30 protein-coding genes and 3 CRISPR repeat arrays are annotated in these 47,480 nt (G+C 39.1%); of the genes, 13 read left to right on the top strand and 17 right to left on the bottom strand.

The annotated features are described in order from the left end of the window. Nucleotides 1–65 precede the first annotated feature (65 nt). Together AC2JBO_RS12755 and tnpA are read right to left on the bottom strand one after the other, a co-directional pair. A complete protein-coding gene (locus tag AC2JBO_RS12755; protein WP_496954029.1) occupies nucleotides 66–4,043 on the bottom strand; it encodes a substrate-binding domain-containing protein in 3,978 nt (1,325 codons plus the stop codon). Nucleotides 4,044–4,398: 355 nt separating this feature from the next. After that, on the bottom strand, nucleotides 4,399–4,797 hold the full coding sequence (gene tnpA, locus AC2JBO_RS12750; RefSeq protein ID WP_496954028.1) for an IS200/IS605 family transposase: 399 nt from the start codon (nucleotides 4,795–4,797) through the stop codon (nucleotides 4,399–4,401). A 90-nt stretch (nucleotides 4,798–4,887) separates the two neighbouring features. On the opposite strand from tnpA, the gene AC2JBO_RS12745 reads away from it, so the two are divergent. Further along, entirely contained in the window at nucleotides 4,888–6,507 is a 1,620-nt protein-coding gene (locus AC2JBO_RS12745) for a nuclease/transposase family protein (protein ID WP_496954027.1), read from the top strand. Between the two features lie 140 nt (nucleotides 6,508–6,647). On the opposite strand, the gene AC2JBO_RS12740 is transcribed toward AC2JBO_RS12745, so the two are convergent. Both AC2JBO_RS12740 and AC2JBO_RS12735 read right to left on the bottom strand, forming a co-directional pair. Next, nucleotides 6,648–7,472 carry an MBL fold metallo-hydrolase gene (locus AC2JBO_RS12740; protein ID WP_496954026.1) on the bottom strand — a complete coding sequence of 275 codons (825 nt, stop codon included), beginning with the start codon at nucleotides 7,470–7,472 and terminating at the stop codon, nucleotides 6,648–6,650. Between the two features lie 498 nt (nucleotides 7,473–7,970). Then, the gene (locus AC2JBO_RS12735; protein WP_496954030.1) at nucleotides 7,971–8,189 is read right to left on the bottom strand and encodes an element excision factor XisI family protein; all 219 of its coding nucleotides are present in this window, start codon (nucleotides 8,187–8,189) and stop codon (nucleotides 7,971–7,973) included. Nucleotides 8,190–8,509: 320 nt separating this feature from the next. Between AC2JBO_RS12735 and AC2JBO_RS12730 the strand changes: the two genes are divergently transcribed. Together AC2JBO_RS12730 and AC2JBO_RS12725 are read left to right on the top strand one after the other, a co-directional pair. Beyond that, on the top strand, nucleotides 8,510–10,228 hold the full coding sequence (locus AC2JBO_RS12730) for a diflavin flavoprotein (protein ID WP_496954025.1): 1,719 nt from the start codon (nucleotides 8,510–8,512) through the stop codon (nucleotides 10,226–10,228). Between the two features lie 144 nt (nucleotides 10,229–10,372). After that, entirely contained in the window at nucleotides 10,373–12,082 is a 1,710-nt protein-coding gene (locus AC2JBO_RS12725) for a flavin reductase (RefSeq protein WP_496954024.1), read from the top strand. Between the two features lie 118 nt (nucleotides 12,083–12,200). Here AC2JBO_RS12725 and AC2JBO_RS12720 read toward each other — a convergent pair whose 3' ends face one another. From AC2JBO_RS12720 to AC2JBO_RS12710, 3 genes are all read right to left on the bottom strand, one after another. Beyond that, nucleotides 12,201–12,995 carry a DUF4058 family protein gene (locus AC2JBO_RS12720; RefSeq protein ID WP_496954023.1) on the bottom strand — a complete coding sequence of 265 codons (795 nt, stop codon included), beginning with the start codon at nucleotides 12,993–12,995 and terminating at the stop codon, nucleotides 12,201–12,203. A gap of 442 nt (nucleotides 12,996–13,437) precedes the next feature. Then, nucleotides 13,438–14,554: a CRISPR direct-repeat array (repeat unit 35 nt; unit sequence CTTTAAACTTCTTAGGAAGTTGAATTAATGGAAAC). A gap of 113 nt (nucleotides 14,555–14,667) precedes the next feature. After that, nucleotides 14,668–18,378, bottom strand: a complete 3,711-nt coding sequence (locus AC2JBO_RS12715; RefSeq protein WP_496954022.1) for a tetratricopeptide repeat protein — start codon at nucleotides 18,376–18,378, stop codon at nucleotides 14,668–14,670. Between the two features lie 324 nt (nucleotides 18,379–18,702). After that, the gene (locus AC2JBO_RS12710; RefSeq protein WP_496954021.1) at nucleotides 18,703–19,452 is read right to left on the bottom strand and encodes a DUF4384 domain-containing protein; all 750 of its coding nucleotides are present in this window, start codon (nucleotides 19,450–19,452) and stop codon (nucleotides 18,703–18,705) included. A gap of 140 nt (nucleotides 19,453–19,592) precedes the next feature. Here AC2JBO_RS12710 and cas1 (AC2JBO_RS12705) point away from each other — a divergent pair, with 140 nt between their 5' ends. The 6 genes from cas1 (AC2JBO_RS12705) (at nucleotide 19,593) to AC2JBO_RS12680 (ending at nucleotide 26,772) form a co-directional block, all read left to right on the top strand. After that, nucleotides 19,593–21,599, top strand: coding sequence for a CRISPR-associated endonuclease Cas1 (gene cas1 / locus AC2JBO_RS12705; RefSeq protein ID WP_496954020.1), 2,007 nt, complete (start codon nucleotides 19,593–19,595; stop codon nucleotides 21,597–21,599). Nucleotides 21,600–21,802: 203 nt separating this feature from the next. Then, nucleotides 21,803–22,788: a CRISPR direct-repeat array (repeat unit 35 nt; unit sequence CTTTAAACTTCTTTTGAAGTTGAATTAATGGAAAC). A gap of 382 nt (nucleotides 22,789–23,170) precedes the next feature. Then, nucleotides 23,171–24,196 carry a hypothetical protein gene (locus AC2JBO_RS12700; protein WP_496954019.1) on the top strand — a complete coding sequence of 342 codons (1,026 nt, stop codon included), beginning with the start codon at nucleotides 23,171–23,173 and terminating at the stop codon, nucleotides 24,194–24,196. 470 nt (nucleotides 24,197–24,666) lie between these two features. Then, entirely contained in the window at nucleotides 24,667–25,710 is a 1,044-nt protein-coding gene (gene cas1 / locus AC2JBO_RS12695; RefSeq protein ID WP_496954018.1) for a CRISPR-associated endonuclease Cas1, read from the top strand. Next, nucleotides 25,707–25,988, top strand: a complete 282-nt coding sequence (gene cas2 / locus AC2JBO_RS12690) for a CRISPR-associated endonuclease Cas2 (RefSeq protein WP_496954017.1) — start codon at nucleotides 25,707–25,709, stop codon at nucleotides 25,986–25,988. The genes cas1 (AC2JBO_RS12695) and cas2 overlap by 4 nt, the downstream gene beginning before the upstream one ends. Nucleotides 25,989–26,113: 125 nt before the next feature. Then, nucleotides 26,114–26,383, top strand: a complete 270-nt coding sequence (locus AC2JBO_RS12685; RefSeq protein ID WP_496954016.1) for a hypothetical protein — start codon at nucleotides 26,114–26,116, stop codon at nucleotides 26,381–26,383. Nucleotides 26,384–26,472: 89 nt separating this feature from the next. Continuing rightward, nucleotides 26,473–26,772, top strand: coding sequence for a hypothetical protein (locus AC2JBO_RS12680; protein ID WP_496954015.1), 300 nt, complete (start codon nucleotides 26,473–26,475; stop codon nucleotides 26,770–26,772). A gap of 898 nt (nucleotides 26,773–27,670) precedes the next feature. Continuing rightward, a CRISPR array of direct repeats spans nucleotides 27,671–28,355; the repeat unit is 35 nt; unit sequence GTTTCCATTAAGTCAACTTCCGAAGAAGTTAAAAG. A gap of 222 nt (nucleotides 28,356–28,577) precedes the next feature. Here the strand turns inward: AC2JBO_RS12680 and AC2JBO_RS12675 are convergent. Both AC2JBO_RS12675 and AC2JBO_RS12670 read right to left on the bottom strand, forming a co-directional pair. Further along, entirely contained in the window at nucleotides 28,578–28,808 is a 231-nt protein-coding gene (locus AC2JBO_RS12675; protein WP_496954014.1) for a hypothetical protein, read from the bottom strand. A 290-nt stretch (nucleotides 28,809–29,098) separates the two neighbouring features. Continuing rightward, nucleotides 29,099–29,344: a hypothetical protein gene (locus AC2JBO_RS12670; RefSeq protein WP_496954013.1), complete on the bottom strand. Its 246-nt coding sequence runs from the start codon at nucleotides 29,342–29,344 to the stop codon at nucleotides 29,099–29,101. A 341-nt stretch (nucleotides 29,345–29,685) separates the two neighbouring features. Between AC2JBO_RS12670 and AC2JBO_RS12665 the strand changes: the two genes are divergently transcribed. Then, nucleotides 29,686–30,312, top strand: a complete 627-nt coding sequence (locus AC2JBO_RS12665; RefSeq protein ID WP_496954012.1) for an RNA polymerase sigma factor — start codon at nucleotides 29,686–29,688, stop codon at nucleotides 30,310–30,312. Nucleotides 30,313–30,612: 300 nt separating this feature from the next. On the opposite strand, the gene AC2JBO_RS12660 is transcribed toward AC2JBO_RS12665, so the two are convergent. The 5 genes from AC2JBO_RS12660 to cas10 all read right to left on the bottom strand — a co-directional run bounded on the left by AC2JBO_RS12660 (nucleotide 30,613) and on the right by cas10 (nucleotide 38,264). Next, nucleotides 30,613–32,481: an RAMP superfamily CRISPR-associated protein gene (locus AC2JBO_RS12660; protein ID WP_496954011.1), complete on the bottom strand. Its 1,869-nt coding sequence runs from the start codon at nucleotides 32,479–32,481 to the stop codon at nucleotides 30,613–30,615. 134 nt (nucleotides 32,482–32,615) lie between these two features. Next, on the bottom strand, nucleotides 32,616–33,041 hold the full coding sequence (locus AC2JBO_RS12655; protein ID WP_496954010.1) for a hypothetical protein: 426 nt from the start codon (nucleotides 33,039–33,041) through the stop codon (nucleotides 32,616–32,618). Between the two features lie 45 nt (nucleotides 33,042–33,086). Then, entirely contained in the window at nucleotides 33,087–33,893 is an 807-nt protein-coding gene (gene cmr4 / locus AC2JBO_RS12650; protein ID WP_496954009.1) for a type III-B CRISPR module RAMP protein Cmr4, read from the bottom strand. 12 nt (nucleotides 33,894–33,905) lie between these two features. Beyond that, on the bottom strand, nucleotides 33,906–35,126 hold the full coding sequence (locus tag AC2JBO_RS12645; protein WP_496954008.1) for a type III-B CRISPR module-associated Cmr3 family protein: 1,221 nt from the start codon (nucleotides 35,124–35,126) through the stop codon (nucleotides 33,906–33,908). Nucleotides 35,127–35,150: 24 nt separating this feature from the next. Then, on the bottom strand, nucleotides 35,151–38,264 hold the full coding sequence (cas10, locus tag AC2JBO_RS12640; protein WP_496954007.1) for a type III-B CRISPR-associated protein Cas10/Cmr2: 3,114 nt from the start codon (nucleotides 38,262–38,264) through the stop codon (nucleotides 35,151–35,153). 318 nt (nucleotides 38,265–38,582) lie between these two features. Between cas10 and AC2JBO_RS12635 the strand changes: the two genes are divergently transcribed. Further along, entirely contained in the window at nucleotides 38,583–38,753 is a 171-nt protein-coding gene (locus AC2JBO_RS12635) for a hypothetical protein (RefSeq protein ID WP_496954006.1), read from the top strand. Nucleotides 38,754–39,018: 265 nt separating this feature from the next. On the opposite strand, the gene AC2JBO_RS12630 is transcribed toward AC2JBO_RS12635, so the two are convergent. Both AC2JBO_RS12630 and AC2JBO_RS12625 read right to left on the bottom strand, forming a co-directional pair. Beyond that, entirely contained in the window at nucleotides 39,019–40,323 is a 1,305-nt protein-coding gene (locus tag AC2JBO_RS12630) for a hypothetical protein (RefSeq protein ID WP_496954005.1), read from the bottom strand. 96 nt (nucleotides 40,324–40,419) lie between these two features. Next, nucleotides 40,420–41,970: an ATP-binding protein gene (locus tag AC2JBO_RS12625; RefSeq protein ID WP_496954004.1), complete on the bottom strand. Its 1,551-nt coding sequence runs from the start codon at nucleotides 41,968–41,970 to the stop codon at nucleotides 40,420–40,422. Between the two features lie 326 nt (nucleotides 41,971–42,296). On the opposite strand from AC2JBO_RS12625, the gene AC2JBO_RS12620 reads away from it, so the two are divergent. Beyond that, nucleotides 42,297–44,933 (top strand): DNA polymerase III subunit alpha, encoded by a 2,637-nt coding sequence (locus AC2JBO_RS12620; protein WP_496954003.1) that lies wholly within the window; start codon nucleotides 42,297–42,299, stop codon nucleotides 44,931–44,933. Nucleotides 44,934–45,098: 165 nt separating this feature from the next. Here AC2JBO_RS12620 and AC2JBO_RS12615 read toward each other — a convergent pair whose 3' ends face one another. Beyond that, nucleotides 45,099–46,241: a DUF3466 family protein gene (locus tag AC2JBO_RS12615; protein WP_496954002.1), complete on the bottom strand. Its 1,143-nt coding sequence runs from the start codon at nucleotides 46,239–46,241 to the stop codon at nucleotides 45,099–45,101. Nucleotides 46,242–47,149: 908 nt separating this feature from the next. On the opposite strand from AC2JBO_RS12615, the gene AC2JBO_RS12610 reads away from it, so the two are divergent. Further along, nucleotides 47,150–47,437 carry a hypothetical protein gene (locus AC2JBO_RS12610; RefSeq protein ID WP_496954001.1) on the top strand — a complete coding sequence of 96 codons (288 nt, stop codon included), beginning with the start codon at nucleotides 47,150–47,152 and terminating at the stop codon, nucleotides 47,435–47,437. Nucleotides 47,438–47,480: the final 43 nt, after the last annotated feature.

Genomic DNA, 47,480 nt, shown 5'->3' with positions numbered 1-47,480 from the left:
CAGCACTCAGCACTCAGCACTCAGCACTCAGCACTCAGCACTCAGCACTCAGCACTCAGCACTTTTTACTTATTTTGCTCAAAATGCATGTGGATGGTTTTTGCCTTTTCACCGTTTTTAGCGACTGCGGTCATTACGTAGTCGATTAATTCGTCGGTGAAAGGTATTCGTAGGTGGAAGGTGCCATCTGGCTTGAGCTTAAGTGACTGACCACCAATTGTTACTGTTGAACCAGGTTCGGTTGCACCGTGAATAATTAATTCAGCATCTGCTTCAAACCAAAATTCTTGGAAAGGACGACTGAAAACCCGAACTATATGCGACCTTGCAATTGACAACCAGTGGTTGTCATTTTTAAGGTAGCCAATTTCTGCCATATAGTCGCGGTCGCTGCCAGGTATTGCAACAAAACGGTCATTGATTGTTTCTTCACATTCATACTGTTGTACCAACTGGGGAGTTTGATAACTTAAATCAGTATCAGTTGTGTCGTATAACCGTAATGCTAATTGTTCGGCGCCTTCTTTGCGCTTGGCTTGTTTGTCTTGTTCGGTTATGTTCCAAGCAACATATGCCCATTTGGGTGTACGCGTGGTAAAGGTGATGTGGCTTGTTGTAGCGCTACTTACTGGAGCAGTAACTTCATCTGTAGTTGGTGTTGTAGGGGTTGCATCCGCAACTGGTGTTTGAGATATGACATTTTCATCAATTTTCTGACCGTGATTATAATTGCCTGCAACAAACGCTGCACCTGCAACAGCGGCGCCGCCAGCCAAAACCACTGGGTTTATATTTAAATCAGGTGTTGATGTTGACTCAGTATTTGTCGTGATAGTATCAGTTTGTGGTTGTTCAACGGGTTGAGGGTCGATAATTTGAGCTTGGGTTGACTCAGTATCGTTGTCGCTATTTAAATCGGTATCTACAACCTCCGCTTCCAATATTTCGTCTTCAGAAGCTTCAACGGAACTAAGAATGTTGTCAGTAACATTACTTGATTCTATGATGTTTTCTTGGTTAGAATCATTGCTTTCTTGTGCAGTAGAACCTGAAGATAAGAACCCAGAGCCAACTACGGCGCCTCCTGTAATTGCTGCACCAGTAGCTCCTATGTTACCAAGCCAGTTTGAGTCACTTTGAGGTGTTACTTCGGAAGTATCTTCAACATCTATTACTTGTTCGGTTGAAGTAGGTTGTACCAAGTCAGGTTGAACTACCTCCGCAGTACCAATATCAACAGTAGGTTGTACCAAGTCAGGTTGAATGACTGACTGTGTAGCAAGTTCAATATTTGGCTGTACTAAGTTTGGCTGAACTATTTCACCAGTATTTATATCAACAGTGGGTTGTACCAGGTTTGGTTGAATTACTTCGGCAGTACCAATATCAACAGTGGGTTGTACCAAGTCAGGTAGGACGACTGAGTGTGTACCAACTTCAATATTTGGTTGTACCAAGTCAGGTTGAACTACTTCGGGAATATTTACAGATGCTGCTAAATCTTGTTCACCACTATCAACTACTATTTCGTTGGTTTGGTTTGTTTCGTTTGTAGGTTCGTCGTTGTTGTCTCTATTTGCAAATTGCGACCACAACCCGGCGCCAACTGCTGCTGTACCTCCCGCAAGTGCTGCACCTCCTGCAAGCGTACTTTGAGACGTTGAGCGAATATTATCTAACCAACTTGAGCCAGTAGGTGTTTCTTGAGAATCATCTGGCGATACATTTGGTGACTGCTGGGTTGCAGTTGTTTCTTCTACAAACGGGGTTGGGTTGGCTTGAGGATAATTTAACGATACAGGGTCTGCCTCTATATATATAGTCTCGATAACTTCGGAACTATCTACAGCACCAATTTCTACATCTGGCTGTTGTGAAGCTATTTCTACTTCGGGAACCGAGGTTACTTCTGCTGTTTCTCCCTGTAAAGAGTTATTTTCCGGTACATCTTGATTATCATTATCGTGTTGATCACGATTAGCAAATTGCGACCATAATGCGGCGCCTCCAGCTACTGCTGCCCCACCCTTAAGTGCATCGTTGCCAGCAGAGGAAATCTTGTCAAGCCAATTCGAGCTAATTTGAGTTTCTTCTTGCTCTGCATCTTCCCATACATCGGGCAATGGGTTGAGATTTTGTTGTTGATTTGGTTGTTGTAAAACTGTTGCTTCGGCAGGTTCTTCTGATTGTATATTGACTATTTCGGTATTATCTGATGCAGTTAATTCAGGTTGTACTGTTGCATCTGTTGGTTGACTCGGTTCATTGTTGCTAGCAAATCGTGACCATAAACCGGCGCCTGCAACTGCACCCCCTGCTATTGCAGCTCCACTTGCTGGGTTCAGATTATCCAGCCAGTTTGAGTTGCTTTGTGGCACTGCGTTTTCTGGGTTAGGCAGTTCAACATCAATAACAGGTTCTGTTGTTGATAGTGGTGTTGATTGTATATCTAATGGTGGTTGTGGAATTTCGGAATGTACAGGCATTACAACTGCTGCTGGTTCCGTATCTACCTCACTGTTGGCATAAGTTTGTGGTTCAGGAGTATTAATTGAAGGTTCTTCGATGTTGCCACCTGCCAAACGAGGCCATAAGCCAATTCCAGTTGCTGCTCCTGCTAATGCGGCGCCACCTGCAAGATTAGCTGCGTTCGATGGGTTTGTATTGGTATTTTCTGGTGTATTATTTGTACTATCAGATAATATTGCACTAGCTTGCGGTGTAGGTGATAGGTTGACGTTACTATCAGAGGCGCCAGCTATTGGTAATGTTGAAGCTCCTTCGAGTGCTTCGGAACGTTTGTTACCTTTTCCTAGTAACCACCATAAAATACCACCACCTAGTGCAGCTAGTGGTAATAATATCCACCAGGGAAAGCCTCCAGTTTGTGTTGGTTCGGATGCTACTTGTGTATTGTTTTGAACTGTCGCAACAGAAGTCGCGGCGCCTGGGGTAGAAGTAGTGTCGTCTGTCTGTAATGGGGCAGCTGTTTGATTTGTAGTCGTTTCAGGTGTGGAAGTTACGGAGGGAGTGGGAGTTGCCGCAGCAGTTGTGGCGCCAGATACTGTAGATGCAACACTTTGTGCAACAGCAGCAGCTTCTGCACTTCTTGCTGTTTCCACTGCTTTGGTGCCAGGTTCAGCAGTTGCAAAACCCAAAAAACCAGCGACAGAAGGACTTGGATTTTTCTTGTATACGTAAACTAAAGGCTGAGAAAATGGATATTTAGGGTCATTAGGTAAAGTTTGATGTAGAGGAAGCACACGTAAACCAGGCACTTTTGAAACTTGATTCGCGATTACATAGCCAATACCATCATTTCCTAATTGCTTAACCAGTTCTGCGGAGTCATCTGCACTTAATTGAGTCGCATTTGAACCTGTGGCAAATTTTCCGTCTTTGAATGCGGGATAGTTGCGGAAAGCTTCGCGAGTATCGCTGTTATTTGGACGGTCGATAAACCGAATTTTACCTGGTTTTCCGTCAAGTTGTGACCAATTAGTTATTTCACCTCGGAATATTTTTGCAAACTGTTGGTTTGTTATATTACCTTTGAAAGGATTTTTTTCACCTACAACAATCGCTATTTTTTCACGTCGTAAGCGTTTTTGCTCTAAACCTTTTGCTTCTTCTGCGGGTGTCAATCCACGACCGATAGCAGCCAAATCTATTTTGCCATCAGCTAGAGATGTTAGTGCTGCATCGGTTCCTGATGTTGCAAGTTCGACTTTGGCGCCATTAAATTGTTGCTCAAAGCTTTGCTTCAGGCTTTCATTAATTCGAGCCATACTACTCGAACCATCTATCCTGACTATAGTATTAGCACTCACACTATTCGGTAAAGGGAATGTTGGTTCTTTGGTTGCTTGTTGTGCTACTGCAAACTGAGACATCAGCAAAGTTGCTGCTATCGGGGTAGATGCAAGTGCCAGCAACAAAGCCAAACAGACTATAGGACTATACTTTTGTTGTTTTTGCCACATATGCCGCTGATCATGGTAAAGGTTATGGAAAGCAAGGCAGTTATAATCACGCTCTGACATGTGCTGCTCTGAAGACGCGCTAATTATACATCGTTATTATGTTGCTCTTAAGTTTCAGTAGATACTTATGCCAGCCTATACTTCGTCTTAACTTTACCTCTTTTTAAAGAGATATAAATATAGTGTTTATCTTTTTTTACTATTTACAAAACCCTTATTAGAAGAAGCTCTCAAGGTATTTTTACTAAAACTGGTTTCTATTTCAACAATAAATTTTTCATACCACTGTTACGTGAAAGGCAGATAGCCCCGAAGTCAAAGCATTAATTCCAAAAAGAATTAATGCTTTGACGGTATTTATATCGGGGTGGAATGCCGAGAATCCAGTTTTAACTGGATTCGCTATTTTAGCAATTTAACTTGAGTGATGCGGGTCATTAATATAGTTCATTATTACTGTACTTGATACCTTCCCGGTTGTGTCATAAAAATAGGCATGTGTCCAGAGGCTTGGGAGTCGTAACAAGTGTGGATATTCGCGTCTTAAGTAGCAACTTGACCTACCTTTAAAAGCCTTAACCATTTGATTTATTGCTACATCTGGAGGATGTTCAACAAGCAAATGAACGTGGTCGGGTGCTATCTCCATCGCTTTAATTATCCACCCATTCTCGTTCGCAACTTCTGTCAATATTTCCGCAAGCCTTATCTTAACACCTTCTATTAGTACTTTCTTTCTACGTTTCGGTATCCAAACTAAATGTACGGTTGCGCTACCAACTGAGTGATTATTGTGTCTATAATTTCTGTCCATATATTTTATCAAACTTGTTGACAAACTGATTCTATCTACTCTATTATAGTTGATAGATAAAACAAGTCAACACTAAGGAGGTGATTAGATATGGCTAAGAAGACGAGAACACCGTCATTTGTCACTGAGTTTGAGTTATTGGTTAACAGTCAAGCAGAGAAGGAGCTAGATGCAAGATTTCAAGCTGGCAGGCAGTTATATAACGCAGTGCTTGGTGAAGCAATGGCGAGAGTGCAAAATGTACGCAATTCTGAGCCATATCAAGAAGCCAAAAAAATCAAGGTCAAAACTGAGGATGATAAAAAGCGGAAGAATGAGTTATTTTCTCAAGCTAGAAAACAATCACGCTTTTCTGACTTTGAACTGCAAGACTTTGCTACTTTAGCTGCCAAGAGTTCTAAGTGGATGTGGGAGAAACTAGATAGCCACACAATCCAAAAGATAGGAACACGCGCATTCAAAGCTGTTGAGAAAGTATTGTACGGTAAGGCTAGAAAAGTTAGGTTTAAGTTGTTTAGCTCTTTTCATTCGATAGAGGGTAAAACCAACACACAAAGCATTAAATTTTTTGGTGGTACTGATTGCTGTATCAAATGGGGTAAAGATTTAACTTTGCCTATCCGCTTTCCTGATAAATGGAATGAAGTACTTGAATATGGGTATCGTTCACCAGTTAAGTATTGCCGCATTTTGTGGCGAGAAATAAATGGTAAGCGTCGTTGGTATGTACAGCTTATTAACGAAGGTATACCCTACAAAGAAACTCCAGCATATAAACTGCACAACAAAGTTAATTCTAATACTGGATTAGTCGGTATTGATTTAAATGTTAGTAATGTAGCTGTAGTTGGTGACAACAAAGCTGGTTTATTCCCATTTGCAGAGAACGTCCCAACGTTTGAGCAAGAAATCAAAACCTTACAGCGTCAGATGGAGCGGTCGCGTCGTGCAACTAATCCAGAAAACTACGAACCAGATTTTGAGAAAAAAGTTGGACGTAGCAATAGACGTAAAAAAGGTAAAGTTAAAAAGGGTTCTCGCCGTTGGAAACAAAGTAATGCATATAGAAAATATGCAAGTAAAAAGCGAGAACTAGAGCGCCGTAAAGCCGCTTATTCTAAGTCTCAAAATAGAGGGTTAGCTAATAAAGTAGTACGCGAATTTGGCGTAAATATTAAAGCTGAGAATGTCTCAGTACGTGGTTGGCAGAAAAGATATGGTAAAGCAATATCTGCCAAATCACCCAGTTTTTTTCAATCTGAATTAGCACGCAAGGCTGAAAGTGCTGGCGGGCAATTCACAACATTTTCTACTCGAAAAACAGCGTTATCTCAAACACATCTTGATGGTACTCGTATCAAAAAATCTCTATCAGAAAGAGTACATAAAGATGTCTCAGGTTTTGAGATGCACCGCGATTTATTCTCCGCATATTTGAGTAGACATGTCAATGATAACTCGGAACTCAACGTGTCTCAAGCTCATAGAGATTGGGAAAGGACGGAGCCGTTCTTAACACAGGCGTGGAGTGAGTTTAAAATGGCGAGTGCGAGGACTAGTTCTAATCCCGGTGGTGTCATTTCCCCCGTAGAGCCAAACTGTGTAAAGACTGAACAGCCTAACCAGATAGCTTGTAAAAAGGGCGAAAAGTTAGGAAAAAGTGGGGTTAGCAACAGCCCTGCGGTTCAGCCAGAATCCCCGTCTCTTTAGAGCAGGGAGTCGGCTCAAGCTTCTCAAATTTATAAACTCTATTCGTACATATATATAAAATCACGTAGGGTGTGTGACGCCATTAACAATTTTGAACGAAGCGCGATAACTGGTAGCGTCACGCACCATTCTTAATATCATCATGTATCAGCAAACGCCTTCAATTCAATAGCATCGTGGCTGCAAAACATACGCACCTTACTAGTAGTATCAAGTGATAACGCGCGTAACCGTTCTTGATTATGGCGCCTAGCTTTGCGGTCTACCTCCATAACCCATTGGTAAGCGCGCAAACCAGGTGTACAGTTTGGTTTGGAAGTCCCCATTTCATCGCGATAAAAGTAAGCATCACCCGCATGTAGAAGCCAACCTTCAGGTGTTTCAATAGCAATGCCAGCATGACCGCGCGTGTGACCAACAAGGGGGATAAGCAAAATTTCAGATGGAAGTCCGTCAAGGTCGCGTACAGCTTCAAAGCCAAACCAGGGCGTACCCTTTGCCGAATAAAATTTCCAATGTTTAACTTCGTCCCACTGACCAGGGCGATAGCGTTGTGACGAGATGAAACCACTACGTTCTTGTGCTGCCTCAATTTCAGCCTGCATAACATGCACCGTCGCTTTTGGAAAATCTTCTAACCCTCCTGCATGGTCGAAGTCTAAGTGAGTAAGCACAATATGACGTACATCCGAAGCGCTAAAACCGAGTTTTTCAATAGCCACGCGCGCTGTGTATTTTTCTTCAAATTGGATACGATTTAAATTCATGAAAAACGGGCTGAGTCGTGATAAGGGTGCCTTAACATCGCGCTCACCAAAACCAGTATCAATGAGAACAAGTCCTTGATTAGTTTCGACAAGCAGGCAGTGACAAACAAGGCAAGCTGTTAACCCACGACTAAAACCATCGAACAAGGCGCCGCCAATTGGGCACATACAACCACAATTAAGATGATGAACACGCATAAAAAATACCCCCCGTTGTACACAATCTCTCTTAAAGATGAAACGATAAGGAAAATCACCATACCTAGGGGTGAAAAAATTTGGCGCCTTTATTCCACCACCTGACCCAAAACAGGAAAATTACGCAATATTCTCTGATGCTCGCAACGCTGCGTACTGTACACTTACTTCTTACTAGAGCTTCTGTACTAATTAATTTATTAGATACATCTGGTTACTTCATATCTTGCACCTACACCCGCGCGTGGGTGGGACTATACGAACAAAGCCTGCCGGGAGCAGGCTAAAAAGCTTTATTATTCGTGTTATTGATCAAATTTAATGTTTATTAAATACAAAAATAAATATTAATACGTAGACACAAGATGTGAGTTACATCGAACGTAACTAAGAAGCATAAGTACTTGGCGATTGTCTGTATTTTCTCGACCTAAATTAATAAGGCATTGTTTGCAATGTTAATTTACAACGTGTCTATGAATGCAGTTATCTTAGTGGTCATCTTAATATGTCGTTCGCGATGGCGAATTCAGTTAACGCGCGTTTACTAGGGTGATGGAAGCCTAAAATAATATCGGTTTTGTGAATCTGGAGATATAAGATAATATGCTGCACTCGTTTTTTGCCATCCCAGCCGCAGCGCTGCCACAGGTATTGGTCGCGTTGTTCGTCTAAAATTAGGCGCTCACTAATTCTAGTATCTGTGGTGTTAATTATTATTCGGTGCGTGACGCTACAAGTCTTGTAATTATGTTGATGTTTTTGGTAGCGTCACGCACCCTACGATTTTATTATATAAGTTTACATGATTTTACATATTTTTTGTTTGAAAAATGCTAAAATGTGTCTCGGAATTTTGGTTTTAATAATTATCTATAATAACAGTTTTTAAGTAAAATTTAGTTCATGGGAATTGCATCATTGATTACAACTTGACTTTTTGGAAATATCAGTTTTGAGACAACTTTACAAAAATATTTATGAGCAAAATATAGACAGTAAAAACATAACTATATTAGGTGCTTCGGAGAGAACGCATGGTAGCCCTCACAGAGAACGTTCAACGTCGGCTAACTGTACAAACAGTTGAAATTGCTCCAAATATTACGGCAATTCGTTCGCTTGATTGGGACCGCGACCGCTTTGACATTGAGTTCGGTCTGCAAAACGGTACGACTTATAACTCGTATCTAATCAAGGGCGATAGAATTACCTTGGTGGACACTTCACACGTTAAGTTCCGTGATTTATATCTAGAAACGCTAAAGAAGCTTGTTAACCCTAAAGCAATTGACTATATTATCGTCAGCCACACTGAACCTGACCATAGCGGTTTGGTGGAAGACGTTCTCCAGTTGGCGCCGCGCGCTACGGTGCTAGCATCGAAAGTTGCGCTACAGTTTTTGGATAATTTAGTCCATGACCCTTTCAGTAAGAGAATTGTTAAATCTGGAGACCGTGTAGATTTGGGTTCGGGGCACGAAATTGAGTTCATATCAGCTCCTAATTTACACTGGCCTGATACTATCTTCAGTTTTGACCACAAAACCAAAACGCTATTTACATGTGATGCATTTGGGATGCACTACTGTAGCGATGATACATTTGATGTAGATTTGGAAGCGATTGAACCCGACTTCCGTTTCTACTACGATTGTTTGATGGGTCCAAACGCGCGCTCATTGTTGAACGCAATGAAGAAAATGAGCGAGCTTGGAGAAATCAAAATTATCGCTAATGGACACGGGCCGCTACTTTACCACCACCTCGACTTTTTGAAGGAAAGATACCACAATTGGAGCCAAGTCCAAGCTAAAGCTGATACCACCGTTGGTTTATTTTTTGTCGGTGGCTATGGCTATAGTGATAAACTTGGTCACGCAATTTCCCACGGTCTTCTCAAAACGGGTGTTGGTGTAGAAGCTCTTGACTTAAGCACTGCTGATGTTCAAGAAATTCAAGGACTTGCTGGACGGGCAGCAGGTATAGTAATTGGTATGCCTCCTAGTACAAGTGTGTCAGCCCAAGCTGGTATTAGTTCACTCTTGGCAGTAGCTAAAGAGAAGCAATTTGTTGGTTTCTTTGAATCCTTTGGTGGTGATGATGAACCAATTGATTCGTTGCGGAGACAGTTTACTGAACAAGGTATTAAAGAAGCTTTTCCTGCAATTAAAATCAAAGAAACACCAAGTCCTGCAACTTACCAGCTTTGTGAAGAAGCGGGTATTGATATTGGACAGATGTTAGTTCGTGACCGTAACATCAAGCAAGTCAAATCGCTTGATGTGAATATGGAAAAAGCCCTTGGTCGCATCAGCAACGGCTTGTATATTATTACTAGTCAAAAACACGGAGTGAAGAGCGCAATGCTCGCGTCGTGGGTTGCACAGGCGAGCTTACAACCATTAGGTTTCACCGTTGCAGTTGCAAAAGACCGCGCGATTGAGTCTTTCATGCAAGTTGGTGACAAAATTGTCCTCAACGTTTTGGAAGAAGGTAACTACAAAGAATTAAAAAGACACTTCCTCAAACGTTTACATCCAGGCGCCGACAGATTCGCTGATGTCAAAACTCAGACAGCGAAAAATGGTTGTCCAATTTTAACTGATGCATTGGCGTATATCGAGTGTGAAATTGCTGACAGTATGGAATGCAGCGACCACTGGATTATGTATTGCTCCGTTAAAGAAGGTCGCGTCGCGAAACAAGAAGCTGTTACCGCAGTTCGCCACCGCAAAGTTGGAAATTATTACTAAGAGTAATGAGTGCTGAGTGCTGAGTGCTGAGTAGTAACTCACAACTCTTAACTTAACTCAGCACTCAGCACTTTCCACTCAGCACTTTTTCGTTACTCAGCACTTTCCACTCAGCACTTTTTTATCTCACCCTTCACATAAACTATGAGCGAAAATCCTCGTGACGTGCAAGTGTTGCCAATTGCAACAGACACTACAGTATTACGCGCGCGCAGTTGGACACGGCAACGTTTTGAAATTGAATATGCGCTTTCTAGGGGCACAACGGTAAATTCATTTGTGATTCAAGGTGATAAAGTTGCCATTATTGACCCACCTCCTGAAACTTTTACTGAAGTATATAAGGAAGCTATTAAGCGGTGTTTGGAGTTAAATCACTTTGATTATGTAATCATTGGTCACTTTAGCCCTAACCGTATTGCTACCCTACGGGCATTACTCGAAATTTGCCCTGATTTAACTTTTGTGACATCAGTTCCAGGCGCCGCATATCTAAAAGCAGCATTTACTAACCCTAATTTAAAAGTTTTGGCGATGCGAGGCAAGGAAAACCTCGATTTGGGTAAGGGTCACGTATTAAAATTTATACCAATTCCTAGTCCAAGATGGCCTGAAGGACTTTGCACTTACGACCAGCAAACTCAAATTCTTTATACCGACAAACTATTTAGCGCACACGTTTGTGGTGATGAAATCTTTGATGAAGATTGGGGCAAGTTTAAGGAAGACCAACGCTATTATTACGATAGTGTGATGGCGCCGAATGCAAGTCACATTAAACCAGCACTCGAAAAGATTTCTGATTACCAAGTCAGGATGTTAGCTTGTGGACATGGGCCTTTGGTGCGTTACGGCTTGATGGAACTGGTAAAATCTTATGAAGAGTGGAGCCGTTCGCAAGCTGACCGCGAAATCAAAGTAGCATTGTTGTATGCTTCTGCTTATGGAAATACAGCGACTTTAGCACAAGCAATTGCATTGGGGTTAACAAAGGGTGGTGTTGCTGTTGAACTGATAAACTGCGAATTTAGCGAACCTGAAGCTATAAAAGACGCAGTGCAAAAATCGGAAGGATTTATTATTGGTTCTCCCACTATTGGTGGTCATGCTCCCACACCTATTCATACAGCCCTTGGTACAGTGTTATCTGTTGGTGATACCAATAAACTTGCAGGTGTTTTCGGTTCCTATGGTTGGAGTGGTGAAGCTTTCGACTTAATTGAAGGTAAACTTAAAGAAGCAGGATTTAAATTTGGGTTTGAAACGATACGCGCAAGATTCAAGCCATCCGATAAAGTACTGAAAGAATGTGAAGAAGCAGCTACCGACTTTGCTCAAACTTTGAGACGCGCGCGTAAAATGCGCCTACCCCAACCTGCCGCTAGTCCAGTGGAACAAGCAGTTGGTCGCATCGTGGGTTCAGTATGCGTTCTTACAGCAAAACAAGGTGAAGTTTCAACCGCGATGATGGGCGCCTGGGTATCCCAAGCAACATTTAACCCACCCGGTTTGACTGTAGCCATAGCCAAAGACCGCGCGATAGAGTCTCTATTACATTCTGGAAATAAATTTGTTTTAAACATCTTGGCAGAAAACAACTACCAAGAATATATGAAACACTTCCGTAAAAACTTTGCACCTGGAGAAGAACGCTTTGCAGGTTTTGAAACAACAACAGCTGAAAACGGGTGTACAGTTTTAGGAGATGCCATTGCGTACTTAGAGTGCAGCGTCAATAAACGGATGGAATGTGGAGACCACTGGGTAATATACGCAACCGTAGATAATGGCGCCGTTATGCAGCCAAACGCCGTCACTGCAGTCCACCACCGCAAATCAGGAAATCATTATTAAACACGTAGGTTAGGCGTCTCGCCTGACTTAAATATACCACCGAAACCTTGGACACAGACCAAAATGTGGTTCATATCCAACGTTTTAGTGGTATATTTATAGCCTATCGAAGGTGTTTTTATTGCCGTATATTTTGTTCGCGTAGTAGCGCATCCATCCAAGCTGCATCACTTTTACTCAACGGCGGCACAGGTTCTTGATTATAATCAATCACTAAATCATAACCATATACGTCATAAACATTATTTAATAAAGATTGTAAATCTAAAACAGGTTCAGTATCTCCCGCGCGTAAAGGAAGAGAAAAGGAAGGAATTACATCAGGTAAATTAAAAGCATACAAATCAGCATTCGGGCGGTTATTGCCACGACAAACTAAAATACGATAACAAGAATAAGTATTATTATCAACTATAGGCATTGGGTTGCCTTTACGTAGTAAGTCAATTTCAACCAAGTTAGTGCGACTAGCTAAAACTTGCGCGCGTTTCTCTTCATACATATTTCGTCCTTTACCCATGCGTTTATTACTGGGTGAAAGAACTTCTATAGTAGTAATTAATACTTCTGTTCCAACTTCTCGAACTTGCAAATATCCTTCTTTTACAGCTACAGCCATAGGAATCTTGACTTTTACAGGTTGAGAAGTAGGTGTAGCAACAGCTACATTTGTGGTGTTAGATGAGTTTGAATCTTGAGTTTGACGACTTTTAACTGTAACATCAGGGATACCGACAACTAAAGAACTATCATCTGTAGTTTCATACATTCTTACTTCAACAGCAACACGGTATTTAGGACGCAGTTTAGGCGATAAAAAGCGAGCAATTTCGCTGATTAAATAGTGATGTACACCTGGAAACAACTCCGAATGCTCTAAGTAAGGATTCATTCCTGAAAAAGGTGAAGGCATATAAGGTACTCAAACTACCTGCTTTTTATCTTAATCGTTTTGGCGAGCATGTGGTGTTAACGAGCGGCACCTATCAATTAATGTCTTGCATAGACTCACCGAGATTAAAATTTGTAAGTAGATTTGGATTTATTAAAAGGTTATTTTTTGTGGAACCGAGTATATTTGTTCTTTATCGCTTATATAGCTATAGCGTTTCTTAGCCAAGTGAATTTAGATTTAACTTAATAATAATGTAACATAGTATACCATTTGTGGGATAGACACAACTCCTGAAACCCTTATTCTCTCGTTCTATCCCACAAATCACTCTCTGTATATGGGTTTGGCGCCTGTGTTTCACGGAGTTATTGCTAAGAATTATCAATTATTTAAGACAAATTTGCTATCCCACAAAAAACTGCTGTAGAATTACTACAGGGTAAGACTTTCAAAGCCTAGCCTTTAAACTTCTTAGGAAGTTGAATTAATGGAAACCGTCATGCCACCACTGCCTCCTTGATCGTAATCCGCTTCTTTAAACTTCTTAGGAAGTTGAATTAATGGAAACTTTTTGACTCTGTTAGGGCGAGCAATGGAATTAGCTTTAAACTTCTTAGGAAGTTGAATTAATGGAAACAAAAGGATGTGGCCATCCACAATCCTGTAAAAACGACTTTAAACTTCTTAGGAAGTTGAATTAATGGAAACAAGTTAGTTGCTGCTCCCTCATCACTTCTTATGATCTTTAAACTTCTTAGGAAGTTGAATTAATGGAAACCCTCAGTAGAGGAAGGATTGTTTTTTTGGTTTTGTTTGTCTTTAAACTTCTTAGGAAGTTGAATTAATGGAAACCAATTATGGAACTCCAAAACAACAACTGCAAACACTCTTTAAACTTCTTAGGAAGTTGAATTAATGGAAACTGATGGTAAGCGTACCTGAAATAATAGCTGCTTTCAGGTCTTTAAACTTCTTAGGAAGTTGAATTAATGGAAACAGTGCTGGAAGGCTCTTTGACCTTCTATCATAAAGCTTTAAACTTCTTAGGAAGTTGAATTAATGGAAACAAGTTGCTTTTTGGTTTTGCGCCTATAAAAGATGTAAAAACTTTAAACTTCTTAGGAAGTTGAATTAATGGAAACTCTTGCGCGTATTTAGCGTTATCTTCAGCAGCTTTTTGCTTTAAACTTCTTAGGAAGTTGAATTAATGGAAACTGACCAAAACAGCAACACATGCAGCTGCGGATTGGACGTTACTTTAAACTTCTTAGGAAGTTGAATTAATGGAAACTGGTTAGGTGTTTGCAAGCAAAAAACAAAAATGCCATCCTTTAAACTTCTTAGGAAGTTGAATTAATGGAAACATAATACCGCACTTAAAAACCATTCCTTAAGAGAAATCTTTAAACTTCTTAGGAAGTTGAATTAATGGAAACTATTACAATCACCTGTTCCGTTTCCATTATTAGGTCTTTAAACTTCTTAGGAAGTTGAATTAATGGAAACTGTAACGACCTAAGGAGGTCATTATCAGAAGAAAAACTTTAAACTTCTTAGGAAGTTGAATTAATGGAAACTTCCTTAAAATTTAATTTGTAGTTGTATGCGAAAAAAAGGGTCGCGGATAGTATCTACGACCTTTTTTGATATATTTTTAATCATTCGTGCTGTCCGAGGCGCCGTTTTTGATTTAAACTACTCCTTGACAAATCCAAGCACCCCAATAAAAAGGGTGTTGAAGTGGTTTATATTCATCTGAACTATCGATTATAGTTTCTGGTGATAATTCCTCAACACTTAATAATTCTTTTAATGTTTCTACACCAGGCGCCGATTTACGTAATTCTTCAACTGTTATGTTACGAATATAGTCTTGAGCATTGCGTAACGCTTGTGTATACTCCATGCATAATTCCAAATTATCAAAAAATCGCTCCATCAATAAAGCAGTAGCTCTATCTGGTACTTTCCATAAACTCATTATTAGTACTTTTGTGCCTGCAATTGCAAACGCGCGTCGCAAACCAAACACACCCTCACCAATTTTAATGTCTCCTCTTGCTGTGTCACACGCTGACAAGACGGTAATTTCGTTTCCCCATAAATTTAAACCTGCTATATCCTGGGCAAAAAGGATTCCTTTACCAGCTTTGGGTGGTAAATCACCACCGGAAAACCAAATGTTGGCGCCTGCAAACGCGAGAGCAGAGCGTAACATTGGGTTAGTTAGTTTTATATGTGTAGATGGTTGATATTCTGAGTCAGGAATAAATAATCCGTGGGTAGCGATAAGCATAACACGCGGACAATCGTTTGTTGTCAAACGGGTTTCTACTGCTTCTGCATCAGTATATACTCTTGCCTCTGGTAACTTTTTGGCTATGCTTTCTCCTAGTAATTTAGTGCCAATTTCCCGTTCTAGATGTATTTTCCCTAATCTGGCGCCAAATTCATTCAGTTGATTATTATTCTTAGATGTATTATTAGTCACGCTTGATAAATCAAAATCAGGGTCAGCAAGTATTAATGGTGGACTTGCATCTACTTTTACTGTTTTGAGTTTCTGCGCGCGTGTTATATCTCGTCCCACACTTAAATAGCTGATGTTGTATTTGTCTATTAAAAACTGTGTACCCGTGTCATCGCTGGGTAATGTCTGGAATGGCAGCAAATTTAAATCACTGTCTGGAGCAATAATTAAGTGCTGGTAGTTTTGAACTAAAGTTTGGATAGGTTGCCAAAGCGCTTGATAAAGTTTAATTGCAATCGCGCGGTTATAGGGTTTTATTGGTAGCTCTATTTCTACATCTGTATCCCATCCTAGGGTAGCTGTACCTTTACTAGGGTCGGAAGCAATAGTGCGGAATTGGGTAATTAATTCGTCAATTATTGAAGCTTCTCCTAAATCTACTATTTGTACGGCATCGGGTTGATTTGCTGATAATATAAATGCTATATAGCGCGCGCTTTGCCATTGAGGTTCTCTCGAAGCTCGAATTGCTTGGAAATCAAAGTTATCAAATCGGACAAATTCGATGAGAACTGAGTTACTAGGTAATGCAGATGCAACTGTATGGGAGTTAATAGGAGACTGAGATAGTTGAACTTCTGGGACTTGCGCTGATAACTGTTTTTGCAAGATGTTATATTTTGCTTGCAGTTGTGTGAGGTTTTGTTGGTGTGCGACTGAGTTACCTAGTTGAGGTGCTGTAAAAGTTAGATGGATAATTTGGTTACTTAAGTCGCTGAGTTGATGGAATTTTTCTGTAAGGTGTGGATAGCGCGCGTTTACAAGTGCTTGGTTTTGAGCAGCAAGTGCTGATAGGGTTAATGCTTTGCGTTTGAGTACAAAATTGAATGCTGCTTGCTTTGCACTTGGGGAATTAGTAAGATAGCTATTTACTAGGGAAAGGAATAAGTCAAATTTAACTCTGATTTTTTCAATTAAGGCAAGACGGTCATTTTCTGAACTAAAGGCAAATATATTGTTAATTAATTTATCATGGATTTCGCTGGCTTGGATGCGACATGATAAAGCTTCCACAGGACGTTGAGTAGCTGTGAGTAAAGTGGCAAGGTTATTTAAGCTAAATGCTACATCTGGATGATTCTCTCCTAATAATCTTACTCTTATGGATAAAGCTGCTCTATAACATTCCTCAGTTTCTGGATATCTCCCTTGTGAAAAGTATATGTCAGCAAGGTTATTTAGAGTGTTGGCTATATCTGGATGTTCTCCCAATAATTCTTTTCGGATGTCTAATGCTTGTAGATGTATTGTTTCTGCTTCTGAGTAGCGATGCATGTCACAATATAAAGCAGCTAAATTATTCATTGCACTAGCTACTAGTGGATGTTTGTTACCAAATTGGCTTCTGGCAATTAGTAAAGCTTCCAATAATAATGGTTCTGATTCAGTGTATTTATATTGGTGATTGTATAATACTGCTATATTATTCAGAATGGCGCCAACAGTTGGGTGTATATCTCCCAGTAGCTTTTTACTCAAGTTATAAGCTTCAAAATATAATCCTTCAGCTTCTTGGTAACGTCCTTGTAACCGATAAACATCTGCTATTTTATAATAACTATCTGCAATGTCGGGATGTTCGGATATTTCATTATATATATGTCTCTGAATTGCCAATGCTTCTAAGTACTTTTGTTCGGCATCCGCAAATAGTCCTTGCTCTTGATAAATGCGTCCCAGATGGTTTATGCTATCTGCGACATCGGGATGGTTTTTGCCTAGCAATTTTTCATATATGGATAATGCTTGTATTAACTTATTTTCAGCGTCTTTATATTTTCCTTGATATGTATCAAGCACAGCAAAGTTATGTAAGCATAAAGCAATATCGATATGTTCGGCGCCTAATAAGCTTTTCCTGATAGTATAACTTTGGCTGTATATTTGCTCTGCTTCTCTGTAACGTCCTTGTTGCACATAAATATTTCCTAAACTGCTGAGACTTTGTGCGACTTCTAGATGTGAGTCTCCAAATATAGCTTTTCGTAACTTTAAAGCAGTAACTTGTGTTCTCTCAGCATCAGCGTAACGTCCCAGATTTTTATAGGTATTTGCCAGGTTATTTAATGTTATCGCAACATGAGGGTGTTCGGCGCCGAGTTTGTTTCTACATATTTCCAACGCTTTTGAATAATTTGCTTCCGCATCATAAAAGCGTCCTTGCGAATTATACAGCGCAGCTAAATTATTAAAACTCGTAGCAATATCCTGATGCTGATCATTAAACCCACTTTCCCGTATTGCTAATGCTTGTAAGTGCATTTGTTCTGCTTGGGAATACTTAGCTTGGTTTTCATAAACTGTACCCAGATTATCTAGACTTTGAGCAATACTTGGATGTAAGTTATTAAAAAGGCGCCTACGCATTGCCAAAGCTTGTAGATGTATTTGTTCTGCATCAATATATTTGGCTTGTTCGCGGTAAGCTTCAGCGATATTATTTAAGCTAGTGGCAATTTCTTCGTCTTCATCACCGAAATTAAGTTTCCAAATATCCAAAGCTGTAAAAAACAGCTTTAATGCTTCTGAATATAGTCCTTGGTTGACGTAAATTACAGCAAGATTATTCAAAGACTGTGCAACATCAGGATGGTCGTCTTCCAACAACCTTTTTCTCATATCCAAAACTTCTCTACACAAAGGTTTTGCCTTTACATAGCTTCCTTGCATTTGATATAAGACTGCAAGGTTATTTAAACTATCTGCTAAAACCTTGTGTTCGCTAAGATGTTCCCGTGCCAATTTTACAGACTCTTGGGCAACGAGTACAGCATCTTCTAAGGCGCCTTGTTCAAACAGAGTAAAAACAGTTCGATTCAGGTGATTTACTTCATCTATTATATACGAGGTATCTTCCATAATATGTAGCATAGGCGTCTCGCCTGTGCAGTGAAGTTTATTATTTTTACCACAGAGGACACAGAGAAAGAAGTATTTTATTTGAAAATCCCCCCAACCACCCTTATTAAGGGGGGCTAAAACCTTTTCTTTTCCCCCCTTATTAAGGGGGGTAAGGGGGGATTAAACCAAGAATCACGTATTAAATATAACTTAGAAAACATCCTCTTAAATATCTTTTGCTCCTAACTCTGTGTACTCTGCGTCTCTGTGGTAAATAGATATATAAATGATGGCACCCTCTTCCTTCGTGTCCTTTGTGCCTTTGTGGTTTATTCCTTCTACCCACCACTATATTTACTCTATAATATTGTATTCAGTATATAAAACTTTACAATCTGGGCGTTGATTAATGTAGTTTAGCAACTGTGAAAGATGATTTTCATCCAATGTTAAAGGATTGTTATCAACTGAAGGTAGCCACTCTAATGATGGGACATCTGGAGTTATAACTGCGAGTATATACTCCTTTCCCGGTTTACCCGTTATCTTTAACGAGGTCATAGGTGAACCTTTTTGTGGAAGAGTAGTTATCCCCGTTTCTAGTTTCGGTTGTTGTGCAAAACGCGAAGGACAAAAACAACAAGCTTCTCCTGATGAACCTTTTTGTACTAATAACAAGTAACCCGGAGTTTCAAAATTAACTTTAACTTGAATACGACTACCAATAGGTACTCTTGTTTCATATTCATTATCCTCCCAACTCCAAGTGAGGGTATTTTGTTTCGCTAAGACTACCCCCATTTTTGTTGTGAAGGAACCCAATGCTGTGATTTCCAGCCAAAGTTGCTCAAAAGGTGATATTTTTGGAATATCATCTTCATCTGAATATGGTTCTGCTACATCTTTCCAATCTAAATTAAGAAATGTACAAATTTCAATAAATGTCTTGCGGTCAACAGGTTTTCTGGTAAAAAAACGACTTACTGTTGAAGCAGCAAGACCAACCTGTTCGCTAAAAACTTGCCTACTTTCGTTTCGCTGATTTAACGCGCGCTGTGCTAAATTTATACCTGCTTCTGATGCAACTAGTGAACGAGGTGACATAAGCAAGGTGGAAATTAAGGGTGATTATTTAAATTAATATCTAAAGTCGTATGCATCTGTCAACAACTCGTATCTGAACTCATATGCTGACCTGCAAAAATTAGATTAAACAAATATTTCACCAACGTTCACCAACTTCTATGCTCACCATAGAGAACCTTCTTGCTGCATGGTTTCAAGTCCGTGCAGGTAGTCGTAATGCTGGAGTGGATGGAGTTACGCTCGATTTATTTGCCGAGTCTGCAAATTCGGAGTTGGAGTCCATTCTATACCAATTATTACACGAATCATATCGCGCGAGTCCTGCGAAGGGGTTTTATCTAGCCAAGAAAAACGGTGGTAAGCGATTAATTGGTATTCCGACTGTACGGGATAGAATTGTGCAGCGTTTATTACTTGAAGAACTGTATTTTCCACTAGAGGATACTTTTCTTGATTGTAGTTACGCTTATCGTCCGGGAAGGAATATTCAGCAAGCGGTACAGCATTTGTATGGGTACTACCAGGTACAACCGAAGTGGGTTATTAAAGCTGACATCGCGGATTTTTTTGACAATCTTTGTTTTGCTTTATTGTTTAATATGTTGGAGGAATTACAGCTTGAACCAATTATACTTCGACTCCTTGAAGCACAACTAAAGTCAGGTATTGTTATTGCTGGAGAACGTGTTTATCCCGGTAAAGGCGTACTACAAGGTGGTGTACTTTCCGGCGCCTTAGCTAATTTATACCTCACAGATTTTGATCGAAAATGTCTTCAGCAGGGGATTAATTTAGTACGGTACGGGGATGATTTTGCGATTGCTTGTAGCAGTTTTGATGAAGCAAATCGGGTTTTGGACAAAGTTAATACTTGGTTGGGGAAGGTTTATTTACACCTGCAACTAGAGAAGACACAAATTTATGCTCCTGATGATGAGTTTGTTTTTCTAGGATATCGGTTTGCCAAAGGTCATGTATATGCACCACCCCCACCTCCACCTGTACGCGCGGGGGAATGGGTGACAAACCAGTCGGGTCATCAATATTTTCGACCCAAACAACGCAAGCTCAACTTTGAATCTCGGCCTCCCAAGCATTGCTCCCCTGGCAAACCCAGTAATTTACCACAAGCACCAATTTCACATCTTTGGCAGGATTCTATGTCTACATTATACGTAACTGACCAAGGCGCCTATTTGAGCGTCAAAAGCCAACAGTTCCAAGTGTACTATCAGGGACAACTGCGAATTAAAGTACCAGCGAGTCGGGTGAGTAATATAGTTTTATTTGGTTGTTGTAATGTATCACATGGCGCCGTTTCTTTTGCATTACGCGCGCGGGTTCCGATACTGTATCTATCACAAAAAGGTAGATACTTTGGATACACAGGAACACAAGGAGATGCAAAAGTAGAGTATTTAATGCAGCAAGTAAAATGCTGTGAAAACCCTGTATTTACCCGTCAACAAGCAGAAGCAATAGTTACAGCTAAACTACATAATTCCCGCATATTGCTAATGCGGTTAAACCGTCGTCGGGAAACAGAAATTGCCACCCAAGCAATAGATTTTATAGAAGTGCTAATCGACAGTTTACCCCAAGCTGAAAGTATGGACGCACTACGAGGATATGAAGGAAAAGCAGCGACTATCTACTTTCAAGCACTGGGTTCTTTATTTACAGGATTCTTCGCTTTTGATAAAAGAACCAAACGTCCACCCACCGACCCAATCAATAGTTTAATGAGTTTGGGTTATACCTTATTAAGTCAGCAAGTATTTTCCTTTGTTCAAGCAGCAGGACTACATACTCATTTTGGTAACTTACACGTACCGCGCGATAATCATCCAGCATTAGTATCGGACTTAATGGAAGAATTCCGCGCGCAAATCGTAGATTCGTTTGTTGCCTATTTGGTAAACAAGAAAATTCTTGACCCAGAAGATTTTACTTCCCCTGATGAACGTGGAGGTGTATATCTACAAGCAACTGCGCTGAAAAAATATCTCAAACATTGGGAGGAAAAATTACAAACCGAGACAACACATCCACACACAGGTCATAAAGTAGCATATCGTCGTTGTATAGAATTACAAGTGCGCGAATATATTGCTTGTTTGACAGGTGAAGTTCAAGTGTATCGTCCAATGACATGGAAACTGTAGCGTAGTATACTATTTGTGGGATAGACACAAAGCCTGAAACCCTGATTCTCTCGTTCTATCCCACAAATCACTGTCTGTGTATAGCTTTGTCGCCTGTGCTTCACAAATTTATTGCTAAGAATTATCAACTATTTGGAGAAATTTTCGTATCCCACAAAAAAGTGCTGTAGAATCATTACAGGGCAAGACTTTCAAAGCCTAGCCTTTAAACTTCTTTTGAAGTTGAATTAATGGAAACCTTCAGTGGTATGCCGTTTTGAGATTGCAATTTGATCTTTAAACTTCTTTTGAAGTTGAATTAATGGAAACTCTTACACTAACCCTGTTAAGATCACTGCTACTTGTTACACTTTAAACTTCTTTTGAAGTTGAATTAATGGAAACATTATCACAATCCCGAATATCACTGATGAAACCACCTTCTTTAAACTTCTTTTGAAGTTGAATTAATGGAAACAATCTCAGAACGTCAACACCAAACCCTATTTGAATGTCTTTAAACTTCTTTTGAAGTTGAATTAATGGAAACCAAACTCAATTGCAGCTGCGTTTGCACTTGGACTTCTTTAAACTTCTTTTGAAGTTGAATTAATGGAAACAATATGCTTAAGGGTCTTGCTGGTTTCCACTAATATAGCCTTTAAACTTCTTTTGAAGTTGAATTAATGGAAACCTTGCTAGCCTGCAAGCCCAAACAACCAATTCCAGTAACGCTTTAAACTTCTTTTGAAGTTGAATTAATGGAAACTTATCTTGTGCGCCTCCAATAACCTTATTAGTGTTATTGCTTTAAACTTCTTTTGAAGTTGAATTAATGGAAACCTCAGGTTTTCCATTTCCAGTGTTGATAACAACTCCCTGGACTTTAAACTTCTTTTGAAGTTGAATTAATGGAAACCTTGACCAAATTAATGCAGCAAGATATGCAATAATATCTTTAAACTTCTTTTGAAGTTGAATTAATGGAAACCCGGATTGTTTCTCCGTTACTAAATGGCAAATTTGTCTTTAAACTTCTTTTGAAGTTGAATTAATGGAAACCGATATGCACGAAGATTATCATATCCTGAAAAAACTGCTCTTTAAACTTCTTTTGAAGTTGAATTAATGGAAACAAGATGTACGCCTTTGCCCATCGTTTAGCATCCTGCTGACTTTAAACTTCTTTTGAAGTTAAACTAATGGAAACTATAATCTTCTTATAAAACAATCCTAAGAGTAGAGCAGGCATCCCAATACTGCTCGGTTAAGGATTTTGTGCGACAATTCCGGATATGTAGAGACGCGCAAGCGAAGCTTCTCCGCAGGAAAATTTACCTTCGGTACACTCCGTGAACGCGTCTCTACAAGGTTTTGGGTTTATTAGATTTTCTTAACCGAGCAGTATTGGCTTGGCTCCTACCTTAAGAAGTAAAAAAATAAATAAAAAATTAATATAACTACAAAAATTATTACTCCAAAAATTGTAAGTCTCGGACACTAACTTTGGTTATAATGAGAAGAGTGAAATTTTTATCTAAAAAAATAAAATTCATAAAATAAAACCATTGTCAAGGACTAGATAAATTTAAATGGCTCAGTACAAACACGATAGATTCTTCAAATTCTATATTCAATCTCTATATAAAACAAAGGGAGATACTCTACAAAATATCCAAGTCCACAATGACGAAGACCTCGAAATTGATTTGATGTTTATGGGACGAGAAAATCTTGAATGGCAGCAGGAGAATTTAGGTTTATTAGACAAACTAATGCAAGAACATCCAACGATTATCATTGAACATTATAGTTCATATTTAGAAGAAACGGATATACTTAAATCGATTACTCGAAAAAACCTATATTGGACGCAAAAGGAAAAAGAGTTGGTAGAAAATGCCAAAGCAGAACTAGAGTCAACAGTTTCTAAGCGACTGCCGAAACAAGCAAAGCAACAAATAGAAAATCAAAATCCATTTACCTGGATACTTACAGTAAATTGTAGTGAAAAAATTTTGGAATCATGTAACGTTCAGCCAGCTTTAGAATTGAGTCCGGGTGTATATCGACTTCCTAAAATCTTACGGATGGGAATTGTGATTATCGAGCAATTGCCTGATAGTCCTGACACTGTTTGGTTGAAAATGTTGGGAAATAAAGAAAGTGCGAAGCTCGCTTTTGAATCAATCAAGCAACTATCGCCGAATCGCCGGGAGAAAAATGATATAATGAAGGCATGTATTAAATATTGTGTTTATCTACAAGGCATACCTACCGATAACTTAACTCTGGAGGACGAAGATTTTATGAAAACGATGGCAGAAATCGATGCTTGGTATGAAGCTGAAATTAACAAGGCTGAGTCAAAAGGCAAACTAGAAGGTAAACTAGAAGGTAAAGTAGAAGGCAAGCTAGAAGGTAAAGTAGAAGGCAAGATTGAGTTGGCAAGTACTATAATTAGAGTCAAGTTTGGTTCGGAAACTCTCACGCCACAAATAGTTAGTCAACTCCAAAAGTTAAACGCCAAGCAACTTGATGATTTTACGGTAGCAATGCTTAATTGGCAACAGCCTCTTGAGATGTCCGAATGGCTCAAAGAGAACGACAAAGTTTAAATGCTTACGTTGTTGTGCTTGCGTCCAATTGCCTTTAAACTTCTTTTGAAGTTAACTCGGCACCCCAGATGAGGAATTATTGGCAAACTATCCTGGGTTGGCTGTAGCTGATTTGACGAACAAATCGCCCAAGATGAGTTAATTTAATGGCATTACAGTTTTACTAAGAGCTTTACTAAAAGCGAGAATTTTATTTTTAACCAAGTAATATTGATATTAGTCCTCTTTTAGAGGACTTTAGTTATGAGACAATGGTTTACAACCGTTGGCTCAGAATTATAATGTGAACATGATTTGCCTCATTCATATAATTTTTCAAAATTCTCTACAAAGTCATATCAAACTGCTATCAACTCAGTTCTGTTCTAATATATTGCAGTGCAAGAATGTAATTAAGGTAAAAGGAAAGGGCATTACCCAAGCAATTTCACTGTTGCCTTAACTCATTTACTGTTGACCTAATTTAACTTATGACTACATTTTACTTGACTCAAGAGAATGTGGAAATCGAGGTAACGCGCGATTACTTCAAAGCGTCTCTTCAAAATCAACAAGTGTTTCGTACTCGGATTAGCAATGTTAGCCAATTCATTGTCTTTGGTAATATACGTTTACCAAAGGAAGTGATTAAAGCTATATATTCCCACCAAATTCCTACCTTGTATTTAACTGAGCGTTATGAATATGTAGGACGTTTAGAAAACCCATCCAACTTGCGACCCAAATATTTAACTCAGCAACGCAAGCGCGCGCGCGATGTTAAATTTAATTTTGCGATTGTTGAGAGTATGGTTTGGGCAAAGCTCCATAATAAACATACCTTCCTTCAAGGTTGGACTCAATACCATGTCAATTATGCAATCGAACGCGCGTTAGATTATCTGACATTGCTGATGGATAATTTATCGTTAGCAAGTTCTGTTGAGGAGCTACGGGAATATAGCGAGGAAGCAGATAATGTTTACCGTTACGCTTTTGCTTCCCTACTTGAATTCCACAAACCATGTTCCCGCACAGTAAAAGAAGTTAGCGGACTTTTAAACCTGGGTACTCAACTGCTACATCAATATATATATACCATCCTCAATACCGTAGAACTTCACCCTGACTACGGAGTTTTGCACCTTAACACTCATCACGAACTTCCCTTAGCTTGGGATTTTACCGCAGAATTTCAGGCGCCTATCGTTTATGACTTGGTGTTAAACTTTGTTCGTAACCTTGCCAATTCAAATGGTAATGGGAATGGTAATGGTAAAAAGCGTCCATTAACCCTTTTACAAAACTTCCTTTACCATTGGGAAGCGAAGCTGCGAACTTTTGTACTGCATCCTTATGCTGGGGAAGTTAGTTATCGTCAGTGTATTGATTTGCAGGTACGCGAATATCTTGCGTGTTTGTTGGGAGATCTCACATTTTACCGTCCCTTAGCTTTGAAGTTGCATCCTAATCATTCTCAATTTACCAATATCGTCGAACCTCAGAAAGCAGCTTTAACTTTGGTGAAGCAATGATGTTTTATCTAGTTTGCTATGACATCGTTAGCGATACCCGTCGCAATAAAGTTGCCAAACTTCTAGAAGCTTACGGGTTTCGTGTGCAAAAGTCAGTTTTTGAGTGCGTATTGGATGAGAAGCAATACGAAAGCTTATCCAAATACTTAATGCGACTCGTTAACCGACGCGAAGACCAAGTTCGATTTTATCCTATGTCAGCACATAATCGCTGTAAAGTCGCTGTGGTAGGTACGCAACCTGAGTTTGACATTGATGCTGCTGCATTTATTGTGTAGTGCTGAGTGCTGAGTTTTGAGTGCTGAGTAGGAGGAATGAGATGTTTTGTAATAGAGCGCGCGCTCCACCTATTGAGCGAATATTTGAATTAGCTTTCGGTCGAGGTAACTTATTTGGTAATTGAATGCAGGTTCAATTTGTCAAATTACGCTTGATTTTTGCTGCCAAAGTTCAAAAACAACTTGATGACTTATCTCTAAAAGACCGCAAGCAATACGACAAAGCATTTGATATTTTTGCGAATAATGGTCCCGCTTACCCTAGCTTAAGAACTCATCGATATCGCTGTAAAAGTGAAGATATTTGGAGTTCTTCGGCATCGATGGCTAAACGGTTTTACTGGTGTTATGTAGAAGATGAAAGTATTCTCATAACACATATCGATTCGCATTAAACAAGTAAAAAGGTAAAAGTAAAAAGTAAAAAAATAATTCTCTCTTTTACCTTTCTACTTTTAAATTTTGCCTTCATTGAGGTGTAATAATGCCGAAACCAAAGCCTTTAGGTACACGTGAATTAGATTTGATTACGATGTACAGTAATTGGGATTTTAGCATGACTCCAATTGAGTTTTATCAGAAATGGGGAGTTAGCTATGACCAAATAGCTTTAATATGTTATCGCTCAGATTCTACTGTGCGTGGTTGGTTTAAGCAAGGAGAAAATCGGCGCCAGCCAAACCGTAATGACATGTTAAACTTGGCTTTGATGGATTTTGTGTTAGAGCATTTTGAAAAAATTCCCGAACATCTACGGCGCCTGCTATGTATTGGTAATTTATAGATATTTACACAACATACCGTAAAACATTTGTCAATACCACGGCGACCTTTTTGATATAGACCTCCTGAATTAACGTAAGTGTAAGCAATTCAAAAGCTACTTATTCACAGAAATTGCATTACTTGTAGGAGGTTAATATGGCCTATTTTGAGCAATTGCATCCTTGGTGTATTATTCGCACCCTACCCGGCAAGGAGTGTATATTGGTGGCAAGATTCCGGAGGAGGAATGAAGCATTTGCTTACCTACAAGTGTTGCAAAGTAGAGTGAATAACATCAAGTTTGTAGTGAAATTTAATCCTCAAACTTGAAGCTTTAATTTTTCCCATGTTTTGCTTGACTTCATCCGAAGTCGAATTAATGGAAACGCTTACGTTAATTTAATTAATTCAGCACAAAATACTCAATTAACTTCTTTGTCATTGCTAGCATTATTTGTGTAGATATACTCCTCCCAAAGTATATCTACCTTATCGGGCGCCTGATAATGCTATTTTTGCCAACTTAGTTAGCTGGGTATTTTTCTAATATATAGGCACCTACTTTTTGAATGTAGGCGCCTTCCAATACTACTCGGTTAAGACATTTTCCTAAAATACGATCCCCCCTAACCCCCCTTAATAAGGGGGGAATAACTGATATCTTGCACCTACACCCTAGAAGGGTAGAACTATACGAACAAAGCCTGCCTACGCAGGCTAAAAAGCTTTATTTTTCGTGTTATTGATAAAATTTAATGTTTATTAAATACACAAACAATAAATATTAATACGTTGGTGCAAGATCTGAGCTAGTTTTTAGCCCCCCTTATCAAGGGGGGTTGGGGGGATCAATTTCTTATCCGAGCAGTATTGAGGCGCCTTCCAATACTGCTCGAAGGATAAATTGTAGGTTGGCTGTTTCCATTAAGTCAACTTCCGAAGAAGTTAAAAGCCGTTCGAGTTACGCTGCCGGAGCAACCACCTCTGTTTCCATTAAGTCAACTTCCGAAGAAGTTAAAAGTTCAAATTTTTCCTTTCCATATTGGGAATGGGAAAATTGTTTCCATTAAGTCAACTTCCGAAGAAGTTAAAAGTTTAGCAGTAACTGGGGGGAGTTTTGTTGTTGCAAGTTTCCATTAAGTCAACTTCCGAAGAAGTTAAAAGAATTGTTATTTGGTTATTCTGCTGTAATAAGCGGAACAGTTTCCATTAAGTCAACTTCCGAAGAAGTTAAAAGTTCGTGTAGGGAATGACTGGTGGTTTGTGATTGAAAGTTTCCATTAAGTCAACTTCCGAAGAAGTTAAAAGCAACTTGGCAATAAAGACGGCGACTGCGCCTAAAGTTTCCATTAAGTCAACTTCCGAAGAAGTTAAAAGGATTGTAAGCGGGAAAAACGCAACATTTATTGATTACCGAAAGTTTCCATTAAGTCAACTTCCGAAGAAGTTAAAAGCAAAAGATCAACCTGGTTTCATGCTAGGTTCATAAGGTTTCCATTAAGTCAACTTCCGAAGAAGTTAAAAGTTTTCTACGCTGTGCTAATATGGACATACCCATTTACCAACCGTTTCCATTAAGTCAACTTCCGAAGAAGTTAAAAGGCTAGTCTTTGAAAGCCTTGCCTTGTAATAACTCTACAGCACTTTTTTGTGGGATGCAAAATTTCGCTTGGATAATTGATAATTCTTAGCAATAAACTGATGTTCAAGGCGCCTCAAAGCTATATGCAGAGAGTGATTTGTGGGATAGAACGAGAGAATAAGGGTTTCAGAGATTGTGTCTATCCCACAAATAGTATACCAAGTTACAATTTTTTAGTAGGTTTAGGAGTGAACACATAAACCAAGTTCGTAAGCGATTAAATCATCTGCCTCATTAATAAGATTATTTAGTTCTGAGTCGTATTGTGCTAGTTCCAAAATTGCTGCAATCCTATCTATATCTTCGTTACAGGGTTTTATTAACTTAGATAGTTTGGAATATTCTTGAACTAGAACAAACAATTGTTTATTTTTACACGTAGAATTTTCTTGTCTGAGTATACTTGTATTCATTGCGTTAACTCCATTCCTTTAATCAATAGAGATATAAACTCCTTCTTTAAGAAATTGACTGGCGCCAATCAAAATGTGACATGGACTAAGCAACATTTAACTAAATAAACAATATAAGCCTTACTGCGTCAGTATTTCAGAATTTATATAAAAATGCAAGTCACAAAATTACTGTGGAAAATCATTTGATTGTAGAAGGTACGGAAGGGTTCATATAAGAGTTACATAGAGTGTCCGTATAATTCCGTAAGCAATCTTCGTTCCAATTTCGTTGGCGCCTATTGTTAGCACTATAAGGATTGATAAGCAATGAAGAAGATGGTTTGGAATAAGTTGAATAATGTTGCTAAACAGCCCCTAACTGTTGGCTCCATTGCTTGGCTGTTTCTAGTTCTCTCTGTGACAATAGTGGCGCCTAGTTTGGTAACAATAAGCACTAATAGTTGTGCTTCTGGGTCATTGAGTATCAAGCTCTGGGAGTTTGAGTACACTTTGGTGAAGTCTGGGAGCTGCGGCGCCTTGCCTGAGAAGCCCATACCATAAATTTTTAATCAACTGGGATAAATTTGCTACATTTATCCTGATTGCTTAAAAAAAGCCAGAATAGATAACTGTACATCGCTACGATATTTAGTCAGAGATTTGATAGATAAACAGATACAAAAGTTATAACGTCACAAATTTTGTTCCTATAAACATTATCTTCTTAGAGACACGAAACAGCTACTTGGTAAAGCATAAAGCCGTCAAGAAGATTCTTTAGTACTTTCAATATATAAATTACTAAAAACTAAATATATTTAATTTATTAATTCCAGTAGTGTGCTAATTTTACCAAGTATTTTCAAATATGGCTAGCTTTATAGGAGAAAAATTTATGACTCAGCAACCCGTAGCAAAATCTCAGACTTTTACAGCTAAATATGGAGCGCGCCTCCAAAAAGACTATCCTCAGCTTGCAACAAGTACTATTAACTGGGAGGGACTGCACAAAGGTGCCCTTATTCGTCTACGTCAGTTTCAAATGACCAATAACTATAGTGCAGATAGCATTGTTATCTGGGCTGTATGGCGGTTGGATGTTAGCATCAAAAAAGGGAAACTAGTCCCTTGCCCAGAAGCTTGGTTGAAAATCACAATGCTTCGTATAGTTCAAGAACTTAGCCGTCAACATCAAGACGAAAGAGTTAGTCTGCAAGACCCAGACAACTTTGAAACTAGCCCTACTTTAATCAAAGCAATGATGGAGAAGAGTGCAGGTCACTCACAAGATGAAGACGACAGAAGTCAACTGCTGCGTACAGCTTTAAGCAAGTTGTCTGCTGATAAGCAAGAACTTCTGCAACTTCGCCACTTTGAGGGTATGTCGTGGCAAGAAGTTTCAGAACATTACAAGAAGCAGGGACAGGAGGCTAAAACTGCAACACTCCGTAAGAGAGGAGAACGCGCGCAAGAAGAACTGCGGCAGTTAGTGCTGCAAATGATTCAATCGCACTACATTTAAGGAACTTTCTACGTCATTCGCATCAAGGCTAGTTACTTATTATATTTATAGTTTTTTAATTAAGGTATAGGCATGTCCTAACCGAAAAAATTTTTGGACTCATTAATCTAAGCTTATGCAATGTTTGCAATTAGAATTGGCATAGTGCTTCCTGGCGCCTGTTTATGTGGTAATAAAATCTAAGTTGTACCATCTACTCTGTAACAGCACCCGTTTAGATGCGAACGACAAAAATATTATTCAGCTTGTAGAGACGCGAAATTTCGCGTCTCTACACCCCAGAATTAATGACATGGAGTATTAGAGGCGCCAAATTTCTCGGTATTCTCTGATAGGGTGTTGTCGTTGGGCTAAGGCATCTAAATATTCTTGACGATAACGGTTATTAACTCCAAAAATAGTGACAACATCAAAGCCTCTATTATCAAAACCTACATCTTTATCGAATGGGCTACCTATACGGGCTATCCAGATGGGTGAACGTTCGTTTATTGAACCGCATAATTGGCGTTCGTAGCCATTTCCTCGTTGTGTTGCTTGTTGGTGTAATAATGCTAAAGCTGGAGTTTTGTTATTAACTATATCACCTTGAACACAAACAATATGGCAGTTGCTGTCAACCGCTTCAGCCCAGTTACCGTTATTTTCGGCTGTTCTAGGATTACTTGAATCACAAGCCAGTCCTGTTAATGTTGATAAATTTGTGTAAAAAGTATTGAGAGCATTACGGAAACGCCTTTGAAGTAACTCTAATGTTGGTGGGCAATTCCAATATTTATTTTCTTTATCCTCGCTGATTAATTTAACACTTGAGCCACGCCACCAAGGAAGACGAGGTCTATTTTGTCGAGAATAACATGGTCTTCTGGCGCCAGTACCAACTCCGCCAAGATGAAATGCTAACCATGTCAAACTTCGTAAGAGATTTATTAACGCTGTTCGTTGTTCTGGAGATAATCTTCGAGTTGGTTGTGATTGACGTAAAATTAATGTTCCCGTACCGTATCCGCAGCTATCTTGTCTATCTTTAGCATTGTCGCGTACAATTTTACCATCAGGAATTTCTAACTGAAACATTCCCATGTTCGCTTCGGGGTCAATACCTCCAAAAATTTCTAGTTCCCAACTTTTAACATCACCTGCGTCTAAAACTCCTAATGCTAATGTGCGGAACCAGTAACGTAATATGGAACGAAATGCAATTGGACGAATTTCAGATTGGGCAATACCAGGGGGTTTCCATTCAGGTCTGTCTTGTTTTTCTTCCCAACCATTGAAATTCTGTCTGCCATGAATTAATTGTCCACGCAGTTGAAATTTTACTGATAAGATTTCCTTTGCTTTCTTTGGTTGCTCAGTTTCATTAAGAATTGTAAAAGTTCCGTAACCGCTATTTACTCTGGAACCTATACCTTGAGCTAGTCCTTCATATAACCATTGTTTTACATGTTCAAGCATAGCAGGGTTGGCGCCTGTAGCTGAACGTAAGCCAATGACAAATGTAGGTTTACGTAATGATATAAAAATGTTGGGATTTGTTTTATACTGGGGTGTATTATTATTCCAAGTCCAGATAGAATTTGCCATGTCAGGGACTAACCCTTTTAATTCATCTTCATCGTCTGTATCTTCAAATGGTAATGGGTAAGCATCTAAAAAAAATACTTTCCCCATACAAGCAGTAGGTTCAATTTCACCAAAGATTTCTCTTATTTGTTCTGCTGTTACGCGCGGTTCTCTTTTTGTTAATTCTCGTTCCGCCATTTCCCGCGCGACACCTTTTAATGTTGTGCTGGGAATATAAGGTGTTCCTAGTGCATCGAATGCTGGTAACAACATTGACTCTGGTCCTCGCATTCCACCTACACGCAGGCGCCAATCTGCTTTTGCTTTAAAATGAAATTCTGCTATTCGTTGTGTTCGTTTCGTTAGCTGTGATAAACGCGCGCTGATGTCGCTGTTGTTTAGTAGTTCATCTAATAATTGTAAAACTTCGCCGTTATTGACTAAGCCAATTTGTGGATTTTGATTGGGGTTTGCGCGTAAAATTCGCATCCATCGTAGATATTCTACAAAGCTTGCGTTTGATGCAGGGTTGGGATTACTGTTTAAAGGATGATTTAACCAAGGATTTGTGGGAATTGGATTGCTAGGAACTTGACCTACCATTTATAAAACTCCTATTTAGTTGGTATCATTTGCAACGGATAAGAGCGGATGTAACGGATGGGCTATCGTATCAAACAAAGTCTAATTAAACAAAATCTAATTATTTAAAATAAACTATCCGTTACATCCGTTTATCATCCGTTGCCAGTTTGATTATTTGAAGAATTCGATCTAGCGTACAAAGATTCTGCCCAAAATGAGAACTCGCGTGCGACTTGCAACGCTACTCCTGTTAAACCTAGATATTCGGAAGCTTGGAGTTTTGTTAATGTCTCTAGTCCGTAGGCGCCTTCAAGTGGGTTAGGAGTTACGGTTGGATGTACTAAACTACCTAATGCCTTGAAAAAACGTTGAATAACTTTTTGTTTTTGCGGTTTATTGACTAATGCTGGTTCTTCTCCTTTTAAACGCATTAGTCCCCACGTTGCTATATAAGTGTATAGTTCAATAGCTTGATTCCTTTGTTCGTCATGAAGTTTTGGGTCAGTTGTTCCTTCTTTGACTTGTTTAAGCTGTGTGTAAACTTCTAAAGATATTTTCCGAGGGTCGTAGTTTGGCATGATATTTTGTCCTGTTTTTTAGTTGATATTTAGTTGATAATTGGATTAATTCCACAATTCCACAAGTCCTCTTCCCAAGCTTTCTTGTCCACCAAACTGCCAAATATCTTGACTGCTAAAAATTTGTATTAACTCATTGCTTGCTGATTGAGCGCTACCATTAGCTGTAGTGGTGGTTCCCCAAGGAAAATACATTAGAGTTTCTGGTGGAATTGCTTCTTCATAGCGAAAACCTGCATTTTCCGCTAATGTTTTATTTTCTCCTAAATTTACTCGCACTTGTTGCCACAAACTAGTTTGAATTAATACTTTACAATCTGTATCTGACAGCACTAATACTTTGTCGATTATTTGTGTAACAGCGTTGTTTTGAGGTATATATTGTTTCCAACTAGTCCATGCGTTAAGTTGATTTTTTTGGAAAATAGCGTCTTTTAAGTAAAGTTGCCCTGTGTTGCCACCACTAAAGCTATTTATTGGAGGTAGTGTTGCTAGCATTGAGCTATTATATAATCGTAACCAGCGACGTAGTAAAAAGTGCGATGTAATCCAGACAACTCCATGACTTAGGGAAGGAACGGGAAACCAGAGAATTGCTGCATCTCCTATCCAAAGCGCTCCTTGAGTAAGGTTGGCATCACCGTTTTTTTGTACGTCTTCTAATGTGTTACCCCATAATATTTTTTGTTTATCTGCTGGGGTACTAGCTCTGACTCTACCTCTAATTCCACCTCCCGACATATAAGGTAAATCTGTATGAGCTTCCCGCGCGATACCAACAATATTTCCTTCTTGACTCGCTCCTCCGGTATGTAACGGCGCCAGTAAATACATGTAAGCTAAGTTAGTCATAATAATTTACTCCTATTTACTCCAAAGTAAAATTCCGTAATTTAAAGTGAACAATGCATCAAGCCATCTGACTTTTGGATCAATTTCATCAGATTTCTTGCTCTCTCTAGCTTCTTGGTTGTGTTTTATTTGTGACTGCAAATAATTATTCGGCAAAACCCGACCAATATCATTAGCAGACTCTTGAAATAAATACACTGTACCTGGTGGCACAAACGCGCGCTGCGGCAGCATTGGTGTTTTAGATAAAGACGATTTTCCACCCCATAGAATAGCTTTATCACTGGCACAACTGTGTAAATATTGGCGCCAAGTATCGGGATAAACGCCGTAAATAGACTGTTCTGGTTGCGCTTCTGCAAGTCCTGGTGTTAAAAGATAGGCTTTTTTCTTACCGTTCGATGCTTGTATAAAGCCTTCAATTTGCTCCCAAACAGGTAAATCAATAGGAGATACAAACGCGCGATGCCCTTCACCACCTAAACGCACTACATTCGATTCCACAATTCCACTAATTGCTGCAACTAATTTCCAATTTGTATGCAAACGTATTGCAACTTCGGTAAAGTAACCATCCTCGTCTTTAACTTGACGTGTACCTGGCTTCATGTGGATATGTGGCAAAACTTGTACACTCCAAGGGTCATCATGAAAATCATCGTGATTAGTTAGTTTTTCTCCTTGAAGATAACTAATTAAAGCAGAAGCTTTAATCCAAGGTTTGGGACGACCACAAATAAACTCCCGTTTTCCCCTAATATCTAGCTCAGTTCCTATATCAGCGTTATCAGAAATAGGAGGGGGAATCATTGGTGTAATTTCTTGCGACAAAGAACCCGAACCATAACTAATATATTTCCATTCTGGAGCTTTGGTATCTAACGGCTGCAAACAAACTAAGCGACTCCAATTTTCAGAATCTTCTTCATTATCTTGTTGGTTTTCAGAATATTTTTTTACACACAGTAAATCTTTTGGAGTTGGTAGCCATAATTCCTCACCGTCGGGAGTATATTTGAGAAGAAATGGTCCAATAAATTTGAGTTGACGCTCGCGGTTACTTGTTTGAGCAACTTCATCGGTCAACGCCAAACATAAACGCAATGCTTGAAAAACTACAGTAGGCATAGGAGGAAACATCCCTTTTGCCCAGGCGCCTTCTCCTGGTGAAAATGGTTTAGCTTCCCGAAAGAGTAATGTATCCAGTGGTTCAATTTTATACCATTGCATCATTTTACTTTTAGATTTTGATTGTTTTTACTGTAAAGGTGCCGATAACACAGAGGTAAGAGATTTAAGAGAAACTTCTTTACGTGATAGCCAAAATGCAGTAAATCTGAGCAGCATCGCCATATCTTCTGGTTTCGCTCCTAAAGCTTTGGCACCACGTTTAATAGCTTCTTGTTGAGCAAGCCAAGCCCATTGTTCCCACATATTTAACCAATGTAAAAGAGCATTTTCGATACTTACAGGAATTTTCTCACTACGGCTGTGAATGATAACTCTCGCAACTGCTTTAAATAGCTGATAATTTTCAGTAACAGTAGCATGACGAGGTAACTCCTCAGCTAACCGATAAAGAACAGGGCTAAAATCAAGTGTATGATTTTCCTCCAAATCGTGAATAATATTCCACCAATTCTCTAAAAGATGACCTTTCATAAAAGCTTCTAAGGTGTTGCCAGAACCGTAAATAATCCGAAAGCACAAACCATCTTTATCGGGGATGTACTCATTACCAATACCCCCACCAATTAGCTTTTTAGCTTTCTCTTTTTCTGCTACCCACAAATTTTCTAAAACCGTAGGTAAAGGAACGCTTTTATGAGCAATAACAACACCCAAACTCATAGTTGCTTGTTTCCCCATTGTAAACAGCGGACGTGCTGGAATATCAAGGGGTCTTGGTTCTGTGCATTCAGGAGATGGTTGCCATTTCCAATATCCACCTACTGCTTGAAATTTATTTTCAGGGTCTGAGGCGCCGCACCACGCCGCACGGAGAGAGCGTAAAAATCCTGGTAAATCTGCAAGTGGTAATGCAGCCATTACATCATCACCACCACTATATATTACTCGTCCGCAAAACCGCTGCTCGGTAATATATGGCACTAAGCGATTAGAAAAATCCAGTAACGCGCGGTTGAGTCCAACGTGAGTTGCAGGTCCCATTCGCTTACGAGTTTTTTCACGTAATTGCCTCAGTGCTTCATCTGTAATATTACTATTATCTAGAAATTCGGTATTGAGATAATCTTGATAATAATGCAGCTTGCGACCATTAACATAGCCACCCATCCCATCACCATCACCAAGTACCAGCACCCACCAATCTGCAGGACTATTATCACCAAAGTGTTTTGTCTGGACTTGATCAATGACACCGCGCAGTGTACTAGTTTCAGCTACACTCAAACTCATGTCATCTGCTAGCCACTTGCTAGAGAACATTACACCGTTGTAGCCTTTACCATAATTAGTTCCTTCTTTTAAAGCAGCGTCCGCACGCTTAACTTGAAAAGGACGACGAGTGCGAGAGTAAAAATCATCGTATTTCAGTCTCAGTTGTTTATATACTTCCTTGCTTAAATCCTGCCAATATTCCTCAATTTTTTGAGGATGGTGAGTTGCAAAATGGGCAGCAGCAATTGAAGAAAGATTTGGAAAACGAATTAATCCTTCATAATCTTCATTATCATCTATATTTAATGGAATTCCTAGTGACTCAGCCACACCCCCATGTTTCCAAGCCATTCTTTTAGTTAATTCAATTGCATTCAATTTTTCCGAACCATTGAACAACCCTTTATACGCAACTGCTATAACTTGCCAGAATAATCGTAATGATTCTGAAGGTACGCCAAAACCGTTTTTAAACCGATGATATGCAAAACGAGGATGTAGCGCACTATATTGTCCTGATAAAGTCGAACGTTCTCCTGGCGCCACTGGAATTTGCCAAGCACGAGTATTTTTGATCGCTTGGATAGCATTACCGAGGCGCCCTTGCAAGCTTCCCCACCAAGTACCAACATTTAATAGCAGGTATGCACTCAACTCCGCTTCGGTAGGTAATTGAATATTTGGGTTAGGTTGAGCTATGCTGTTTTGTTCTTTTACCCATGCGTCACGTTCATCTGTACTCAAAGAAGCTATTTGTTTCGGTATATCCGGGTTGCCGAGTGGAACAGCAACAAAGTAACTTTCCCAGGTATTCTGAATTTGAGCATCCCAAAGTTGATTCCACTCCCAACAACCTCCTTGAGATAATTTTTGTAGTTCAGTTTTGAATTGTTCTTCTTGCGTTGCAGAGAAGTTCTCGCTAATTTGGCGCCAGAGTTCATTTATATCATTGTCGCTTTTTAATAGACTTTTAACTTTGTCTTTAATACGCTGCCGTACTTGATGACTTATCTTCAACCATTCAGATTTGAGCTTTTTCTTAAGTTCATCACCTAAATGCATTGCGCTTTGCTGACTAGGAACTAAAACAGTAATAACATTTGGAAAACCAGCAGTACTCAAACTTTGTGATTCAGGGTCTAAAAATTTACTAGCAGGGTCGCTGAATATATTGTTCCCTTGATTACTGCCTGAGTATCGATACTCATTTTTAAAATCAGAGTATTTTTTTACTAAAAAAGCATCAATAATTTGTTGACTCCATAACGATGGGGTAATAATTGCATCGGCGCCATACATTTGAGCAATTTCAAAACAAAGAAACGCACTAAAGTAATGCAGCAGATAGGAACCCGACCAAAAATCAAGAAACTTCCGTGACGACTTAATGAACTCCTGTACTGGAGAAAAAGTAAATAACACCAGGTAAGGAGATAGGTTTATATCCTCTTTTGAATCTTCTTTTAAATCTTCTACATCAGGAAACATCGCACCTGCCAAAGCAGATACAGTGCTTTGATAACTATGAAGCGGGCAATCTGGTAAAATGGGATGAGTCGGAATTAATAATGCACTATTTGAATCTTGGCGTGCTAACTGTTCAGGAAAATATCGCCAAAACCACCAAAATACTTTTTCAACATCTTTTTCACCCTGAATACTACTAATATCTAACTGAGTAGCATCAAATCTAGTCTCAATTACTTGTTCCTGTCCACTAATAGGATGACGAACAGCAACATTACCCTTATTTACTTGCAGTGCATTACGTTTGAGACTAACACGGTCAGATGAACTACTAATATTAACTATCAGTTCACCATTTTGTTCCCACCAGACTTGCAACTCCCGCAAAAAGTCTTGTAAACATACTAAATTAGTATATATACAGCTGACATCGGCACCTAGCCAGTCGATTTTTTCTAGCGACCGTATAAATGCATATAGCTTACGATGGTATATATTCATGCGCTTTGATATACAAGTGACTAAATGTAAGTTATATCACTTGCTCCTAACTTGCACCCCTTTTGATGCGAAGGACAAACAAAAGTATAGATTTATACACACTACTTAAAATTTTGTTGCTTTCGCTGATTGTATCTCAACAGTTCTATGGGCGCCGTTCGTCAAAGCAACTCTAAAAACTGAAATATTCCGCAATTGCCACAGAGACAATTGCAGGCAGAATGTGTAATGTTTGACTTGTATATTCAGTGTTCGGTATTCATAATTACAAATCGAATACTGTAATGACAGTTTATAACCACTCTGCTTGCTTTTGATATGACTCCAGAACAAACAAACATAAAATTTCCGCTTTGGCAGTATTTAAACCAACCCTTGCTTGGAGAAAAATCGCCTGTATTCAACCCCCGTCGTTTTGCTCACGTTTACCGAGTTGAACTGTTGCAGCGATGCTGGGAAAAGCATTGCGATGCCAAGGGGCAATATTGATATACGTATTATTACGGCTGCAATATTTTTATTTTAGTTGTAACACGTATATATATAGCTATCCTCAGATTCCCGACTTCTCCTGCGAAGTCGGGAATTTGTTTAAGAGTAATCCAAGAAATAAATAATCTTGTAGGATAGGCGTCTCGCCTGTCTTACGATTATATTCGGACAGGCGAGACGCCTATGTTACGATTATATTCGGACAGGCGAGACAGCTATGTTACGATTATATTCGGACAGGCGAGACACCTATCCTACAAGATTAAATTATTTTGCGCTGTCGTAACTTGTTTATTTCTGATTGCACTCCTTTTAAACCTTGGTTGCTGTAGATGATAAATAATCTTTCTGCTGACAAGTAGGTTAATACAGGATTGCGAAAATTAGTGTTGTAGGCGCCTACATCCGAAGGATTATAGCCAAAAGACGGCGCCACTGCTTTTAAGATTTCTTGGTCGATAGTTACTGCTGGAATGCTCAACACAAAATCAGCATCCGATAAATTATGTATAGCGTATTCTGGAAGTAGATTTATCTGACCTGCTGCATTAAGATTTACATTACCCAATGAGCGCAGTGGAGGTAAACGCAGTTGAGATTGATTATCACGATATAAGTATCCTGCTGTTACTGGGTCAATTTGCGCCATTATAGCAGCCGCGCGTATCCAGTTTACTACTTTGTATTCGTTACCTAAAGATGGAGCAGCATGAGCAGATGCTTGAGTAATTATAAATTCTGGTGATAACTTACGTTTCATCGCTTCGGCTATACCAATAATATGATGGGCGCCTGTCTTTGAGTCTCCTGGTTTACCGTAGTTATCAGTTTTGCCGTTACCACCAAAGTTTAATTCAGAGAACTCTGTTCCATCACTATTCCATTGTAAAACGATTGCTTTTGCCCAATCATGCCATATGGGCGCCGCTATTATTAAATCATCGCTGATGAAAATATCACTCGATGTTTGTTTAGATATATTAACAATTGGCAGTTGAGATTGGTTATGTTGACCGTATATTTGCTTATACAAGCTGTTTAAACTTAGACCGCTAAGATTATTGAATAATTCGTGAATTACTAGTCCACCTGGATGGGAATGATGTCCACCAAATGAACCTCCTGGCGCCGAAACAAAGGATTGCGGTAGTTGTGGACAGTTGCTATCTTCTTGCAGTAATGGTGGAAATATACCTGTAATTAATCCACCTGGAAATGTTTTATCATCGTTAGGGTCTACTAGTCCTGCAGTTGATAAATTTTCAAGAATCTTGGGTTTGAGTGCAGTTACACCGATACGATGTTGAACACAAGTTTTAGGATTGTTTATTGCGTCTAATGTTGCTGTACGAAGCGCGCGGTCACGAATTTGACTGACTTGTTTGTTAAGAAAAGTAAATGCTGATTCAATTAGAGGGGAGTTTTGGCTGAGTTTAATTGCAGTTTGATTACCAGTTCCTATTTGAGTTTGGTTAGCAGCTAATGAATAAGTTGGAGTTAAGAGCGTGTTAAGAAATACGCTCAAAATAATTATCCAACAAAAAGCACTCAAGTTCAGCTTCGTCATCGCTTACCTCATCCATAATTTTATGCCTTTTATTACCTAGTTCGGTACTTACCATCATTTTTATAGCATTAATTGGAAATTAAAACGGTTCTTACCCTAAGCCCTTATAATAACCACATCACGTCCCTTTTTAGTCGTCGCATTTCTAGTTTGCAAACGGTCTAGAAAAGTAGGTGCATCTTTACGTCTATCAAAAATACACAACCATCCATAATCTGCTTTTATCCGTGATAAATAAGTTTCTAATTGGTTTAAACCCTTTTCTTCCGGGTCTGAAGTTTTATCACGCCAAGTTTTTACTTCAATTCCCAAAGTTACTTTTTTATATTTCAAGCATAAGTCCATACGACCATTTCCAATTGCATATTCTCGCTCTAAGGTTCCTCCCCCATTCACAACACGATGTAAAAATGCCATTAATACTATATGAGGTGCTATTTCTTGGTATGATGTAGTACTAAGTAATGGTTCGCCATGCTGGCGCCAAAATGTTATAAACGCTTCCAATAAAGCATTAAAATTTAACTCTCCATCATTATTTAACCAAATAGGAGTAATACTAGGGAAGCTCGCCATTGGTGTTATTGTTAATACTCGTGGTAAAACCTCACGATAAATAGGATTAGCAATTATTAATCCTCCTTGCGGGTTCATTTTACACAGACCTAAATCTATCACAAATTGAATATCATCTGGTGGTACATCTCCTAATTCAGACCCTGCCAACATTGGCTCAATAATTGCTTTTATTCTTGTTTCTCGGAGTCTTTCTGCAAGAGAGTCAAGGTGAGTGTCTTGACGCGCAATCAGTATTTCCTTAGCTTTGTTAATATGTTCTTCTGTAATTTTTATACTTGTATCAGTTACCATCTGTTCGACAACTTCTTTGGCTAAAGCGTTTACCAACCAAGGTTGCCCCTGAGTCAAATCAAAAGCTGTTTCAATTGCGGTGGGAGTGAAAACTTGTCCTGTATCGTCAGTGTGTTGTTGATATAATTCTGCTACCTCTGCTGCGTTAAAATCTCTCATTGTTAGAGAGCGAACTTTTATATTAAACGGACTTGCAGTATTTAATCTATCACTACCACCAGAAGCCGCTTTATAATCTCGGACATCCCGCATACCAATCAACCCAACACTCATCGGAAAATTTTTAGGGCGCCCACGATAACCATCTCTTAACTGTCGCAAAATAGAAATAAGCGCTTCGTTTTGTAAAGAATCAATCTCATCAATCAACAATACTAAAGGTAACTTAGATGCTTGTGCCCAAAGCCTTAAATTTGCTCGAATTCGCTGTCCTGGTTCCGCATAAACCCAAGTAGGTGGTTGCACAGAAGCAGGTAAACTATCTGCGATAGTATCGCGCCAAGCACCTAGAATTGCTAATTCTGCTGCTCCTATGTCATCACTAAAAGGCGCCCCGACTTCTGCTGACACCATCACCGCTGTATAACGTCCACTACTCGTCAACTCTTGTGCTAAGGCCAGCATCGCAGTTGTTTTACCCGTTTGGCGTGGTGCATGAATAACAAAGTAACTTTCTTGAGCAATTATCCGCGATAAATCAGGCAACCTTCTCGTAGGCGCCAGCATATAGTGTTTGTCAGCATCACAAGGACCTGCAATATTAAACCAACGAGACATAGGGATTTTAGATGCGCTTATAATGCCCTTAGTTTAGCGCTATATCAGGGTTATGATTAAAGGCGCATTCGTTGTAAACCTTTGAGAATGCAAATTGAAAGGCACCTATAGTTTCAACTTTATCATTTACTAACAAGGGAAGTTTCTTGACGTTGAGACGTGTTACTAAGTGCTAAAAACTTTGTTCATTAAGGTAATTATTTACATAACGATACGTTGTGTAAAAGTTAGTACATAAGATTTACTTTTTTTGATTACAAAATTGAAGCAATGGAGTCGCGCGGGCATATAATGATGACCTGATATTATTATTTTTATAAAAAGCTATGTCCTTCGTACCTCTACATATTCATAGTGATTACAGCTTACTGGACGGCGCCAGTCAGTTGCCTGAATTGATAGACCGTGCTATTGAGTTAGGGATGAAGGCAATTGCCCTGACTGACCACGGGGTGATGTATGGTGCGGTAGAGTTGATTAAGATTTGCCGGGGTAAGACTATTAAGCCGATAATTGGCAATGAGATGTATATTATTAACGGTGATATCACGAAACAGGAGCGGCGCCCTAAGTATCACCAAGTTGTTTTAGCCAAAAGTACAAAGGGTTATAAAAATTTAGTTAAGTTAACATCGATATCGCATCTTGAAGGTGTTCAAGGTAAAGGTATTTTTTCGCGTCCCTGTATAAATAAAGATTTATTACAGAAATATCACGAAGATTTGATAGTGACTAGCGCTTGTTTGGGTGGAGAAATACCCCAAGCAATTTTAAGTAATAGACCTGATGCCGCGCGGAAAGTCGCACAATGGTATAAGGAAGTATTTGGCGATAACTTTTATTTGGAAATTCAAGACCACGGTTCACAAGAAGATAGAATTGTCAACGTTGAGATTGTTAAAATATCGCGCGAGCTTGGTATAAAAATTGTTGCGACAAATGACTCGCACTTTATTTCCTGTTATGACGTTGAAGCACATGATGCACTGCTATGTATTCAAACGGGTAAATTAATTGTTGAAGAAAACCGGATGCGGTATAGCGGTACTGAGTATTTAAAATCTGCTGACGAGATGCGGAAATTATTTCGCGACCATTTACCTGATGATGTGATTGAGGAAGCAATAAATAATACAGAGGAAGTTGCTGATAAGGTAGAGCCATATAATATTCTTGGTGAACCGAGGATTCCAAATTATCCAATTCCAGCAGGACATACAACCGATACGTTTGTTGAAGAAGTTGCTTGGGAAGGGATACTTGAAAAGCAGCGGTGTAGAACTAGAAGTGAGTTAGACCCCACTTATAAAGAGCGGATGGAATATGAATTAAAAATGATTCAACAGATGGGCTTTTCTGGGTATTTTTTAATCGTTTGGGATTATATTAAGTTTGCAAGAGACAATAATATAGCTGTGGGACCAGGTAGAGGTTCAGCAGCAGGTTCATTAGTTGCGTTCTCAATGGGTATTACCAATATTGACCCTGTACACCACGGTTTATTGTTTGAGCGTTTTCTGAATCCAGAACGTAAATCGATGCCTGATATCGATACAGATTTCTGTATTGAAAAACGCGACGCAGTTATTGATTATGTTACCGATAAATATGGTGCGGAGAAAGTTGCTCAAATCATCACTTTTAACCGTTTAACTTCAAAATCAGTATTAAAAGACGTTGCCAGGGTATTGAATATTCCTTATGGGGAATCTGATAAAATGGCAAAATTAATCCCGGTATCGCGTGGTAAACCAACACCGCTCAAAAAAATGATTGCCGACGATACCCCATCACAAGATTTTAAAGAGAAGTACGATAATGACCCTAGAGTCAAGCATTGGCTTGATATGGCAATACGTATTGAGGGAACAAACAAAACCTTTGGTGTACACGCTGCGGGTGTAGTAATTTCTGCCGAACCGTTAGATGAGATTGTACCATTACAGCGCAATAATGACGGTTCGGTGATAACTCAATATTATATGGAGGATTTAGATTCGATTGGTTTGTTAAAGATGGATTTTTTGGGCTTGAAAAACTTAACGATGATTCAAAAAGCTATCGATTTAATCGAACAAAATCATAATTTTAAGCTTGACCCATATGATATTACTAGTTTAGAGCGTAAAGCTCAGAGAATACTTGCTAAAGGTGGAGAAAATGCCAGACTACCCAATGATGTTAAAAAAACGTTTGAATTATTGGAATCAGGTGAATTAGAAGGAGTGTTTCAGTTAGAATCTTCTGGAATGCGGCAGATAGTTAGGGATTTAAAGCCATCTAACATTGAAGATATTTCATCTATCTTAGCATTATACAGACCGGGACCTTTAGATGCTGGCTTAATTCCGCAGTTTATCAACCGTAAACATGGTAGGGAGAAAGTTGAATATGGACATGGTTTGTTAGAACCTATTTTAGAAGAAACATATGGTGTGCTTTGCTATCAAGAGCAAATTATGAAAATGGCTCAAGATATGGCTGGCTATACATTAGGTCAAGCTGACTTGTTAAGACGCGCGATGGGTAAAAAGAAGGTTTCTGAAATGCAGAAACAACGTGAAAAGTTTATTGATGGCGCCGCTAAAAATGGTGTTAGACACCAAGTTGCAGAGCAATTATTTGAGCAGATGCTTAAGTTTGCAGAATATTGCTTGAGCTATGATACGGAAATATTAACAGTAGAGTATGGGTATTTGAAGATAGGCGAAATTGTCGAAAAACAAATTCAATGTTCTGTATTTACTGTCACTAACAATGGCAATGTTTATACACAACCTATCGCTCAATGGCATCATCGTGGGCGCCAGGAAGTGTTTGCATATGAATTAGAAAATGGCGCAGTTATAAAAGCGACGAAAGACCATAAGTTTATGACGCAAGATGGTAAAATGCTGCCTATTGATGAAATATTTGAGCAGGGGTTAGATTTGCTACAGGTTAATAATTTACCTGAAGTGTGAAGGGACGGGGCAAGAGAAAGCCCATCCCACAAGAGTTTTAATAGGTTAGGTTGTAGCACAGGCGTCTCGCATGTGCAGTGACTATGATTATTTTTACCACAAAGACACAGAGTACGCACAGGAAAAAGTCACAGAGGAGATATTAAAAACTAAGATTAAAAATTTCTATATTTTCAGCTTATAACGTTTACGTTTTGATAGATAAAAGGCACCACAACCACGAATTAATAATATTGCAAATGTATAATTTGGTTCAGGTACAGGCGCCGTTGTAGTTAATGGAGTTAATGGAGTTAACAAATATGCACGGTACTGACCATTAATAGTACCATCCCCTACAATTTGTCCACGATTGTTAATAGCTGTTGCGTTTGTTAGTTCCCATCCAGAATTTGCAGGTATTAAATTATTGAGGTCGCTGAGTACACCGTTTTCCCAAAAATAAGCACGGTATCCTTTTTGTGTACTTGCTTTGCCAACTATTTGAGCATTGTTGTTAATATCACTGGCACTACCACTTCCACCAAATGTACCAAGGTCTATTGTTACACCATTATTCCACATAACTCCCGCGCTCTCATTCCCAGCAGCAGGGGTGCCAACTATTTGACCTTTATCGTTAATAGCATTGGCGCCGCTAAAACCTTCAAGTTGAGTTTTTATACCGTTTTTCCAAACAAAGGCAGTGTTTGTACCAGAGCTTACATTACCTACTACTTCCCCGAAATTATTAATATCAGTGGCGCCGCTATAACCATTAGTACTATCAATACCTAGGTCTGAGGTTGCTGTGTTAATAGGACTGTTGACAGCAGTACGGTACGCACGCTCTTGACCGTTAGTATTGTTAGCAGCGCCAACTACTTGCCCCTGGTTGTTAATAGCTTTGGCGCCACTTAATGAACCACCAAGAGTCCCCAAGCTTTTCATTACACCATTTTCCCAAACAAAGGCGTTAGTATTATACCCGGCTCTGCTAGGTACTCTGTCTGTTAAGTCACCAACTACTTGACCATTGTCGTTAATACTATAAGCGCTGCTGGTAGCTGAATAATTAGGTAGTGTACCAAGGTTTAAGTTTGTACCATTATCCCAAAGAAAAGCACGGAAGGAACCTTGTGAGTTATACGCTGTTCCAACAACTTGACCATTATTATTTATGTCATAAGCAATGCTGTTACTATAGCCTGGGAGTATACCAAGGTCAGAGATAGAATACATTGATGCTGCCAGTCCTTTTGGTGCTGTTAAAAAGACGGCGCCTAATGTTCCAAGAGTTAATGATTTAACCAAGGTACTACTTAACATAAGTAATCAGCGCGTTACTAATTAATCTTGAATAATGTAATAATACATTAAGTGGGAAATTTGAAGTGTATGAGTAATATTCATGTCTAAAATACTTCCTATCATTTATAGCGCGCACCATGCAAGTCACAATTTTGGAAAATTTACCTCGCGGTGTGCATTGACTTTAGAACAATGTGTTAGGTACTCAGACTATGGTACGTTTACCAGCATGAATTTGCTCGAATACACTGTAGCCTAGCAGCTTAATCATAATTTAAGTATGAGTATTTATTATAACTTTGTTTTCAGTATTCCCATATTTAAACGATATTAATCAAAAACCTTAGATTCAATAATGAGTACTACTGGTTAACTCTGAACCAGTAGTACGACTCCAAGGAGAATTATTCAACTGGTGTCACATTAGTACTATTGATTGAGGCTTGTAGTATTTTTGAATTGAAGTACGCTCTGCAAACAGCTTTTTTGGTACTACTGGTTAACCCAAACCAGCAGTACTGTTAGAGCTATCACATGATGTTGAGGCTTCAATTGCGGTCTTAGTTCCATAACAGGCGCCCCCACCCATATATATTAGATGTGCCTTTCATTTTCTAGGCTGTAAATATCTACCTAATACGAGCGCCGTTAAAACAACTGAAGGATAAGCGGAAAGCACTTTCACAAAAGCAACATGAACACAACCATCTGACTCTCTATCTTGCTCCCAAAGTGCCGATACTTATATTGTAGGCGCCATTCCAACGATACCGAATGCTCTACTTGTTATCAGAGGGTTAGTTTTGTTCTAATCGTGGGTATCCTAACTGTATAGAATAATAGTTCTAAGTTAAAAGGTTATACAAAGATATATGACAACATACTGTCGTAACTCTAATCTAAACAATTTGAAGTTGAGGTAAATTATGCTCGATCCGATTTCTGGAGTTGCAAAGATTGTTCAAGCAGGAGAAAAAATAGTTGAGAATTTAGGCAAAATGCCAGTTGACATTATAAACGCTAGTCTTCGCAGTAAGTATTGTCAACAAGAGTCGGAAAGTGATCAAGCGTATAAAGCTCGGTTAATGTTCATGGAAGAGCAAGAGAAAAGAAAGATGCAACATCAAAAAGACCTTAAAGAAACAAAAGCGCACGAGAAAACTGAGCAGCTACGAATCAAAGCAGAACTAAAAGCAATACCTTCGCCAAAATAAAGAGGGCCTTCTGTAGTAGAGTTATGTTTACTAAGACTACAAC

Source organism: Calothrix sp. CBUCES-K 9914 (assembly GCF_059640475.1).
Note: the sequence above shows the minus strand (reverse complement) of the source record. Positions and strands in the feature narration are given on the sequence as shown.

What these genes read in the sequence shown, in the direction of transcription:
- AC2JBO_RS12610 (WP_496954001.1), top strand. Translation starts at nt 47,150, where the DNA reads ATGCTCGATCCGATTTCTGGAGTTGCAAAGATTGTTCAAGCAGGAGAA.
- AC2JBO_RS12615 (WP_496954002.1), bottom strand. Translation starts at nt 46,241, where the DNA reads ATGTTAAGTAGTACCTTGGTTAAATCATTAACTCTTGGAACATTAGGC.
- AC2JBO_RS12630 (WP_496954005.1), bottom strand. Translation starts at nt 40,323, where the DNA reads ATGACGAAGCTGAACTTGAGTGCTTTTTGTTGGATAATTATTTTGAGC.
- AC2JBO_RS12635 (WP_496954006.1), top strand. Translation starts at nt 38,583, where the DNA reads ATGACTCCAGAACAAACAAACATAAAATTTCCGCTTTGGCAGTATTTA.
- AC2JBO_RS12700 (WP_496954019.1), top strand. Translation starts at nt 23,171, where the DNA reads ATGGCTCAGTACAAACACGATAGATTCTTCAAATTCTATATTCAATCT.
- AC2JBO_RS12720 (WP_496954023.1), bottom strand. Translation starts at nt 12,995, where the DNA reads ATGCCTTCACCTTTTTCAGGAATGAATCCTTACTTAGAGCATTCGGAG.
- AC2JBO_RS12675 (WP_496954014.1), bottom strand. Translation starts at nt 28,808, where the DNA reads ATGAATACAAGTATACTCAGACAAGAAAATTCTACGTGTAAAAATAAA.
- cas2 (WP_496954017.1), top strand. Translation starts at nt 25,707, where the DNA reads ATGATGTTTTATCTAGTTTGCTATGACATCGTTAGCGATACCCGTCGC.
- AC2JBO_RS12755 (WP_496954029.1), bottom strand. Translation starts at nt 4,043, where the DNA reads ATGTCAGAGCGTGATTATAACTGCCTTGCTTTCCATAACCTTTACCAT.
- AC2JBO_RS12620 (WP_496954003.1), top strand. Translation starts at nt 42,297, where the DNA reads ATGTCCTTCGTACCTCTACATATTCATAGTGATTACAGCTTACTGGAC.
- cmr4 (WP_496954009.1), bottom strand. Translation starts at nt 33,893, where the DNA reads ATGACTAACTTAGCTTACATGTATTTACTGGCGCCGTTACATACCGGA.
- AC2JBO_RS12710 (WP_496954021.1), bottom strand. Translation starts at nt 19,452, where the DNA reads ATGTCACCTCGTTCACTAGTTGCATCAGAAGCAGGTATAAATTTAGCA.
- AC2JBO_RS12740 (WP_496954026.1), bottom strand. Translation starts at nt 7,472, where the DNA reads ATGCGTGTTCATCATCTTAATTGTGGTTGTATGTGCCCAATTGGCGGC.
- AC2JBO_RS12680 (WP_496954015.1), top strand. Translation starts at nt 26,473, where the DNA reads ATGCCGAAACCAAAGCCTTTAGGTACACGTGAATTAGATTTGATTACG.
- cas1 (WP_496954020.1), top strand. Translation starts at nt 19,593, where the DNA reads ATGCTCACCATAGAGAACCTTCTTGCTGCATGGTTTCAAGTCCGTGCA.
- AC2JBO_RS12670 (WP_496954013.1), bottom strand. Translation starts at nt 29,344, where the DNA reads ATGGGCTTCTCAGGCAAGGCGCCGCAGCTCCCAGACTTCACCAAAGTG.
- AC2JBO_RS12745 (WP_496954027.1), top strand. Translation starts at nt 4,888, where the DNA reads ATGGCTAAGAAGACGAGAACACCGTCATTTGTCACTGAGTTTGAGTTA.
- tnpA (WP_496954028.1), bottom strand. Translation starts at nt 4,797, where the DNA reads ATGGACAGAAATTATAGACACAATAATCACTCAGTTGGTAGCGCAACC.
- cas1 (WP_496954018.1), top strand. Translation starts at nt 24,667, where the DNA reads ATGACTACATTTTACTTGACTCAAGAGAATGTGGAAATCGAGGTAACG.
- AC2JBO_RS12660 (WP_496954011.1), bottom strand. Translation starts at nt 32,481, where the DNA reads ATGGTAGGTCAAGTTCCTAGCAATCCAATTCCCACAAATCCTTGGTTA.
- AC2JBO_RS12655 (WP_496954010.1), bottom strand. Translation starts at nt 33,041, where the DNA reads ATGCCAAACTACGACCCTCGGAAAATATCTTTAGAAGTTTACACACAG.
- AC2JBO_RS12715 (WP_496954022.1), bottom strand. Translation starts at nt 18,378, where the DNA reads ATGCTACATATTATGGAAGATACCTCGTATATAATAGATGAAGTAAAT.
- AC2JBO_RS12645 (WP_496954008.1), bottom strand. Translation starts at nt 35,126, where the DNA reads ATGATGCAATGGTATAAAATTGAACCACTGGATACATTACTCTTTCGG.
- AC2JBO_RS12625 (WP_496954004.1), bottom strand. Translation starts at nt 41,970, where the DNA reads ATGTCTCGTTGGTTTAATATTGCAGGTCCTTGTGATGCTGACAAACAC.
- AC2JBO_RS12730 (WP_496954025.1), top strand. Translation starts at nt 8,510, where the DNA reads ATGGTAGCCCTCACAGAGAACGTTCAACGTCGGCTAACTGTACAAACA.
- AC2JBO_RS12725 (WP_496954024.1), top strand. Translation starts at nt 10,373, where the DNA reads ATGAGCGAAAATCCTCGTGACGTGCAAGTGTTGCCAATTGCAACAGAC.
- cas10 (WP_496954007.1), bottom strand. Translation starts at nt 38,264, where the DNA reads ATGAATATATACCATCGTAAGCTATATGCATTTATACGGTCGCTAGAA.
- AC2JBO_RS12665 (WP_496954012.1), top strand. Translation starts at nt 29,686, where the DNA reads ATGACTCAGCAACCCGTAGCAAAATCTCAGACTTTTACAGCTAAATAT.
- AC2JBO_RS12685 (WP_496954016.1), top strand. Translation starts at nt 26,114, where the DNA reads ATGCAGGTTCAATTTGTCAAATTACGCTTGATTTTTGCTGCCAAAGTT.